This window comes from Pantoea sp. A4 (assembly GCF_000295955.2).
Classification (GTDB): domain Bacteria; phylum Pseudomonadota; class Gammaproteobacteria; order Enterobacterales; family Enterobacteriaceae; genus Pantoea; species Pantoea multigeneris.
The window spans coordinates 1-57231 of the sequence record NZ_ALXE01000001.1 but is presented as its reverse complement, the minus strand read 5'-3'; the positions used below and the strand labels follow the sequence as shown (position 1 = coordinate 57231).

Annotated in this window: 53 protein-coding genes and 3 tRNA genes (1 of these 56 only partly in view); 27 read left to right on the top strand and 29 right to left on the bottom strand. The window is 54.2% G+C overall.

The features are described from left to right. The 6 genes in view from B880_RS0100285 to ccmA are tightly spaced (at most 39 nt apart) and all read right to left on the bottom strand, a layout consistent with a single transcriptional unit that may run on beyond the window. A protein-coding gene (locus B880_RS0100285; RefSeq protein WP_017345380.1) for a heme lyase CcmF/NrfE family subunit crosses the window boundary here: on the bottom strand, positions 1 to 917 show its 5' end (the start). It extends 1039 nt beyond the left edge of the window; 917 of the gene's 1956 nt are visible here — the first part of the coding sequence; its start codon is at positions 915 to 917; the stop codon falls past the left edge of the window. Continuing rightward, positions 914 to 1399 (bottom strand): cytochrome c maturation protein CcmE, encoded by a 486-nt coding sequence (ccmE, locus tag B880_RS0100280; RefSeq protein ID WP_017345379.1) that lies wholly within the window; start codon positions 1397 to 1399, stop codon positions 914 to 916. Before ccmE ends, B880_RS0100285 begins: the two co-directional genes overlap by 4 nt. Continuing rightward, positions 1396 to 1629, bottom strand: a complete 234-nt coding sequence (gene ccmD, locus B880_RS0100275; protein ID WP_017345378.1) for a heme exporter protein CcmD — start codon at positions 1627 to 1629, stop codon at positions 1396 to 1398. Before ccmD ends, ccmE begins: the two co-directional genes overlap by 4 nt. After that, the gene (locus B880_RS0100270; RefSeq protein ID WP_017345377.1) at positions 1629 to 2366 is read right to left on the bottom strand and encodes a heme ABC transporter permease; all 738 of its coding nucleotides are present in this window, start codon (positions 2364 to 2366) and stop codon (positions 1629 to 1631) included. The genes ccmD and B880_RS0100270 overlap by 1 nt, the downstream gene beginning before the upstream one ends. Positions 2367 to 2405: 39 nt before the next feature. Further along, positions 2406 to 3065, bottom strand: a complete 660-nt coding sequence (gene ccmB / locus B880_RS0100265) for a heme exporter protein CcmB (RefSeq protein ID WP_036645049.1) — start codon at positions 3063 to 3065, stop codon at positions 2406 to 2408. Beyond that, positions 3065 to 3682: a cytochrome c biogenesis heme-transporting ATPase CcmA gene (gene ccmA / locus B880_RS0100260; protein ID WP_017345375.1), complete on the bottom strand. Its 618-nt coding sequence runs from the start codon at positions 3680 to 3682 to the stop codon at positions 3065 to 3067. The genes ccmB and ccmA overlap by 1 nt, the downstream gene beginning before the upstream one ends. Before the next feature lie 401 nt (positions 3683 to 4083). On the opposite strand from ccmA, the gene B880_RS0100255 reads away from it, so the two are divergent. Beyond that, positions 4084 to 4158: transfer RNA gene (locus tag B880_RS0100255), tRNA-Arg, on the top strand. 24 nt (positions 4159 to 4182) lie between these two features. Here the strand turns inward: B880_RS0100255 and clcA are convergent. Next, positions 4183 to 5571, bottom strand: a complete 1389-nt coding sequence (gene clcA, locus B880_RS0100250) for a H(+)/Cl(-) exchange transporter ClcA (protein WP_026042330.1) — start codon at positions 5569 to 5571, stop codon at positions 4183 to 4185. A gap of 375 nt (positions 5572 to 5946) precedes the next feature. Between clcA and B880_RS0100245 the strand changes: the two genes are divergently transcribed. The 5 genes from B880_RS0100245 to fdhA all read left to right on the top strand — a co-directional run bounded on the left by B880_RS0100245 (position 5947) and on the right by fdhA (position 12569). Beyond that, complete coding sequence (locus tag B880_RS0100245; RefSeq protein WP_017345373.1) at positions 5947 to 6990, top strand: GlxA family transcriptional regulator; 1044 nt, start codon at positions 5947 to 5949, stop codon at positions 6988 to 6990. A 546-nt stretch (positions 6991 to 7536) separates the two neighbouring features. Beyond that, positions 7537 to 8913, top strand: coding sequence for an MFS transporter (locus tag B880_RS0100240; RefSeq protein WP_026042329.1), 1377 nt, complete (start codon positions 7537 to 7539; stop codon positions 8911 to 8913). 44 nt (positions 8914 to 8957) lie between these two features. Further along, positions 8958 to 10157, top strand: a complete 1200-nt coding sequence (locus B880_RS0100235) for an aromatic ring-hydroxylating oxygenase subunit alpha (protein WP_017345371.1) — start codon at positions 8958 to 8960, stop codon at positions 10155 to 10157. Between the two features lie 36 nt (positions 10158 to 10193). Then, positions 10194 to 11306: a hybrid-cluster NAD(P)-dependent oxidoreductase gene (locus tag B880_RS0100230; protein WP_017345370.1), complete on the top strand. Its 1113-nt coding sequence runs from the start codon at positions 10194 to 10196 to the stop codon at positions 11304 to 11306. Between the two features lie 75 nt (positions 11307 to 11381). Next, positions 11382 to 12569 carry a formaldehyde dehydrogenase, glutathione-independent gene (gene fdhA, locus B880_RS0100225; RefSeq protein ID WP_017345369.1) on the top strand — a complete coding sequence of 396 codons (1188 nt, stop codon included), beginning with the start codon at positions 11382 to 11384 and terminating at the stop codon, positions 12567 to 12569. Between the two features lie 1059 nt (positions 12570 to 13628). On the opposite strand, the gene B880_RS0100210 is transcribed toward fdhA, so the two are convergent. Further along, the gene (locus tag B880_RS0100210; protein ID WP_017345366.1) at positions 13629 to 14510 is read right to left on the bottom strand and encodes a helix-turn-helix domain-containing protein; all 882 of its coding nucleotides are present in this window, start codon (positions 14508 to 14510) and stop codon (positions 13629 to 13631) included. A 180-nt stretch (positions 14511 to 14690) separates the two neighbouring features. Here B880_RS0100210 and B880_RS0100205 point away from each other — a divergent pair, with 180 nt between their 5' ends. After that, complete coding sequence (locus B880_RS0100205) at positions 14691 to 15593, top strand: DMT family transporter (RefSeq protein WP_017345365.1); 903 nt, start codon at positions 14691 to 14693, stop codon at positions 15591 to 15593. 37 nt (positions 15594 to 15630) lie between these two features. Here B880_RS0100205 and B880_RS0100200 read toward each other — a convergent pair whose 3' ends face one another. After that, positions 15631 to 15870, bottom strand: a complete 240-nt coding sequence (locus B880_RS0100200) for a hypothetical protein (protein WP_017345364.1) — start codon at positions 15868 to 15870, stop codon at positions 15631 to 15633. 265 nt (positions 15871 to 16135) lie between these two features. On the opposite strand from B880_RS0100200, the gene B880_RS0100195 reads away from it, so the two are divergent. Then, complete coding sequence (locus B880_RS0100195) at positions 16136 to 17356, top strand: L-lactate MFS transporter (RefSeq protein WP_017345363.1); 1221 nt, start codon at positions 16136 to 16138, stop codon at positions 17354 to 17356. 21 nt (positions 17357 to 17377) lie between these two features. On the opposite strand, the gene B880_RS0100190 is transcribed toward B880_RS0100195, so the two are convergent. Further along, complete coding sequence (locus B880_RS0100190) at positions 17378 to 18250, bottom strand: SMP-30/gluconolactonase/LRE family protein (protein ID WP_017345362.1); 873 nt, start codon at positions 18248 to 18250, stop codon at positions 17378 to 17380. Positions 18251 to 18526: 276 nt separating this feature from the next. Here B880_RS0100190 and B880_RS27200 point away from each other — a divergent pair, with 276 nt between their 5' ends. Continuing rightward, positions 18527 to 18649, top strand: coding sequence for a hypothetical protein (locus tag B880_RS27200; protein WP_255464831.1), 123 nt, complete (start codon positions 18527 to 18529; stop codon positions 18647 to 18649). Between the two features lie 189 nt (positions 18650 to 18838). Here B880_RS27200 and B880_RS0100180 read toward each other — a convergent pair whose 3' ends face one another. From B880_RS0100180 to B880_RS0100155, 6 genes are all read right to left on the bottom strand, one after another. After that, a complete protein-coding gene (locus tag B880_RS0100180) occupies positions 18839 to 21145 on the bottom strand; it encodes a hypothetical protein (RefSeq protein WP_017345360.1) in 2307 nt (768 codons plus the stop codon). Positions 21146 to 21183: 38 nt separating this feature from the next. Beyond that, positions 21184 to 23037 carry an ATP-binding protein gene (locus B880_RS0100175; protein ID WP_017345359.1) on the bottom strand — a complete coding sequence of 618 codons (1854 nt, stop codon included), beginning with the start codon at positions 23035 to 23037 and terminating at the stop codon, positions 21184 to 21186. 178 nt (positions 23038 to 23215) lie between these two features. Beyond that, entirely contained in the window at positions 23216 to 23500 is a 285-nt protein-coding gene (locus tag B880_RS0100170) for a hypothetical protein (RefSeq protein WP_017345358.1), read from the bottom strand. 237 nt (positions 23501 to 23737) lie between these two features. After that, a complete protein-coding gene (locus B880_RS0100165) occupies positions 23738 to 24541 on the bottom strand; it encodes a hypothetical protein (protein WP_017345357.1) in 804 nt (267 codons plus the stop codon). 7 nt (positions 24542 to 24548) lie between these two features. Beyond that, entirely contained in the window at positions 24549 to 25004 is a 456-nt protein-coding gene (locus B880_RS0100160; protein ID WP_017345356.1) for a universal stress protein, read from the bottom strand. A 4-nt stretch (positions 25005 to 25008) separates the two neighbouring features. After that, a complete protein-coding gene (locus tag B880_RS0100155) occupies positions 25009 to 25794 on the bottom strand; it encodes an IclR family transcriptional regulator (RefSeq protein WP_017345355.1) in 786 nt (261 codons plus the stop codon). A 147-nt stretch (positions 25795 to 25941) separates the two neighbouring features. Here B880_RS0100155 and B880_RS0100150 point away from each other — a divergent pair, with 147 nt between their 5' ends. The 3 genes from B880_RS0100150 to ypdK all read left to right on the top strand — a co-directional run bounded on the left by B880_RS0100150 (position 25942) and on the right by ypdK (position 28821). Then, positions 25942 to 27531, top strand: coding sequence for an MFS transporter (locus B880_RS0100150; protein WP_017345354.1), 1590 nt, complete (start codon positions 25942 to 25944; stop codon positions 27529 to 27531). A 6-nt stretch (positions 27532 to 27537) separates the two neighbouring features. Further along, on the top strand, positions 27538 to 28566 hold the full coding sequence (locus tag B880_RS0100145) for an HlyD family secretion protein (protein ID WP_017345353.1): 1029 nt from the start codon (positions 27538 to 27540) through the stop codon (positions 28564 to 28566). A gap of 183 nt (positions 28567 to 28749) precedes the next feature. After that, complete coding sequence (gene ypdK, locus B880_RS26515; RefSeq protein WP_157060479.1) at positions 28750 to 28821, top strand: membrane protein YpdK; 72 nt, start codon at positions 28750 to 28752, stop codon at positions 28819 to 28821. Positions 28822 to 28862: 41 nt separating this feature from the next. Here the strand turns inward: ypdK and alaC are convergent, their stop codons facing one another. Together alaC and B880_RS0100135 are read right to left on the bottom strand one after the other, a co-directional pair. Next, a complete protein-coding gene (gene alaC, locus B880_RS0100140; RefSeq protein WP_017345352.1) occupies positions 28863 to 30086 on the bottom strand; it encodes an alanine transaminase in 1224 nt (407 codons plus the stop codon). A 114-nt stretch (positions 30087 to 30200) separates the two neighbouring features. Beyond that, on the bottom strand, positions 30201 to 30731 hold the full coding sequence (locus B880_RS0100135; protein ID WP_017345351.1) for a GNAT family N-acetyltransferase: 531 nt from the start codon (positions 30729 to 30731) through the stop codon (positions 30201 to 30203). Between the two features lie 223 nt (positions 30732 to 30954). Between B880_RS0100135 and B880_RS0100130 the strand changes: the two genes are divergently transcribed. Together B880_RS0100130 and B880_RS0100125 are read left to right on the top strand one after the other, a co-directional pair. Next, positions 30955 to 32628, top strand: coding sequence for a sensor histidine kinase (locus B880_RS0100130; protein WP_017345350.1), 1674 nt, complete (start codon positions 30955 to 30957; stop codon positions 32626 to 32628). Next, positions 32625 to 33341, top strand: coding sequence for a LytR/AlgR family response regulator transcription factor (locus B880_RS0100125; protein ID WP_017345349.1), 717 nt, complete (start codon positions 32625 to 32627; stop codon positions 33339 to 33341). Before B880_RS0100130 ends, B880_RS0100125 begins: the two co-directional genes overlap by 4 nt. A 34-nt stretch (positions 33342 to 33375) precedes the next feature. Here the strand turns inward: B880_RS0100125 and glk are convergent, their stop codons facing one another. Together glk and B880_RS0100115 are read right to left on the bottom strand one after the other, a co-directional pair. Further along, entirely contained in the window at positions 33376 to 34341 is a 966-nt protein-coding gene (glk, locus tag B880_RS0100120) for a glucokinase (protein WP_017345348.1), read from the bottom strand. A 160-nt stretch (positions 34342 to 34501) separates the two neighbouring features. Beyond that, positions 34502 to 36154 (bottom strand): alpha-keto acid decarboxylase family protein, encoded by a 1653-nt coding sequence (locus B880_RS0100115; protein WP_017345347.1) that lies wholly within the window; start codon positions 36152 to 36154, stop codon positions 34502 to 34504. Positions 36155 to 36370: 216 nt separating this feature from the next. Here B880_RS0100115 and mgrA point away from each other — a divergent pair, with 216 nt between their 5' ends. Both mgrA and B880_RS0100105 read left to right on the top strand, forming a co-directional pair. Continuing rightward, positions 36371 to 37360: an L-glyceraldehyde 3-phosphate reductase gene (gene mgrA / locus B880_RS0100110; protein WP_017345346.1), complete on the top strand. Its 990-nt coding sequence runs from the start codon at positions 36371 to 36373 to the stop codon at positions 37358 to 37360. A 134-nt stretch (positions 37361 to 37494) separates the two neighbouring features. Then, positions 37495 to 37821, top strand: coding sequence for a DUF2502 domain-containing protein (locus B880_RS0100105; RefSeq protein WP_017345345.1), 327 nt, complete (start codon positions 37495 to 37497; stop codon positions 37819 to 37821). Positions 37822 to 37879: 58 nt separating this feature from the next. Here the strand turns inward: B880_RS0100105 and B880_RS0100100 are convergent, their stop codons facing one another. Then, on the bottom strand, positions 37880 to 39121 hold the full coding sequence (locus B880_RS0100100) for an Nramp family divalent metal transporter (protein WP_017345344.1): 1242 nt from the start codon (positions 39119 to 39121) through the stop codon (positions 37880 to 37882). A 369-nt stretch (positions 39122 to 39490) separates the two neighbouring features. On the opposite strand from B880_RS0100100, the gene B880_RS0100095 reads away from it, so the two are divergent. The 6 genes from B880_RS0100095 (at position 39491) to B880_RS0100070 (ending at position 46003) form a co-directional block, all read left to right on the top strand. Then, positions 39491 to 40678, top strand: coding sequence for a NupC/NupG family nucleoside CNT transporter (locus tag B880_RS0100095; RefSeq protein WP_017345343.1), 1188 nt, complete (start codon positions 39491 to 39493; stop codon positions 40676 to 40678). A gap of 196 nt (positions 40679 to 40874) precedes the next feature. Further along, positions 40875 to 41960, top strand: coding sequence for an LLM class flavin-dependent oxidoreductase (locus tag B880_RS0100090; RefSeq protein WP_017345342.1), 1086 nt, complete (start codon positions 40875 to 40877; stop codon positions 41958 to 41960). Then, entirely contained in the window at positions 41960 to 42943 is a 984-nt protein-coding gene (locus B880_RS0100085; protein ID WP_017345341.1) for an ABC transporter substrate-binding protein, read from the top strand. The genes B880_RS0100090 and B880_RS0100085 overlap by 1 nt, the downstream gene beginning before the upstream one ends. Continuing rightward, positions 42936 to 43526: a cysteine dioxygenase gene (locus B880_RS0100080; protein WP_017345340.1), complete on the top strand. Its 591-nt coding sequence runs from the start codon at positions 42936 to 42938 to the stop codon at positions 43524 to 43526. Before B880_RS0100085 ends, B880_RS0100080 begins: the two co-directional genes overlap by 8 nt. Next, the gene (locus B880_RS0100075) at positions 43519 to 45138 is read left to right on the top strand and encodes a rhodanese homology domain-containing protein (RefSeq protein WP_017345339.1); all 1620 of its coding nucleotides are present in this window, start codon (positions 43519 to 43521) and stop codon (positions 45136 to 45138) included. The genes B880_RS0100080 and B880_RS0100075 overlap by 8 nt, the downstream gene beginning before the upstream one ends. Before the next feature lie 478 nt (positions 45139 to 45616). Further along, complete coding sequence (locus tag B880_RS0100070; protein WP_017345338.1) at positions 45617 to 46003, top strand: hypothetical protein; 387 nt, start codon at positions 45617 to 45619, stop codon at positions 46001 to 46003. A gap of 81 nt (positions 46004 to 46084) precedes the next feature. Here the strand turns inward: B880_RS0100070 and B880_RS0100065 are convergent, their stop codons facing one another. Genes B880_RS0100065 through B880_RS0100045 form a run of 5 tightly spaced genes read right to left on the bottom strand, consistent with a single transcriptional unit; the run spans position 46085 to position 50532 of the window. Continuing rightward, positions 46085 to 47401 carry an NAD(P)/FAD-dependent oxidoreductase gene (locus tag B880_RS0100065; protein ID WP_017345337.1) on the bottom strand — a complete coding sequence of 439 codons (1317 nt, stop codon included), beginning with the start codon at positions 47399 to 47401 and terminating at the stop codon, positions 46085 to 46087. A gap of 17 nt (positions 47402 to 47418) precedes the next feature. After that, positions 47419 to 48168 carry an amino acid ABC transporter ATP-binding protein gene (locus tag B880_RS0100060; RefSeq protein ID WP_017345336.1) on the bottom strand — a complete coding sequence of 250 codons (750 nt, stop codon included), beginning with the start codon at positions 48166 to 48168 and terminating at the stop codon, positions 47419 to 47421. Continuing rightward, the gene (locus B880_RS0100055) at positions 48165 to 48974 is read right to left on the bottom strand and encodes an amino acid ABC transporter permease (protein WP_017345335.1); all 810 of its coding nucleotides are present in this window, start codon (positions 48972 to 48974) and stop codon (positions 48165 to 48167) included. The genes B880_RS0100060 and B880_RS0100055 overlap by 4 nt, the downstream gene beginning before the upstream one ends. 4 nt (positions 48975 to 48978) lie before the next feature. Continuing rightward, positions 48979 to 49689, bottom strand: a complete 711-nt coding sequence (locus B880_RS0100050; protein WP_017345334.1) for an amino acid ABC transporter permease — start codon at positions 49687 to 49689, stop codon at positions 48979 to 48981. Between the two features lie 18 nt (positions 49690 to 49707). Next, positions 49708 to 50532 (bottom strand): transporter substrate-binding domain-containing protein, encoded by an 825-nt coding sequence (locus B880_RS0100045; protein WP_017345333.1) that lies wholly within the window; start codon positions 50530 to 50532, stop codon positions 49708 to 49710. 191 nt (positions 50533 to 50723) lie between these two features. Between B880_RS0100045 and B880_RS0100040 the strand changes: the two genes are divergently transcribed. From B880_RS0100040 to B880_RS0100030, 3 genes are read left to right on the top strand one after another with little or no spacing between them, the layout of a single operon-like run. Continuing rightward, the gene (locus B880_RS0100040) at positions 50724 to 51524 is read left to right on the top strand and encodes an IclR family transcriptional regulator (protein ID WP_017345332.1); all 801 of its coding nucleotides are present in this window, start codon (positions 50724 to 50726) and stop codon (positions 51522 to 51524) included. Between the two features lie 33 nt (positions 51525 to 51557). Beyond that, positions 51558 to 52262, top strand: coding sequence for an SDR family NAD(P)-dependent oxidoreductase (locus tag B880_RS0100035; RefSeq protein ID WP_017345331.1), 705 nt, complete (start codon positions 51558 to 51560; stop codon positions 52260 to 52262). A gap of 16 nt (positions 52263 to 52278) precedes the next feature. After that, positions 52279 to 53607 (top strand): NAD(P)/FAD-dependent oxidoreductase, encoded by a 1329-nt coding sequence (locus B880_RS0100030; RefSeq protein WP_017345330.1) that lies wholly within the window; start codon positions 52279 to 52281, stop codon positions 53605 to 53607. Between the two features lie 130 nt (positions 53608 to 53737). Here the strand turns inward: B880_RS0100030 and B880_RS0100025 are convergent. Further along, positions 53738 to 53813 (bottom strand) — tRNA-Ala (locus B880_RS0100025). Between the two features lie 42 nt (positions 53814 to 53855). Then, positions 53856 to 53931: transfer RNA gene (locus B880_RS0100020), tRNA-Ala, on the bottom strand. Positions 53932 to 54237: 306 nt separating this feature from the next. Between B880_RS0100020 and B880_RS0100015 the strand changes: the two genes are divergently transcribed. Further along, on the top strand, positions 54238 to 55023 hold the full coding sequence (locus B880_RS0100015; RefSeq protein ID WP_017345329.1) for a formate/nitrite transporter family protein: 786 nt from the start codon (positions 54238 to 54240) through the stop codon (positions 55021 to 55023). A 113-nt stretch (positions 55024 to 55136) separates the two neighbouring features. Continuing rightward, positions 55137 to 55490: a YfeC-like transcriptional regulator gene (locus B880_RS0100010; protein ID WP_017345328.1), complete on the top strand. Its 354-nt coding sequence runs from the start codon at positions 55137 to 55139 to the stop codon at positions 55488 to 55490. A gap of 33 nt (positions 55491 to 55523) precedes the next feature. On the opposite strand, the gene gltX is transcribed toward B880_RS0100010, so the two are convergent. Beyond that, positions 55524 to 56939 (bottom strand): glutamate--tRNA ligase, encoded by a 1416-nt coding sequence (gene gltX / locus B880_RS0100005; RefSeq protein ID WP_017345327.1) that lies wholly within the window; start codon positions 56937 to 56939, stop codon positions 55524 to 55526. Positions 56940 to 57231: the final 292 nt, after the last annotated feature.

Genomic DNA, 57231 nt, shown 5'->3' with positions numbered 1-57231 from the left:
GCAAATGAGTGGACGGAAACCAATACCCCGGAACGTACCAGGAATGTCCCAAGCAGGCTGAGGGAGAAGGCAGTGATGGCCAGCAGCACCGTCCAGGATTTAAAGGTGCCACGCTTTTCGGTTACCGCCAGTGAGTGGATCAAGGCTGTACCCGCCAACCAAGGCATAAACGAAGCATTCTCTACCGGGTCCCAGAACCACCAACCGCCCCATCCCAGTTCATAGTAGGCCCAGGCTGAACCCAGCACGATCCCCACGGTGAGAAACACCCAGGCGGCGGTGGTCCACGGACGCGACCAGCGTGCCCATGCCGTATCCAGACGGCCGGTCATCAGTGACGCGATGGCAAAAGCAAAGGCCACGGAGAAACCGACATACCCCATGTACAGAATCGGTGGATGGAAGATCAGGCCGATGTCCTGCAACATCGGGTTGAGATCGCTACCATCAATCGGGAAATCGGGTAACGCGCGGGTAAACGGATTCGATGTCAGGGTGATGAACAACAGGAAGCCGAGGTTGATCATCCCCATTACCGCCAGCACGCGCGCCAGCGCATCCTGCGGCATTCCACGGCTGAAAATCGCTACCGCCACGGTCCAGGTGCTGAGCAGTAACAGCCACAGCAGCAGAGAACCTTCATGCGCGCCCCAGGTCGCCGCAATGCGGTAATAGATTGGCAGCAGGGTGTTGGAGTTGGTGGCGACATACGCCACCGAAAAATCATTCACAATAAAAGCATGCACCAGCACCGCAAACGCAGCGGCGATACAGCCCCACATCGCCCACGCCAGTGGCCGCGCCAGTGCCATCATACGGCCATCCTGACGCGCGGCACCCCAAAGTGGGTAGATACTCAGCAACAGAGAGAGTGCCAGTGCCAGACAGAGTAAGAAGCTACCAATTTCCGGGATCATGACTGCGACCCCGCCGGGTGATAGCCATCCTGTGGCTCGTTAGGGTTCACTTTCATCGCGTTCTTGATTTCCGGCGGTGTGTAATTTTCATCATGCTTAGCCAGGACTTCTTTGGCATTCACCAGGTTGCCTGGTTCGAGCACGCCCTGTGCCACAATGCCCTGCCCTTCACGGAACAGGTCCGGCAGGATACCGACATAGCTGACGCTGATAATGCCGTTGCCGTCATAGAGCTTGAAGCTGACGGCAAGGGTGTTGGGATCGCGCTTCACGCTACCCGGCATCACCATGCCACCGACGCGCAGGCGCTGGCCCGGCTCCGGTTTTTGGTGCTGCTCACCTTTGCCATATAAAATTTCACTGGGCGTATAAAAAAGGTCGATGTTGGAACGCAGCGCATACATCACCAGTGATGTTGCAATGCCGAGTCCCACCAACAACGCCACGATAACCGTAAGGCGGTTGCGACGACGGGTGTTCACATTGGATCTCCTGCCGCTTCACTGGCGGCTTTTTTGGATTTTGCCGCACGAATGCGACGCTCCCTGGACTGACGCTGGCGAATTTGGGCCAGCAAACGGCGACGCTGCACCAGGGTGTGCAGAACTAAAGCGGATAACGGAATTAACGTCAGAATCACGGCCAGCCATACGTAAAACGCATAACCGCCCATAGCGAAGAAATCATGCCAGGAAGCAAAAGCGGGCGTCATCACTTATTCCCCTCTTTCACGACATCAGCCACCCAAGGGCGTTGACGCTCGGTAAACAACAGCAGGTTGCGCATGCGCATCAGCGTCAGGGTGATGAAGACCAGCAGATAACCGAGAATGGACCAACGTAGCGGAGTACGCATTGACGGGTCGATATCCTGTTGCAACATGCCCGAAGAGCCCTGATGTAGCGTGTTCCACCACTGAACCGAGAAGTGAATGATTGGCAGATTGACGACACCCACCAGAATCAAAATCCCCGCTGCGCGACCCGCCGTGCGGCGGTCATCAAACGCGTGATACAGGCCAATGACACCCATATAGAGGAACAGCAGCACCAGTTCTGAGGTCAGCCGTGCATCCCAGATCCACCAGGTTCCCCACATCGGTTTACCCCAGGCCGAGCCGGTGACCAGCGCAATAAAGGTAAACACCGCGCCAATCGGGGCCATCGCCATCGACACCAGATCGGCGGTCTTCATCTGCCAGACCAGACCGATGAAAGCGGCAATAGCCATTGATCCGTAGACGCCCATTGACCACATCGCCGCCGGAACATGAATGTACATGATGCGATAGCTCTGCCCTTGCTGATAGTCGGCTGGCGCGAAACCAAAGCCCCAGATCCATCCCAGCAACAGGCTTGCAACGCCCAGGATGGCAAACCACGGTATTAACCGCCCACATAAGCGGTATAACCGCTCCGGTTTAGCCAGTTGGTGCAACCATTTCCACATGTTCTTTTGCTCACAAAGTAATAAATCGTTAGCACGCTACTACTGCAGCGTTATTCGTAATGCGGCTGCGGTGGCAAAGGGGGTCAGCGTCGCGCTGCCCACCAACATCGCCCCTAAAATCGCCAAATAGCCGCCAATCGGCAGACCTTGCGCGGCGGCATCCATCGCCGCGCTGGCAAAAATCAGTACCGGTATCGCCAACGGCAATACCAGCAAACTCAACAATACGCCGCCACGGCGCAGGCCCACCGTGAGCCCAACGCCTACTGCGCCCAGGAAACTCAGCGTAGGCGTGCCTAACAGCAACGTCAGGGCCATCGCGCTCCAGCTCGAGAAGTCGAGTGACAGCAGTAAAGCCGCCAGCGGTGACAACAAGATCAGCGGCAGTCCGGTCACCAGCCAGTGAGCAATCACTTTCCCTAACACCGTTAATGGCAGTGGGGTTGGCAGCAGCACAAGCTGCTCCAGAGAACCATCAACAAAGTCATCGCGGAACAGACGTTCCAGCGCCAAAAGGGATGACAGTAGCGCCGCAACCCAGGTCACACCGGGGGCAATACGCGCCAACTGTTGCGGCTCAGGCCCGATACCCAGCGGAAACAGCGTAATCACAATCAGGAAAAACCACAGCGGGTTAATCACTTCTGAGCCACGACGAAAGACAATCCGCAACTCGCGTCCAATAATGCGTCCAGTTATCACGCCAGTTCCGCTCCTTGCAGCCTGATTTGTCGGACCCGCGCCTTGCTGGCAGGCAGGTCCTGGTGCGTTGTCAGGATCACCGCCCCGCCATTCTCTGCATGTCGGGTAAAGCAGCGCATCAGTTTTTCGACGCCGCTTTTATCAATGGCGGTCAAAGGTTCATCCAAAATCCATAGCGTTGCGCGAGTCAACCACAACCGGGCGAGTGCCACACGCCGTTGCTGCCCGGCAGAAAGTTGCGCGACGGGGATCTCTTCGTAACCCAGCAGATCGACACTTTCCAGCGCTGCGAAGATGGAATCCTGATCGCAGTTCGGATGGAAAAAGCGCAGATTTTCCAGTGGCGTGAGTACCCCTTTCACCCCAGGCTGATGCCCAAGATAAAGCAACGCCCGGTGCCAGACATCACGTTGGCGTCTTACCGCTTCACCCTGCCAGTGAATTTCACCTTCCGCGGGCTGGCTCAGACCGGCCAGCAAACGCAAAAGAGAGGTTTTTCCCGCGCCATTTGGCCCCTCAATCTGAACAATATCACCAGGGTTGACGCTGAAGCTCAGCCCGTGAAACAGGACGCGTTCATCACGAACACAAGATAAATTAATGGCTTCAAACATCGGGAAGGGTGTCGCACCTGAAAAATTGAGCACGGATAATACCACAAGGATGTTGTGGACCGTAGAGGTGAGTTGTTTCTGCGTTGTTACGGTAGTGATGATTTGTGCCATTGTTCTGGCACATTTGATGTGAATCCCATCAGGATTAAGATCTTGTAACTTTTTACTGCATTCAGGATTACATTTGCGGCACGGCACTCTCGCTACAACGCTCACCCAGGTAAATCATAACTTTATCGAACTATATGCGCTGTGCTAAAGCATTTGATTTCACTCATGTGATAGCACACTTCATCTGCCCGACGCTCAGGCAGGTAAAGTCTTAAACTGTTGATTAAATGAGCATACAGGTTAACAGACAGTTACCGCCAGCGGGTAACTCATGTATACTGCGCCGCGCTGTCCCCTTAGTTAAATGGATATAACGAGCCCCTCCTAAGGGCTAGTTGCAGGTTCGATTCCTGCAGGGGACACCATCATCCCCCTCGTTCCAACGCCTTTTATCCCTTTGCCTGATCTTGTTGCCGTGCCAGCGTACGGGCGAGTATTGAGGAATACAGCGGTTTTCCGCCCAGCATTTGTGCCAGCAAGGTTGCGCCCAGGCAGGTGATGATCATCGGCAGAATGAGCTGATAGTTGTCGGTCATTTCCAGCACCAGCACAATCCCGGTTAACGGCGCGCGCACCGAAGCCGCAAACAATGCTCCCATTCCTGCAATGGCAAATGTCGCTGGCTGAAGGTGATACCCAGGTAACAACTGCGATACCGCCAGCCCAAAGGCCGTGCCCAGTACCGTGCCTAATGCGAGCATCGGGGCAAAAATGCCGCCTGGCGCACCTGATGAGAAACACAGCAGAGTAGTGAAAAGGCGTACCACAAAAATCACCAACAAAATAGCCAGCGGAAACGCGCCCAGTGCCGCTTCAGGAATCAGCTGATTACCACCGCCAACCGCAGCAGGAAACAGCAAGCTCATCACGCCACAGCATCCGCTCAACAGGGCACCGGTCACCACCGCCCGCCAGATCTTATTTTGATAGATGCCTGCAAATGCATCCTGCATGGCGAAGATCAGGCGATTAAAGGCGACGCCAATCGCGCCAAACACCATGCCCAGCAGCAAATAGAGCCAAAGCGACTGCACCGGAGCATCATTGAGTTTGCCAACCGCAATCACGGCCACGTCACCGTTAAACAGGCGGAAAACGATGCTGGCGCAAATCACCCCGATGAACACCGCCTTGATTGAGATGAGGTTATAGCGGAACTGCGGCCGCATCTCTTCCAGAATAAAGAGAATACCCGCCAAAGGGGCATTAAAGGCCGCCGCCAAACCCGCAGCCGCGCCGGTTGCGAGCAGCGAGTGTCGGGCTTCATCACTGTTGAGGCGCAGCAGATCGTACACCATCCGTCCCAGATTTCCCCCCAGTTGGACCGTCGGACCTTCTCGCCCCAACACCATTCCAGCCCCCAATGTACCGAGGCCACCGACAAATTTAACCGGAATAACCCGCCACCAGCGCACCGGCCTTAACTCCTCTAAGGCACCTTCAATTTCCGGAATGCCCGATCCCCCCGCTTCCGGGGCAAAGCGCCGGACCAGCCAATACCCGATAGCCGCCAGCAGCGCAGAAACCCCAAAGGCCGCGAGATAGAGTTGCCAGCCAGACAATAAGGCCGCGCTAATGTGCAGGGTTCGCCAGGTTTGAATAGCATCCACCATGCGTGCAAAAGCCACGCCGACTATTCCAACCAAAATGCCCACTATCGCGGCCGAAATCAGCACCGCCGCTGGGGTTTTATCCCGGTTGAGCAGTGCCCGGAACATCCGGTTACGGGCCGGAATGGAATGGGGTATGTCCACAGCGTTCGATGAGTTGGTGGTCATGGCTAAGCGTAATGGTGAAAAAAGGTAAGGCAGTCTAACTTTATGCGCTGTCAGATACAAAATGGTTGGCCTCACGTACATCCCCCGTTACAAACAAAGTGCAGTGCCATTTTTTCCCGGAAGGATATGCAAAAAAAAGAGCGACTTTAGCGGGGATATAACGCAAAGACCTTTTACTCAAATACTGGGTTGCCAGACCAATAAAATCATCCCTCTTCCTCACAAAATAAAGATGACAGAATTAAAAACTGGGTTTTAAGTTAAAAAATGCTTGTTAGCATGATTAGCCTCAGAGTATAAGAATCGTCACTCACAATAGAAACCTTACCCGATGAATAATTCATCAGGACGTTTTTCAGATGGCTGAGGCATTACATGTCACAATCTGTAGCAGCGCAGTTTGAAATTGAAGAAAAACAATCTCGCCCGGATATTAAAATAGGTTTTGTTCTGCTTAACAGATTTACTCTCCACCCGGTTGCGGAACTGATTGATCCCATTCGCTTTGCCGCCGATGTTGCTTTTTCCAGCCGCCAGATATTTTGTCAGTGGGAATGGATGACGCTGAATAATCAGCCCGTTATCAGTAGCTGTGGATTACCCGTGCAGCCTACCGCACCGCTGGATTTTGCCACCCACTGGGATTACGTCGTTTTCGCCGGTGGGCTGCTGGAGGAGACGCGCAACCCAACGGACGCCTTGCTGGACGCGGTGCGAGCCTTACATGCGCGCAAAATCCCCATCATCACGCTGGACAGCAGCTCCTTCGTCGTGGCGAAAGCCGGTCTTTTGGATGGCAAACGCTGTGCCGTGCATTTCACGACGCGCGACGAATTTAAGCAAAGCTTCCCCAAAGTCACGCCGGTGCTGGATCAAACCTACATCAGCGATGGCGGAATTATCTCCTGCCCTGGCGGTACGTCGATTGAACTGGCAGTCGACATCATCCGCAAACATTGTGGCGAGCAGCGCGCCAGTAAAGCCCTGAAATACCTGATGGCAGAGCCAGACAAGCCGAAAAAACCCGTACAAAAACGGTATAAAATCAGCACGATAAACCCGCGCTATGATGAAGATATTGTTCAGCGCACCATCGACTATATGCATCAACACATCGCCTCGCCTGCGCCGTTGCAAGATATCACGACCTTGATGAACGTCAGCATGCACCAGCTTAATCAAGCCTTCCTGCGCAGCACTGGCGATACCGTCGTTGTGCACTGGCGCAAGCTCAGGCTCGATCATGCACGCAATCTGATGACCAACTCAACGGCAAGCATTCACGACATCGCCCTGCGCAGCGGGTTCTCCGGGGCATCACATCTGATTACCTGGTTCCGTAAACAGTACGGTGAAACCCCTGCGGGTTTCAGAAAGCGACGCAGGGCCGTAGAGCGACTCTTCTCACCAGGAGAATGATGCCTGCTCACCCACTAAGCCCTTCAATATGAAGGGCTTTTTTATTGCATAAAAATCAGCAACCTACCTTAAAAAACCAGGCTTACCTTGTTCTCTGTCCTGCTGAAGACGCCCACAGAAACCGAGAAATATGGGCTATTTCACAAAAATACGAAAATAATATGAATAAAATAAACATCAACTAACCAATTGATGTGTATATGTTTTTTAAATCTACGTTATCGGATCGTGAAATTTCCTTCGTTTTTCCTGTCATCCATGCCATTTTTGCCATATTGACCCTATCAAGACTCAGTGCAATTATTTCCCCAACGCCACTGACGGTTTATTTTTTAATTAAACAAACAAATTAAACCTCAGTAAAAAATTAAATAAAAAAACCTGCATCTTCTTTGCAGCCACCCGGATCGAAGCCATTTATATGCTGCGATAATAAGCATTGTTACAGACATCGTCACCTGCAATCCCGATTTCTTCCGGGAGGGTTAACTTTGCCACAATACTTATTGTTTCATGCTTCGATCTCCTGACTGGAGACTAAAGAGTATGTCTAAGACAATATCAATAGAGGATCTCCCTTTAAATCGTTTTCATAATTTACTCACGGTGCGATCGGCGGGCGGATCGTTTGTGGACGGTTATGTGCTGAGCATTATTGGCATTGCGATGTCACAAATTGCCAGCGCGCTAGGATTAGATGTTTTCTGGCAGGGCATGATTGCCGCTTCGGCGTTGATTGGCATCTTCTTCGGCGGTTTTATAGGTGGCTTGTTAACAGATCGTCTGGGCCGACGTCGGCTCTACTTTGTTGGCCCAACCTTGTTTTTCCTGTTCTCACTGTTGCAGTTTTGGGTTGAGAGCGGCTCGTTGCTGTTTTTCTACCGCTTCATGATGGGGGTTGCCGTTGGTATTGAATATCCGGTGGCGACCGCCTATCTGGTGGAGTTTTTGCCGCGCCAGTACCGTGGTCCACGGTTGGCAGGCGTCACCATTATGTGGTTCTCCGGGGCAGCCGCCGCCTACATCATCGGCGAGATTTTATTAAATTATGGCGGTGCAGACGCCTGGCGCGTAATCCTCGCAAGCTCGGCCGTTATTGGCCTGGCCCTGTTCTGCATCCGCTTAGGCACGCCAGAGTCGCCACGCTGGCTGTTGCGTAAGGGCCGCCGCGCAGAAGCGGAACAGGTGATCAAACACGCCTTTGGTCATCAGTACGGCATTCAAAACCTGCCACCCGAACCGGTGAACAACACCCTGTCGTTTATCAGCCTGCTGCACGCTGGCTACGGCAAACGCATGGCATTTATCACCCTGTTCTGGACCTGCTGCATCGTCCCGTTGTTTGCCGTGTATGCCTTTGTGCCTCGCGTACTGGAAGCTTTGCACGTTCAGGGCCAGTGGGCCTCACTCGGTTCAGTCACGATTACGTTGCTGTTTGTGGTGGGCTGTATCGTCGCCACCTGTTCGGTTAATCGTCTCGGCCGTCGCAGCCTGCTGTTGCACAGCTTTTTCTGGTCTGGCCTGGCCCTGCTCCTGCTCGGCTGGCAGCACGACAGTTCATCGGCGGTGATTCTCATGCTGTTCGGTGCTTATGCGCTGTTTATTGGCGGTGCGCAGGTATTAACGCTGGTCTATCCCAATGAAATATTCCCGACGGAAATTCGTGCATGCGCAGTGGGTGTGGGCACCTCGGTCTCACGTATTGGGGCGGCGATTGGCACCTGGCTGGTTCCACTCTCACTCCAGGATTTAGGTATTGAGAAAACCATGTATATCGCTGCGGCCGTCACACTGTTGGGTTTAGCCATTTCCTGGCTCATGGCACCGGAAACCAATCAACTGGATTTGAATGACGCGGCTTCGCTGGAGAGCAACAACGACGCTTTTGTCAGTAACACCGAAGTCATACGTGAAAGAAATTAACCCCCTTTTTGATTAACTGGCACTGGTTACAGGAGCTATACAACATGAAGAATACCCGCGACTATATTGAATCGCGTCGGCCGCGCCATGCCCTGACGCGTGAACTGTACTGTGATGAGCAAGTTTATCAGGATGATTTGAAATACATCTGGTCTCGCGAGTGGATCTTTGCCGGTCACACTTTTGAACTGGAAAAACCAGGCAGCTTTTTCACCTTACAGATTGGCGATTACCCGATAGTCGTGGTGCGCGGTAGTGACAATAAGATCAGAGCGCTACACAACGCCTGTCGTCATCGCGGTTCAAAAGTTTGCCAACAGGAAAAGGGTAAATCCGCCAAACTGGTGTGCCCTTATCACCGCTGGACCTTCGAACTGGACGGACGTCTGCTGTATGCCGGCAATATGGGACCCGAATTTAATCCGCAGGAACACAGCCTGAATGCTGCGCACTGTGAAATCGTTGAAACTTATATTTATGTTTGCGTAGCTGATGTCGCACCGGATTTTGAACCCTTCCGTCAGGCGGTCACGCCCTTTATCAAGCCGCATTATCTGGATAACTGCAAAGTCGCCTTTGAATCGAATTTGATTGAAAAAGGTAACTGGAAGCTGGTGTTTGAGAATAACCGCGAATGTTTCCACTGTGATGGCGCACACCCGGAGTTGATGAACTCCTTTGTCGAAAACCTCTCCGTGGCAGGTGTCGCTGAAGAAGAAAACCCTGGCCTGACCGAATTCTGGGACAGCTGTGAAAACGCCGGATTACCAAGCCGTCTGGTGATGGACGAGGGCGGTCAGTACCGCATGACGCGTATCCCACTCTCGGAAAAAGCCGTCAGCTACACCATGGATGGCCAGCCAGCGGTGACGCGTAGGCTGGATGAAAGCGGCTTATACGATATTGGCGCGCTGCTCTATTTTAATTATCCCTCCACCTGGAACCACTTCCTCGGCGATCACGCCCTGAGTTTCAGAATCTTGCCACTCGGCCCGAATGAAACGCTGGTGACCACCAAATGGCTGGTACACAAAGATGCGCAGGAAAACATTGATTACGACCTCGACCGGCTGACCAAGGTCTGGCTGGCCACCAATAGCCAGGATCGCGATTTGGTAGAAGGTACGCAGGCTGGCGTCAGCTCACCGGCTTATACCCCCGGCCCGTTTTCCAGCGTGGCGGAGAACGGCGTCTGCCAGTTCGACGACTGGTACTGCGAAGTGATGAAACGCAGGATTATTTGATTTTTCCCCAGGCTTAAACAGCACAACGGTGTCGCTATGCAAAATATCTCAGGCTCGGATTTTTTTAATCCTGTTATTACCCAGACATGGACGAATGGTCGTCATCAGGTGCGCTGCCTGAAAGTGATTCAGGAGACGGCAGATGTCAAAACGTTCTGTTTTGGCATGCAGCAGCCCGTCCTGTTTTTCTTTAAGCCTGGTCAGTTTGTCACGCTTGAACTGGAAATCGAGAATGAGCCGGAAATGCGCTCTTATACCATTTCCAGTTCGCCTTCTATTCCTTACAGCTTCTCCATCACCGTTAAGCGCGTCCCTGGCGGTAAGGTCTCCAACTGGCTGCATGAAAACCTTGCCGTGGGTGACGCGCTGGTGGTCCATGGCCCGATGGGCCAGTTCAACAGTGCAGATTTTCCGGCCAGCAAAGTGCTGTTGCTTTCCGGTGGCGTGGGGATTACCCCGGTGATGTCGATGGCACGCTGGTTCTTCAATACTAACTCTGACGTCGATATGGCCTTTGTCCACAGCGCCCGGACGCCAGAAGACATTATTTACCGCGCCGAACTCGATTACATGTCGACCCGGATTGAAAATTTTAAGCTGCATATCATTTGCGAGCGAACCCCTACCGGCCAGGCGTGGAGCGGCTATCGCGGTTATCTGAATCGGGAAATGCTCCAGCTGATTGCACCAGACTTTGCCGAACGGGAGATCTTCTGCTGCGGCCCGGCGGTCTATATGCGGGCAGTGCGTGAGTTTTTACAGCATGCCGACTATGACATGTCACGCTATCACGAGGAGTCATTTGGTGGCGACACCCTGATCCCCTCCCCTACCGTACAGCAACCTGTCATGGGGGAAACAGGGCCAGATAAAGAAAGTGTGAACACCCTCTGCACGGTTAAGTTTATGTCGTCTGGAAGACAGATCGAGGTTGCGGAGGGCACTACGCTTAACGAGGCAGCAGCCAGTGCCAGTCTGAAAATTCCAAAAGCCTGTGGTATGGGGATCTGCGGCACCTGCAAGGTGCAGGTTCTCGATGGCCAAACCGAAATGAGCCACAACGGTGGAATAGACGATGAAGAGATCGAACAGGGCTACGTGCTCAGTTGCTGCACCATTATCAAAGGCAACGTTGAAATCGACTATTAAATTGCCTGTTTTTCATCCTCTCTGGGCCATCAATACCAGAGAACCCGCTGTACCTACCGCCATCAAGGAGGCGTAATGAGTCATAGCTCGAACAGAGGCGTGGTTTATCAGGGGCCGGGAAAAGTTGAAGTCCTGGATATTCCGGACCCGATTTTTTCTAACCCAGCCGGCAAAAAAATTGGTCACGCGGTGATCCTGAAGGTGTTATCAACCAATATCTGCGGTTCGGATCAGCATATGGTGCGCGGCCGTACCACTGCACCTGCGGGTATGGTACTAGGCCATGAAATTACCGGTGAGGTGATTGAAAAAGGCAGCGATGTTGAGATGCTGAACGTCGGCGATATCGTGTCAGTACCGTTCAACGTGGCCTGTGGTCGCTGCCGCTGCTGTCGGGAGCTGGATACCGGCGTCTGTCTGACGGTCAACCCTGCACGTGCGGGCGGCGCTTACGGTTATGTAGATATGGGAGGGTGGGTCGGCGGTCAGGCAAAATATGTCATGATTCCGTACGCTGATTTTAACCTGTTGAAATTCCCCGATCGCGATCAGGCGCTGGCGAAAATCAAAGATCTCACCATGTTGTCGGATATTTTGCCCACGGGCTTCCACGGTGCAATGACCGCCGGCGTGGGTGTGGGATCAATTACCTATGTGGCGGGTGCGGGGCCGGTCGGACTTGCCGCCGCAGCCTCAGCCCAGATCCTCGGGGCCGCAGTGGTGATGATCGGTGATTTCAATCAGGATCGTCTGGCACACGCCGCGAAGATGGGCTTTGTGCCGATCGATCTCAGCAAACACGATCGACTGGGTGAAATGGTTGAACAGGTGGTGGGCGTACCGGAAGTCGACTCTGCCATTGATGCCGTGGGCTTCGAAGCGCGTGGTCACTCAGGTAAAGAGCAACCGGCGATTGTGCTAAACCAGATGATGGAAATTACCCGCGTTGCCGGAAAAATCGGTATTCCTGGGCTGTATGTCACCGCCGATCCGGGTGCCCATGAGAAAGCGGCACAGGAAGGTTCACTGAGTCTGAAATTTGGCCTCGGCTGGTCAAAAGCGCAATCTTTCCACACCGGGCAGACGCCGGTACTGCGTTATAACCGCCAGTTGATGAATGCCATTCTGCACGATCGCCTGCCGATTGCGAAGATTGTGAATGCGCAGGTGATTCCGCTGGAAGAAGCCGCACAGGGCTATGCACAATTTGATGCCGGTGTTGCCGCGAAATATATTCTCGACCCACACGGGGAAATTAGCTGAGTGCGTCACCCTGCTCACTGGCTTGAGGCCAGTGGGCTTTTACTTCCCACCGTTATTCTGGGTGTTAAAAGTCTCGCCCTGTTTCACTGCAATAAGGCAGCCGTTAGATCCTGTGGTAGAATTATCACCTGGCGACTCTTCTCGATATTAAATGTGAAACTAAGAAAACGCTCAAAAATGAAAAAAACCACAGTACTAATCATTACACTTACTGAGATAAACCATTCAAGGTCATCACAATTAAATATTGAAGCCATCGACTGCCAAAAAAGAGTGTTATTGTAGATCCAGCCAGCCACGTGAAACGTTAATAATGAGAAATAGAGTAGGACGAATGCAATAAAAAAACCAACCTTAAACGCCAGAGCCATTATGCAAATTACACCTTTTTCATAAAAAATTTTCTATACCACTTAAACTCTAAAACCAACTTAACGGCATAATAGATTGCATATGCAATAACTATATTTACTATTAGAATCGTGGTTAGGATAAAGCTTTGAAAATCCCGCACATTCAGAAAACTGGCAGCATTATGCCACAGGCGAGTATGTTCAAATGTCAATGGTAGTAACCAAAACATCAAAACAGGGTAAAGTAAAAAGAAACAAAACGCGTACAATAACAACCTGAGAATTACATGCATTGAGTTACTCGCCATCCAAAACAACCTCAATAGAACCATAAGACACAAGCCCATTAGGAAGCAATTCCGTACTCGTCATGGTTCTATGACGTTTTATTACAACTAAATTAGATCTATTTTTATTATAATCATTCATGAGATAAAAACACCGACACGCTAACCAAGCAAAACATTAACAGCCCAAAACATTAACGGAAAGAAATAAAATGATTAATATGAGGTTTTGTGAAGAATTCCGAGGAATAAACATTTACCTTCGGATTTTAAGATATTCAATGAACTGAATTTGATTCAGATCAATGTGTGGGGGATGGTTTTCGATCCTTGTTTTATTACCTAAATCAGTAAGTTGAGTGTGAAAATTAATTCATCTTAATCACACTTATTATTAGGGGAATCAGTAACCTTATTCTTTAAACAGAACAGTGCGCCCCGCGCCGCCATACTGAAGGCGCGACACCAAATGCCTGACTAAAGCGGTTACTGAAATGGCTTGAAGAGTGGAAACCGCACTGCAAAGCGATATCTGTCAGGGAGAGCGGTGTGTGGGAAAGTAAATCACGCGCGCGGTTCATGCGTTGCTGCATGACATATTGATGCGGTGCCATGCCCACGCTGTGGCGAAACATGCGGGCAAAATGGAATTCGCTGAGGGCGGCTTCCTGCGCCAGATGTGCCAGCGTGAGCGGCTGGTCGAGATGCGCAGCAATGTAGTCTGTAATACGGCGCAGTACCACTGGAGCCAGACCGCCGCGTATCTGTGGAGCCTGCCACTGCACATCACTGTAATTCTGCAACAGGTGCGTCATCAGCAAGGTTGAAGCGGTGGTCAACACCATTTGGCTGGCGGGTTGCTGCCAGTCACAGCTCAACAGAAAGTGGCGATAAAGCTGGGTAATGCGATCGTCCCCCGCGAACACTTTTTCATGCAGGCTCAGCTGTGCGGGGCTGCGATCCCAGATCTGTTCGGCAAGATGGCGGAGATGCTCATCGGTGCAATAGAGATGCACAAACGCCAACTCAGCGCGCACATCCCAGGTCGATTCACTGCCCTGCGGCATTAAGCAAAAACGATCCGGGCCACCGCCGTTACGCCAGCCGTGCTGGGTTTTATGCCAGGTATCGTACCCTTCCGCCACATACAAGCTTAGCGTGTGATGATCGCTGAGGTTGGTCACCCGATCGCCCTGATTAAACCATGAGGCCAGTTGGATCCCACTGCTCAACACCGCGTGATCGCGCAGCTGCGCTTTCTGCCGCTGTAAGGTGGCAAAGGTCTGGTAGGTTTTCGACATGAGGCGCCCGGACTGAAATGATCTCTGCGGCTAGTGTACGGCGTTAACCGGTTTACAAAAAGCGGCTTACCGTCAGCCTGTAAAAAAAACCGCAAGATTATGCAATTCTCCGGCAAGCTGATGAAAGCATTCAGGAGGAAACAGACTAACAATATGCCTTCAGCAAACAGGAGTCTGAACATGAATGCAGGGTTGTATCTGGCCGTAGTGGTTATCTGGGGCACCACCTGGATAGCGATTTTTCTTCAACAATCCGCTGTCGGGGCGACTGCGGTGACCGTGGCCATTTTTTGGCGCTTTTTAGTGGCTGGCGCGCTGATGCTGGTACTGCTCAAGCTGTTGCGCCGCCTGCGCCCTTTAACGACGCGCGATCATCTGTTTTGCCTGCTCCAGGGCAGCTGCGTTTTCGGCTTTAACTTCGTCTGCTTCTACTATGCCGCCGCATGGATCAGTACCGGGCTGGAGTCGGTTATTTTCTCAATGGCGGTGCTGTATAACGCCATTAACAGTTGGCTATTCTTCCGCCAACGTCCCCCCATGCGGCTGTTACCGGCTGCACTGTTAGGTATCAGTGGGATTGTGGCGTTGTTCTGGGAAGATTTGAGTAACACTCAGGCGTCGGTGCATGTGTTATGGGGGGCGGCCCTGAGCGCACTCGGCACATTGGGCTTCTCGTTTGGCAACATGATTAGCCTGCGGCACCAGCGCCAGCAGCGCGACGTGTTGACCACCAACAGCTATGCCATGTTTTATGGCGCCATGATCATGGGTGTGCTGTCACTGGTGATGGGCGAGTCACTGCGTCCGGTCTGGAATGGCCAATGGCTGGGCTCGGTGGTCTATCTGGCACTGCTGGGTTCAGTGGTGGGGTTTGGTGCCTACTTCACGCTGGTGGGGAGAATCGGAGCCAGCCAGGCCGCCTACAGTACGTTGTTATTTCCGCTGGTGGCGCTGTCGCTCTCTACACTTTATGAAGGTTATGTCTGGCACACCAGTGCGCTGATTGGGCTGGCGATGATTCTGGCAGGCAATATGGTGATGTTTGTCCGTTTACCGGTGCGTAAAGTCGCCTTGAGCACCTAACAGGAAGGGCGGGCCTGCTGCCCGCCTCTTCTGCCTCTCACGCCCAACGCGGAATGCCCGCGTGCAGTTGCTGCGGCTGATTGATGGCTTTTCTGGCTAACCAGTAGAGTAATACCTTTTCGTCATCAGCATCACGATCGGCCATCGCCAGCAACTTAAGTGCTAGCGTAGCTTTGCTGATGGGCTGCTGTTCAGCACTGAGTTCGACCACCGCCTGACCGATAATGCAGCAAACTTCCTCTTCACTGGACAGGGATTCATATGTTCGGTCTGTCATATTGTCTCCTCTCGTTGATGAGTGGTTTAAGCCTGGCAAAGAAAACCGACTTCGGTGTCCGGAATCGCCCAGAGACACTGTTTGTTACTTTTGTTATTTAATCGACACGCTTTTACGGGTTTTTTCTCTTACCGGCGCTTCGCCTATCCGTTCATACCGCCCTGAATGTCATTCATTCCGTAATTCCTGCTGTTCATGCCTTTCTCAACCGGCCTTTCCCCTTCGGGGAGTACTATGCCCACAGTTTTCCAATGGACGAAATATCATGAACACTGTCACTCGCACTTCACAGCCTCATGTGCGCTGGCTAACCCTCGGCGGTACCATCATCACCCAACTGGCACTGGGTTCGGTTTACACCTGGAGCCTGTTCAACGGCCAGCTGTCGCAAAAGCTGGATGCACCGATTGGCCAGGTAGCGCTTGCCTTCGGCTTACTCAGCCTGGCGCTGGCGATTGCCTCTTCGCTGGCGGGGAAATTACAGGAACGCTTTGGCGTGCGGAACGTCGCGATGGCCGCAGGTGTCCTGATGGCGATTGGCTTCTGGCTGACAGCCCATGCAAACAACCTGTTGATGCTGTATATCAGCGCTGGGGTCATCGTCGGGCTGGCAGACGGGGCAGGCTATCTGATGACGCTCTCTAACTGCGTGAAGTGGTTCCCCGAGCGTAAAGGGCTGATCTCGGCCTGTGCCATTGGTTCGTATGGTCTGGGTAGTCTGTTATTCAAATTCATCTTAGGCGCACTGCTCAGCCACTTTACGCTGGAACAGACCTTTATGCTGTGGGGCGGGATCACCATGGTGATGATTTTAACCGGCGCACTGTTGATGAAAGATGCCCCGCTGCAACAGACTCGTGCAGGACAAACTTCCGGTACGCGCGATTACACCCTGGCGCAGGCCGTGAAACTGCCACAGTACTGGATGTTGGCACTGATGTTTTTGACTGCCTGCATGAGCGGTTTGTACGTCATTGGTGTAGCAAAAGATATTGGTCAGGGTCTGGTGCACTTATCCGCTGGCGTGGCGGCGAATGCCGTGACGGTGATTGCTATCGCCAACCTGAGTGGCCGTCTGGTGCTAGGTATCTTGTCTGATAAGCTCCCCCGTATTCGGGTCATTTCGCTGGCGCAGGTCGTCTCACTGGTGGGTATGAGTATTCTGTTATTTACCCCGATGAATGAAAGCAGCTTCTTTATGGCTCTGGCCTGCGTAGCATTCAGTTTTGGCGGCACCATCACCGTGTTCCCTTCACTGATCAGCGACTTCTTCGGCCTGAATAACCTGACCAAAAACTACGGTCTGCTGTATCTCGGTTTTGGTATTGGTAGCGTGCTGGGCTCACTGGTGGCTTCGCTGTTTAGCGGCTTCACCATCACCTTCAGCCTGATCATGACGCTGCTGGTGATCTCGCTGTTTCTCTCCCTCAGTATTCGCCTGCCGCAGCGCCATGCCGCGACAGAGCAATTAATTCCTCACGCCTGAGTCAGCCTTTCTGCTGAGCCGTTAGCCAAATAGCGGCTCAGCAATCCCGGCCACATCCAGTTCAACGGCAAAGATATCGCCCGAGAGCGGGTAGCGAGCCAGCTCTTCTGCCGTGCGATGCTCACGTGAACTGGTGATATACAGCGTTTTCAGCTCAGGGCCGCCAAAGGCCACCATGGTTGGCCACTGCACCGGCAGCAAGATTTCATCGACGATTTCAGCGGTATTGGGATCGATACGCACCACACGCCCGCCGTCAAATTGCGCTGACCAGTAGAAGCCTTCGCTGTCTACCGCTGCGCCATCCGGCAGTCCGCCTTTGGCATCAAAATGTTTGAATACCTCGCGAGAACCCGGTTCCCCTTGTGCATCCAGCGGGTAGCGATACAGCACCTGGTTGGGGGTGTCGCTGTGGTACATCCAGCGATGATCGGGAGAGAATGCCAGGCCATTGGAGATCTTGATATCGCGCGCCATGACCTTGAGTTTCAGCTGTGGCGTGACGCGGCACAGTACTCCACCATTCTTATCCTGCGGTTCCCACAGGCTGCCACACCAGAAGTTACCCCAGGGATCAACGCGACCGTCGTTAAAGCGGCTTACCTCTGCCACACCGGGGTTGTCCGCCACTTTAACTTCTGGTCTGCCCTGTTCGTCCAGCAGCCAGACGCCGCTGCGTAGCGCGGCAATCAGGCCGCCCTGCTTACGCAAGCCAATGCAGCCGACATGTTCATCAAGATGGAATGTTTCCAGCTTACCGCTGGCGGGATCGAAACGGTGAATCGCCGGTGCGAGGATATCCACACACCACAGAACCTGCTCCCGTACTGACCAGAGCGGACATTCAGCCAGCTCTCCCTGTAGTGCCAGCACATGTTTGACTTCGCGTGACATAATGCCCCTCCTGTTTTGTCCTGCAAATACTGTAGCGGCATTCGCCGGGGAATAGCGATAAATTTTCACTTGCTTTTCAGAGTATTCTTTTCGATACTCATCGCTATTCGGTTAATTCCTATTTAATTCACTCCACTGCCTGACAAATTTTAATTTGTGAGACACATCCAGAAATACCTCTAGAAATAACTCTACACTTTATGCATCTTCGCTTCACTTTCCTGGCGTAATCTTGCAGCTATAGGAAAACGAGGAGGCATCTCCATGAAGAAAATAATGAAGGTTTTAACAGTAGTTGCCGTAATCAGCATGTTAAGCGGTTGTATTATTGACGATCGTGGACATGGCGGCGGCTGGCATCACGGCGGTCCTGGCTGGCATCATGGCTGGAATCGTTAATTGACGGGCGAAGACTTACACAGCAATAAATCCACCGTGCACCGGGGTGGAAAAGCAGTAATCAGGGCGGGAATTATCCCGCCCTTTTTTATTTCCACCCAGCATTAAGCGATTAATTATTATCGCAACTTACTGCTAACGCCTGTTTGTTAATGTGGGCGCGCAATAATTTAATCCGCCCACATAACGCTACAGTTGGAAACGTTCAATCAGAGTAGTATGGCGCGTTTCATCCACCTCGGCGGCGCGTGCCAGGCCAAACCAGTGCGGTGCAATCGGCCAGTGTGCCGTCTGTTCCGTTAACAACGCATCCAGCGCTTTTAATGGCATATTTTCAGGTGCCGCCAACAGGAAATAGAGGCCCGGTAACGTCTCTTCAGTGTCCGGGTCCACTAGCTGATAATCTTCGTTGCTGTTCACCCAAACCTGGCACTGACTGGCCTGCATGGCATCGACAAAGGCGGTAAAGGTTTCCTGATCGGGTGCCGGGCCATCAATAAACCAGGAGTCACCATAACGCCCAGGCTCAAGCGTGTGCAGCACCGCATGTAGCGGCACGAAGTTCTGCTTCTCTTCTTCATCTTCTGGCGGCGTATTCAGCAGGCTGGCATCGAACAACACCCGATCGTGCAAGCGTTGCTTATCGCGTGGATTCGCAGGCTGGAGGATGCGCGCCGTCACCGGACCAGTACGTTGCGCCAGGGTGTAGAAATGTTCGTGATCTTCTACCCAATGTAGTCGAATCCATCCCCAGGACTCTTCAACCGGCCCACTGTCACCCGTCAGGTTCATCTCCAGTTGTGCTGCGGCGTCTCGAACGGCTACCCAGTTTTCACAGCCGGAAGCCGCAGTGAGCACTTCCCACAGCAGTTCATCGATGGGTTGTTCCTGCGCCTGCATGTGGACGATCGCTTCCTGCCAGTAGCCCAACGCTTGTTCAAACTGCTTGAGCTGCATGGCAGCCCGCCCGGCCAACATCCAACCGGTGGCTTTGCCCTGCATCTCTGTCAGGGCGGTCATCTCCAGCGCCAGGGTTAATGCCAGCGCCCAGTCTTCCCGCGCCAGGGCTAACTGCGTCAGATACCAACTGGCGATATGCGGCAAGTGCGGCTGATAACCCTGAGCCAGTTGGCGGATACGATCGTCTTTACCGTTAGTGATGAGCATTTGCAGGAGGCGGAAAACAATCGGGCTCTCCTCCGTTGGATGGGCATCCACCCACTCTTCTAACAACCGGGTTGCATCGCTGCTGGCGGAACACGCCTGAAGGGCTGAGGCAGCCAGCAGGCGGAGGTTTTGGTCTTCAGGTAACTGCTCCAGTGCCTGTAACAACCACTCGACTTCCTGCTCTGGCGTACGACCTTCATCGGGCTGCTGTTGCAACCAGTCAAACAGGGCTTCTGCTGCCACCGGCAGTGCAATTTTCTCTACGCCGTCAATCTGCTGTTGCAGTTCGGCCAGCGCCACATCATCGCCAAGCGGCGCACGTAAATGCGGCAGTTGCGCCTGCGCCAGGGCTAATGCCTGACGAGCCGTCCAACTGGCACCGCGTTGCAACGCAAGTCGAATATGGATCTTGCCTACTTCAATCGCCTGTCGCCAGGCACCCACGCGGATCCGCTGCTCCAGAATACGCTGGAGCACGCTACCCACCTGCCAGCTATTACGTTCTGGCGAGCGCGCCAGCAGCATTTCCAGTGCGCGAGACCAGCGCATTGAGATATACGGCGTGACCGCATCGGGATGTGGCAACAGCGCCCAGGCATCCTCATCCCGGCCCATAGCAGCAAGGATCTGTAATTTGATCATGCGCCAGGTTTCACGCGACTGATTATCGGAACGGCGCTCGGCACTGCGTTCCACCACCGCTTCAAGGGTTTGCAGGGCTTCGTCATAGTGCCCCAGTTCGTAGAGCGCCATCGCTTCGTTTTCACGCAGGCCATCTACCTCCGTGTTACCCGCCGCATGCATTTTCGCAATCTGCTGACGAACAAAGGCCAGTGCCGCCTCCGGCTCACCTTTGTCGATCAAGGCGAAGTACTGCTCTTCGGACAGACACTGGAAGCAGTTCCAGCTGGTATCAATTTTACTCAGCGTTTCTTCACAGACGGCGATACGCTCTTCCACCCAGCCACGGCCATCAATCTGGCTGTAAACATCACACAAATCCTGGGTAACGCACACCGACTGCGGGCATTCAGCGGTATCCGCCCGGTGAGCGCGTTCATACAGCGCCACCACATCCCCTAAAGCCGTTTCACCTTCGCGGTGATTTCCCAGCCGATGACGTAACTCCCAGTGCCCGGCGAAAACCTCCATCCACGGATTGGGCGCGGCTTTCTTAAGCGCATGTAATTCCGGCACCAGCGCATCGGCTTTACTGACGTTGATGTCCACAACGGCTTCAATAAAGTCATCAATGACTTTTAATGGCCAGACCTGGCCCGCTGCGCGCATATCCTGTTCGTAGTCTTCATACCATTTCCAGATATCCATACATTGCTCACTTTTATCCATAAGGGAAAGGGGCTGATTTAACGTGTCATCAGCGTATTTGTTTGATTAATAATAATTTGTCCAAGGCTGTGCAGCGCCTGTGTCAACGCGCCCTCTTCGGCATCGGTGGATTGCGCGGCCAGTAGTGCTTTCAGGCTCTTGAGCAGGACCAGCGTTTCGGTCGACGGCTGTTGTCCTGCTTTGCGGCACTGGATGATCGCGTTGATGGCCGGGTTAGCGCTGTTGAGATAGAGGATTTTGCTTTGCGTTTGCGTCACTTTCTGCGTGAACTGCTTTGCCAACATCAACGCCGCGGTGCTCATCCGCTTATCCGCATCATCCTCTTCCAGGCGCTTTTTCAGTTCCGCTTCACGATCTTTCACCAGCATCAGCGGCAGCACATCCGGCTCAAAACGCGCCACCACAAACGCTTCATCTGGCTGAGCCAGCTGCTGTTGCCACCACTGCTCTTCTGCTTCCGGCAGTTCCTGCACCGAGAAAAGCTGTTCATTACCGGCGCGAGTACCCAGTTCAATTAACCGGGCCGCATGGCTCTGCGCCCAGCGGCGTAAAAACGGCACCACGGCGTAGCGGTCACCCAGCGCGACGGGTTTTTGTTGCAGGCGGAATAACATCCCTTCAAAACCCGAGTCCTCGCCCAGCATCATGGTGATGGTGTTATCACGTCTGAGGTCGCGCGCGGGCATATTGCCCTGCGTGGTGGGGATCAGCAGTTCGTTCTGTAACAGGGCAAATAGCCGCTCATCACACAAGGCGGCACCCATCAGGGCTTCATTGTGGCGAGCCAGCACCCGACGCCAGATTTCCGGCTGTTTTTGCGCTAACAGCCCAAGGCCGCTAATTAGCGCTTCGTTGATCGCTAACTGCGTTGCCTCATAGCTGGCATCCCGTTGGAGATCTTCGCGACTGGCGGTGGGGATCAGCGCTGATGACTCCAGCACCCCGCCGACAAACCCGGCCCAGGGGGGCAACAGTTCGCGTGCCTGGTCGTCAATCAACATGCCGCGTAGGAACAGTGAGACATTACGGTTATCGCTGGTGCCATAGGTAGCACCGTCCTGTAACCAGAGAATGCCGCGAACGTCGCTACCGCCGTCAGGCACCACCGGTAACACGCAAAGTGGGGTAAAGCGCGTTTCAAAACGCTGGGCAAAGGCCAGTTGCTGTTTTTGGATCAAAGCCGGATGCAGGGCGATGGATGAGGATGCGTTTTCCCGCCACGGCGGCTGAATGTGATTAATGGCTTGCTCGTCATCGCCAACATAGACCGGCTCTTTGAGCAAAGCACAGTAGCGCCCCAGTACCGCACTGAGGTGGCGGTGGCTCGCAAGGTGCGCTACCTCTGGTTTGAGAATCAGCTCAACCGTGGACCCCACGGGCTGTGAACGCGTTGCTTCAACCGTATAGGTTTCACCATCGCTGGAGTTGTAACACCAACTCGCGGCAGGCTCCTGCCAGGAGGTGGTATTGACAGTAACCTGCTGTGACAGGACAAACGAGGAGGCAAATCCGAGGCCGAACATGCCAATCAGGCCATTTTGCTCTTCATCCTGGCGCAGTTGGCGGGTGTAGCTGAGCCCTACGGTTGCCAGAAAGCGGTGAATTTCACTTTCCGTCAGCCCCGAGCCATTATCTGTGACGCTGATCGAGGGAATTTCTGGTCGACAACGCACTTCAATGCGCCCTGCTTGCTGCCAGTCAGGTTGCTCAAGTCGGCGGCGTAAAATCGCATCATGGGCGTTTTGCACCAGTTCACGAATCGCCACTATCGGCGTCGAATAAAGGTGCTGGCTGAAAACCTGCATCAGCCCCTGGAGGTGTACGGGCGTCTGGTGTTTAACAATTGATGAAACGGCTGCCTTTTCTTCCATGGCAATTCCTCATTACGGTCTACGGCCTGGGCGGCGCAAACAATTCCTGCAATGATTAGTCGGAGAAACTTCCGACTCGTGACAGAGCCAGGCGGGATGCCCCGCTGGCGGATACGGCAGGTGCCGGATGGCACCTAAACAGGCGTGGTAACGACGCTAAGCGCTGCCAGAATCGCGACTAGCTTTTAACGGCATAATTGCACTGAAACCACTTTTTCTTCAGCCCTGGGTAGTGGCTGTCCTGCGCCGGTAACCCCTCTACTTTATCAAATCCGTGCTGCTCACAATACTGGGATAAGTCGAGCTGCATCGCATCCTGGTTAACCGTCTGGGGATCGTAGCGATATTGTACGGTGTTATCGCTCTTATCTTCGGCTACGCGTTCAAAACCCCCTGGCTTATGGACGCTACAACCGGCGAGCAAAGTTAACGCCGCCACGGCGGCAAGAATATTTTTTTTCATTGGGATTCCTCACATTAGCGGTATTTTAAGGTCGCCGCCACGCACCTGCCTATAGGAATAAACGCAAAGCGAATTCCAGCTATTAGCAATCAATGCAATAGTTTTAATTGGCTATACCTTTATTCAGGCGTGTGTGATGATGCAGCCAGATGTCACAAAGGCTGTTCCACACCAGGGAAGAGCGACTAACTAAAAAGAGATAACCTGACCTTCGGCCCGCCTTATGCGGGCTTTTTTTTATCCGGAAAGCGAGACCATTGTACGCAGCAGGTTGGCCGCGCGCTTGTCAGGTAATGCGAGAATTTTACTGTAGAGGTCGATGGACATGCTGCACATCCCGGCGCGATTAACGGCGGTGTCGGCTGGCATGTTCAACTGTTGCAGTTTATCGCCCCAGCGACTGTAAAGCTGCGTCACGACCTGTTGCAAATCTTTGTGCGCCTGAGTCTGATCAATCGCGACTTCATTGCCCGTGCTGTTCAGCAGCAGCTGTTCCGTGGTCTGTTGATCCAGCTGATTTAACTGCGGCGACAGCACTTGCTCCAGATTCACGCCACCACTGACCTGCGGATAGAGAAAACGGAAGCACAGCAGCGGATCTTTTTGCTGCAGGGCCTGCATCTCCTGCACGGCGACAGAAACATAGTGATGCACGGTGGCGTCATCCGCTTTTGCCATACGCTGGTTCATGACATCGGTGAGCCAGCCGCGCAGTTCGCCCATCGCCTGTTCAGCAGATTCGCCTTTTTGTAGCCGGTGCACCATCTCTTTAACCAGCATCTGCCACAACATCGGTTCTTGCTGCTCAAGTACCCGATAACCCGGCGTTTGCGCCAGCTGCATACGCGCCTGCAACAGCATAGCCTGCTGCTGTTGGCGGGGTGCCAACCAGCTAAACCACAGCAGATTCGCCAGCAACAGCGGCAGAATAAACAGCACCACACCTTGCCAGATGCGCAGGCGGGTGGTGCGGATCAAGACAATAATAATCACTGCCAGCAGCATGAACGCTGCCAGCAAAGTTACAAACTGACCTGTCATGGGTGTTTCAACAATCCTTGCGTGTATCAATCAAGACCGGGCAGTCTGCTCGCTCAATCACTGCGGCACTGACTGACCCTTTCAGTAACCGGTTGAACGGCGAAAGATGTCGACGTCCCATGATAATCATGCTGGCATCGATTTTTTTCGCCTGGCTGATAATGGTTTCAGCCGCTTCACCGGGCAGGATCATACCACGAGCAATTACGCCAGATTGTAACAAAGGTGCCAGCGCCCGACGCACCACCAGCTCGGCGGTGTTCTGCTCATCTTCAGCGGCAATGAAGTCTGCGGCGTCCTCGCCTGCATCAATCTCAATGGTCTGATGACAGGAGGTGTAAGCCGGATCGATGCAGCACAACACCAGCACCTGAGCCTGCTGTGCCAGCGCCTGCTCTGTCGCAAGTTCAATCACTTTCGCCGCAACGGGCGAGTTATCAATGGCCATCAACAACGTTTTCATTTGGCTATCCCTCTACAGCGGCAATTTTGCCGATTTCGCCCGCCAGTGCCTCTTTGCACTTCAGCATTTCCACACGATAGAACGCCTCCTGCTTCTGAAAGCGCGCAGTGGGCACCAACAGAGAAACAGAGAAGCGGCCGAACAACGTGTCCAGTGCTACAGCCATGGTGGAGATCCCTTCCAGCGTTTCGCCACGATCGTAGGAGATCCCGCTGGTGCGGACTTCCTCCACTCGCTGCATCAGCTCCGGTAAGGTTTTCACCGTCTGATCGGTCAGCTCTTTCCAGGCCGCACCGACCAGCAACTCAATGTCTTCATCGCGCTCAAGCGCCAGCAGCGCGCGGCCGCCAGAGGTGCTGTAGAGCGGTAGATTCAGCCCCATACGCGGCACCACACGCAGTTCGCGCGAGGCAACAACGTAATGCACGATAGCCAGTTGGGTGCCGCTGGCGCGCGCCAGGGAAACGGTTTCATTGGTGACTTCACTCAGATGCTCAAGCCAGGGTCGCATCAGTTCGACCGCGTCAGTGTGCACGCTGGAGATCAGCTTAAGCAGCGCCGGACCAAGACGCAAACCGCCTGCACCGCTGCTGCGCACCAGGCGCTCGCTGTCCAGTGCCGCCACAATGCGTTGTACCGTGGAGCGCGGAAGATCGACCGCGTGGGCGATCTCTCCAAGGCTCATGCCGCCGGGGTTTTCGCCCAGCGCGTTAAGAATTTTTGCCGCACGGGCAATGACCTGAATGCCGCCCGATTTTTCATCCTCGCGGCTGGATGGAGATTGAACCATAACGCCTTCCTTATGAGCTGCCTTACTGTACCGTAAAAGCGCATTTTTTACAGCATGTACGCATTGCAATACAGCGACCCAAAATGTAATATAGCAACCTGTATCACATAGCAATACACTGCATCATAATAATTAGAGACGACTTGCATGAGTGTTCAACCCACATCGCCACCGGCTCCACATCCCTTTACCTTGCGCCTCGCGCTGGGTCTGGTTGGCGTGCTGATCGCTGCGCTGACTTCTGGTCTGAACGATCGCGTTACCGACATTGCCCTGGAGGATATCCGCGCTGCGTTAGGGATCAGCTACGATCTCGGCAGTTGGATCACGTCGGGTTATCAGGCGGCAGAAGTGTCTGCGATGATGATCGCCCCGTGGTTTGCCGTCACCTTCTCACTGCGCCGTTTCACCCTGACGGTGTGCACTGGCTTTATGCTGGTCGGCATCCTGCTGCCCCTGACGCACAATCCATCGCTGTTTATTGCGCTGCGCGTGCTGCAAGGGTTGTTTGGCGGTGCAATGCCACCGATGTTAATGACCGTTGCCCTGCGCTTTCTACCGCCGCCCTATAAACTGTATGGCCTGGGCGGCTACGCCCTGACCGCCACGTTTGGCCCTAACCTCGCGGCGTCGCTGGCGGCCTTCTGGACCGATGATGTCAGTTGGATGTTTGTCTTCTGGCAGGTGGTGCCGCCGATGCTGATCGCGATGTTGCTGCTGGGCTGGGGGATCCCACAAGACCCCCTGCGCCTGGAGCGCTTTAAACAGATCGATCTGTTTGGCATGGTCACCGGCTGCGCCGGGATGTCGTTGCTGATCCTCGCGTTAACCCAGGGAGAACGGCTGGACTGGCTCAGTTCACCACTGATCCTCGGGCTGATGCTAACCTCGGCCCCGCTATTGCTGGTCTTTTTCATTAATGAATGGTTCCACCCGCTGCCGCTGTTCAAACTGCAAATGCTGGAGCGGCGCAACCTGAGCCACGGCCTGCTTGGACTGGCAGGCGTACTGTTTATTTCACTGGCCGGGTCATCGCTGCCCTCTGCTTATTTCGCGCAGGTCGACGGCTTCCGTACTTTGCAGTTTGCACCGCTGGCGCTGACTATCGGCTTGCCACAATTGCTCATTGCTCCGCTGGTGGCGGCCTTGCTGAATCTGCGCTGGATTGACTGCCGCTGGATGCTAGCCGCCGGGGTGGCATTGATGATTCTCTCTTGCCTGCTGGGAATGCAGATTACCACTGACTGGGCGCGGCAGAATTTCTGGTCGATTCAAATTTTGCAGGCCTTTGGTCAACCGATGGTGATATTGCCGATTCTGATGAGCGCCACCAGCGTGGTAGCACCGCCCGAAGGCCCGTTTGCTTCGGCAATGTTTAATACCGTGCGCGGATTTTCCAGTATCGCCTCCGGAAGCCTGGTGGGTTGGTTCCTCAGCCACCGCGAACAGTTTCACTCCAATATTCTGGTCAACAGCGCGGCTAACCGCAGTTGGTTGCTGAGTGCACCGTCCAGCAGTGCCGCCAGCCAAAGCCAGCCCCTGTTGCCCGATGGCAGCGTGAGCAGCAGTGAAAACCTCAGTGGCTTCGCCACACTGTTAAAACATCAGGCCACGGTATTGAGCCTGAGTGATGGCTGGCTGCTGCTGATTGGCTTGTCGCTGGTGATGCTGCTGTTGACCGCCTGGCTACCGCGTCGCGTTTGGCCGCCACAAACCCTGATTCAACCTCCGAGATAATTAATCATGCGTGCTTTTATAATGAGAAAAAACGTTTTGTTGAGCCTGCTGCTGCTGGTGCTGTTACTGATAGCCTTTGCTATCTGGTCAGTGATGACGGCCAACGACCACCGCACCGATGATGCGTACATTAATGCGGATTACACGCTGGTCGCGCCGAAAGTCTCCGGCTATGTCGCTGAGATCAAAGTGGAAGATAACCAGCGGGTTAAAGCCGGACAGCTGTTAGCGACACTGGACGACCGCGATTACCGCGTGGCGCTGGAGAGTGCAGAAGCCAGCCTCGCTGTTGCACAGGCCAAACTGGTCAGTAGCCAGGCGCAGCTTAGCCAACAGCAATCGGTGATTGAGCAGGCGAAAGCCACCGTTGCCGCTAACCAGGCTTCGGCACAGTATGCCGACCAGAGTTTTGGTCGTTATGATCGACTGTATAAAAGCGGCACGATTGCGGCCGATGAGCAGCAAAAAGCCAGCTCAACGCTGCGCTCAGCCTCGGCGACCGTGCGTCAGAGCCAGGCCGTACTGGCTTCCGCGCAGCAGCAGATCGCCGTATTGCAGGCGGATGTGCGCGAGGCGCAGGCCGGTGTTAGCACCGCAACAGCCAGCGTTGACCAGGCGCGTCTGAATCTCTCTTATACGCGTATCGTAGCCCCGGTTGATGGCATGGTCGGTCAGCGCGGTGTGCGCATCGGCGCTTACGTTTCCGCTGGCACGCGCCTGTTGGCTGTGGTGCCGTTACAGCAGTCCTACGTCACGGCTAACTACCTGGAAACGCAGCTGGCTGATGTTCATCCCGGCCAGAAGGTTAACATTCGCGTTGATGCCCTGCCCGGCCAGACCTTTACCGGTCATGTGGACAGCATCGCCCCGGCCACTGGCGCGACGTTCTCAGCCATTTCACCGGACAATGCCACGGGCAATTACACCAAAGTGGTCCAGCGTTTACCGGTAAAAATTGTGCTGGATGCCGGTCAGGCGCACCTCAACGATCTGCGCGTTGGCATGTCCGTGATTCCGAGCATTGAGGCGCACTAAAAAGCGGGAAAAGTCTTGCTCGCAACCCGTTTATTTTGTCAGAAAATGCGCGTAGATTAGCGTCGATCCTGTTCTGAATTCTCAGAACGACCTGAGTCGCAGAGTTAGCTCTGTGACTTATAATCTATTTTGTTGCGCTGGCTCGGGATCGCTACTGCCGTAACTTCTCTGGGGAGTTGTAGTGTGAAATACGCGTTGATGGGAGTGTCATTCTTCCTGTTGCTGTGGGTCGGTACATTTGTACTGATGGTATAGAGCCTGCCATTGGGGCGACAATCTCGTCGCCCCTGTTGATGTTAACCTTCAGCGTCTTCGTGTTTCTCTACTGGCGGTAAGATGCCATCTTTACGGAACATGTTTTTAATCCCGCGCACCGCCTGACGAATACGATCGCTGTTTTCAATCAACGCAAAACGCACGTGGGTATCACCGTAATCGCCAAAGCCAATGCCTGGCGACACGCACACCTTCGCTTCCTGCAACATATGCTTCGCGAACTCCAGCGAGCCCATCGCCGCATAGCGTTCAGGAATTTTAGCCCAGACGTACATGGAAGCTTTCGGGATCTCGACCATCCAGCCCGCTTCATGCAGCCCTTTCACCAGCACATCACGGCGGCGTTTGTACTGTTCCGCAATATCACGCACGCACTGCTGGTCGCCTTCCAACGCGGCTATCGCCGCCACCTGCAATGGCGTGAAGGTGCCATAGTCGTGGTAGCTCTTGATGCGAGCCAGTGCCGACACTAACTCTTTATTGCCGACCATAAACCCAATGCGCCAGCCCGCCATATTGTAGCTTTTGGACAGGGTGAAGAACTCCACCGCCACGTCACGCGCGCCGGGCACCTGCATGATGGAAGGCGCTTTCCAGCCATCATAAACAATGTCGGCATAGGCCAGATCGTGGATCACCAGCACGTTGTACTGCTTCGCCAGCGCGACAACCCGTTCGAAGAAATCAAGCTCCACGCACTGCGCAGTCGGATTTGACGGGAAGCCGAGGATCATCATTTTTGGCTTCGGATAGCTTTCGCGAATCGCACGCTCCAGCTCGTTAAAGAAGTCGACGCCTTCCACCAGCGGCACAGAACGGACCTGCGCACCGGCAATTACCGCGCCGTAGATGTGAATCGGATAGCTCGGGTTAGGCACCAGCACGGTGTCACCATGGTCGAGGGTTGCCAGCATCAGGTGCGCCAGCCCCTCTTTCGAGCCAATGGTCACAATCGCTTCTGATTCTGGATCGATCTCCACCTGGTAGCGATCGGCATACCAGCGCGAAATGGCACGACGCAGGCGTGGAATGCCTTTGGACGTGGAGTAACCGTGGGTATCTTCACGCTGGGCAACTTGCACCAGTTTTTCCACGATGTGCGGTGGCGTAGCGCCATCCGGGTTGCCCATGCTGAAATCAATAATGTCTTCGCCGCGACGTCGCGCAGCCATTTTTAATTCAGCAGTGATGTTAAACACATAGGGGGGCAAGCGCTCAATGCGCGAAAAGCGACGAGTGGTCATGGAATTCCTCTGAGTACGTAAGCGCCCGGACCGTCCGAGCGACGCTGGCCATCACGATGGCCGCGTTTTGAACATATCGCGGCGCTGTGAGGTTTGTCGAGAGGCGATAGAAAATTATTTTTCCGCTGCGGTTGCGAGGCGACCCAACACCCAGTCGTTAACCCATTCGCCGCGTAGCTGGTAGTTATCCCGCAGGCAGCCTTCCAGGCTAAAACCGTTTTTCTCCAGAATACGACGCGAAGCATGATTGCCTTCAATCACGGTGGCTTTAAGCTTGTGAAACTCCACGCTGAGAAGAAATTCACACAGCGCCCCCAGCGCTTCACCGCCGTAACCCTGTCCACAGTGTTCGCCCAGTAACATGTACCCGACCTCAGCCTGTCGCCACGGCTGCCATTCGGCGCTACAGCCAATCAATCCGATGCCGTGATGCCCTTCGCGCAGGCGAATGACCAGACACAACATGTGATAGCTGGTGACGCGCCACGGCGCGAGGCGGTCCATAAAGCGCTGGCGGATATCATTCTCATCCGGGATCTCACTCACCCACGCCATGGTCATCGGGTCCTGATGGACCGCCTTGAACAGCAGCCAGTCTTCCGGCTGGAGGGTGGTCAACGTGAGACGAGGGGTGAGTAGCTGCATATCTGGCTCCTGAGGGGAAAAGTCTCTGTGCAACATAGCAAAAAGCAGGGGTGAGAACGCTCTACCCGGTCGCGAAAAACTGTTCCCTATTTTACTACTCAACTTTTCCCCTTTTGATTAAAAAAGGCGAAAGCGCGCGTCTGGCTGGTAGATCCGCATCACATTTTTTATCATAGCCGCCTCTGTTGTTGGTGGATGATGCTTCGTGCCTTCTCATTTCGATATGCTGCTGGCGGTGCTCGATCGTGCAGCCCTGATGTTGATATGCCTGTTTTTTCTCACGCGTAATCGGCTTTTTCGTCAGCTGCTGCAAAAAGATGACCATACGTTGTTTGAAAAATCGGTGGTTATCGCGATTTTCTCGCTGTTTGCCCTGTTCAGTACCTGGTCAGGTATTGCCGTGGATGGCTCACTGCTCAACGTTCGTGTGATCGCCGTGATGGCGGGCGGTATTCTGTTTGGCCCGTGGGTCGGGATTACTACCGGTGTGATTGCGGGCGTGCACCGATTACTGATTGACCTGCATGGCGTTACCGCGATCCCCTGCCTTATCACCAGTATTGCAGCCGGTATCATTTCTGGCTGGATCCACCGTAAAGTCAGTAAAGAACAGCGCTGGCGTGTAGGGATCATCGGCGGCATGCTGTGTGAAAGCCTGACGATGCTCCTGATTCTACTCTGGGCGCGCCCGTTCTCGCTGGGCGTTGAGATTGTCTCCGAAATCGCCATGCCGATGATTTTGGGGGCATCCAGCATCGGTCTCATCGTGCTGCTGGTACAGAGCGTGGAAGGAGAAAAAGAGGCGATTGCCGCGCGTCAGGCCAAGCTGGCGTTAGAAATTGCCAACAAAACGCTGCCGCTGTTTCGCCATATCAACAGCGATTCACTGCGCACCATCTGTAAAATTATTCGCGAAGATATTCATGCTGATGCGGTGGCCATTACCGATAAGCAGCAAATCCTCGCGTATGTGGGCTATGGCGAACAGAATTATCAAAACGGTGATGACGGCATCAGCCCGACCACGGCACACGCCATCTCTTCCGGAAAAATTATCATCAGAAACAATGATGAAGCCCACCGCACCCGTGATATTCATTCGATGATTGTCATCCCGCTGTGGGAAAAAGGCAAAGTCACCGGCACGCTGAAAATTTACTACCGGCGCGCCCACCGCATTACCGGTTCACTGCGTGAAATGGCCGTTGGTCTGTCACAAATTATCTCTACTCAGCTGGAAGTGTCGCGCGCTGAGCAACTGCGAGAGATGGCCAATAAAGCGGAACTCCGCGCGTTGCAAAGCAAAATAAATCCCCATTTCCTGTTCAATGCCCTGAATGCGATTTCCGCCTCCATTCGCATGAATCCCGATACCGCACGCCAGTTGGTGATCAATCTGTCGCGCTATTTACGCTATAACCTCGAACTGAATGACGATGAACTGATCGATATCAGTAAAGAGTTGTGGCAGGTGAAAGATTATATCGCCATCGAACAGGCGCGTTTTGGCGACAAGCTGTCGGTGATTTTTGACATCGACGACGATGTGCATTTTCATCTGCCCAGCTTGTTGATCCAGCCATTGGTGGAGAATGCGATTGTGCATGGAATTCAACAGAGTCGCGGCAAAGGTGTCGTGACCTTGAGCATCAAGGATTGTGGTGAGCAAGTGCGAATTATCGTGCGCGATACCGGCCCTGGCATCAGTGATGATGTGATGGCCCGCGTGGCCCGCAACGAAATGCCCGGCAACAAAATTGGCCTGCTCAATGTCCACCATCGCGTCAGATTACTTTCCGGTCAGGGACTGCGCATTGAACGCCATCAGCCGGGTACTGAGATCTCATTTGTGCTCAATAAAAATGGCCTGCCCATCAGCACGGGAGGCTTACGATGAAAGCGATTATCGTTGAAGATGAGTTTCTGGCGCAGCAGGAGCTGCGCTGGATGATCGAACAACATAGCCAGATCGCGATCGATGCCTGCTTTGATGACGGTCTGGAAGTGCTGAAATACCTGCAACAACATCGCGTGGACGTGATTTTCCTCGACATCAACATCCCCTCGCTGGATGGCATGATGTTGGCAAAGAACATTAGCCTGTTCGCCCATAAGCCACTGATTGTGTTTATTACCGCGTGGAAAGAACATGCGGTAGATGCGTTCGAGCTGGATGCGTTTGACTACATTCTCAAGCCGTATCACGAAGGACGCATTGTCACCATGCTGCGTAAGCTTGAGGCGCACGGCCTGCCGCAAAAAAGCAGCAACAATACGGCACCGCAGACGGTGAATCTGGTGAAAGATGAGCGCATCATCGTGACCGATATTCAGGATATCTATTACATTGAGGCGAGTGAAAAGCTGAGTATTGTCTACACGCGGCGGGAAACGTTTGTGATGTCGATGAGCATCAGCGAATTCTGTAACCGGCTGCCCGATCCGCCCTTCTTCCGCTGCCACCGCTCGTTCTGCGTGAATATCAGTAAAATCCGCGAAATTGAACCCTGGTTTAACAACACCTATGTGCTGAAACTGCGTGATATGGCCGCGCAAGTGCCGGTGAGTCGCAGCCGGGTGAAAACCTTTCGCCAGCTAATGCGGTTATAACAGAGGCGGCCTGCTGGCCGCTCACCGTAAAAAATTACAACACTTTCCCCAGCACCTGACGCAGGTGCGCACCCGAGCCGAGCAGGCCAGGCTGATCGTGGGTGATCATATACACCGGAATCGATTTCACGTAGTCATGGAAACGGCCTTTATCTTCAAAGGCCGCACGGAAGCCAGACGCCTTAAAGAATTCCAGGAAGCGCGGAACAATTCCGCCTGCGATATAGACCCCGCCAAAAGTCCCGAGATTTAGCGCCAGGTTACCGCCAAAGCGGCCCATAATGACGCAGAACAGGGAGAGCGCACGGCGGCAATCAATGCAGCTGTCGGCCAGCGCACGTTCAGAAACGTCACGCGGTTTCAGGGCTTCTGGCTCACGCTTGTCTGATTTCACAATCGCACGGTAGAGGTTTACCAGACCGGCACCAGAGAGCACACGCTCAGCGGAAACATGCCCCATCTCCTGACGCAGCACTTCCAGGATCTGGTCCTCTTCTTCGCTGTTCGGTGCGAAATCCACATGGCCGCCTTCACCTGGCAGGCTCACCCAGCGCTTATCCACATGCACCAGATGACTCACCCCAAGACCCGTCCCGGCGCCGTAAATGGCAATCGGTTTGTCTTTCACTGGCGCTTCACCACCAAACTGGATCACGTCGCTTTCAGACAGCATTGGGATCGCCATGGATACGGCGGTGAAATCGTTGATGATTTCCAGCGTCTCAAAGCCCAACGCCTCTTTCATCGCTTTGGTGGAGAAGGCCCAATCGTGGTTGGTCATCTCAACCCAGTCTTCGGTAATCGGGCAGGCAATGGCGATGCAACCCTGATTAATATCCTGTTTTTGCTCATCAAGATACTGGCGGATAACGGCCTGAAGGCTGTCATAGTCTGACGTTGAGAATGTTTTGGCCTGAGAGAGGGCACCGTTCTCCACCTCACACAGGGCGAGGCGCGCGTTGGTGCCGCCGACATCGCCGACCAGGGCGTATTTATTCATTCTTCTCTAGCTCCGCTTGGGTCCTGAATAGTTGGAGGACACTATAAAATCCTGCCATGAAAACAACAACGCCCACCAGTGCGAAAGGTGAGCGCCGAAAACACATAAGACATAGCCTACCGGGCCTGGATGCCGACGCACAGCGGCAACTATCTGAAACTCAGCAACTGTTACGCTGATGCAGCGCATCCGTCACTTTACGCAGCAGCGGCGGGATATCCTCTTTTGCTAGCACCACTTCAACCAGAGACAGCACATCCGGCTGACTCAGCCTGAGTAGCACTTCTTCTAGCTGCACCGCTTCAGTCACACACCAACTCTGCGCCTGACAGGTTTGGCTCAGGGCGTGGGGTAGCGCCGTCCAGTTCCAGCTGCTGATATCATTGTACCGCTGGGTTGGCCCATGAATGGCGCGCTCAACGCTGTAACCGTCATTGTTCAGCAGGAGAATCACGGGCCGCTGCCCATCGCGCTGCATCGACCCCAGTTCCTGAATCGTCAGTTGGGCTGAGCCATCGCCAATCACCAAAATCAGACGCCGCTCAGGATCTGCCGTGAGCGCACCAAAAGCCGCCGGAAGAGTATAACCTATAGAACCCCACAGTGGCTGAACCATCAACTGCGCTTTTTCTGGCAGTTGCAAGACGGCTGCGCCAAACGCCGCGGTGCCCTGATCGGCAACGATTAAATCGCCGGGTTTCAGGTAGCGTTGCAGCATGCGCCAGAAGTTGCGTTGCGTAATCGCGCCGCCCTCTTCCACCTCTGTCGGAGGCAACGACGAAAGCCCCGCCTGCCAGTGACGTCCATACTGACGGAACAGTTTTTCCAGCATGCGTAAAGCATCTGCCATCGCAATCGAGGCAAACACTTCTCCCGCCACCTTAGCGTGTTCAGGTTGCAGCTCAATTAACCCCCCAGGCGTAAACTGCTGGGTAAAACCGGCGGTGAGGGTATCGGTGAAACGCACACCCACCAGTAAAGTCACATCGGCCTGCTCAATGGCCGCCTGAATGCGACTGTCGCTGGCTGCGGCGGCATAAGTACCCAGGTAGCCCGGCTGCTGTTCATCCAGTACCCCTTTGCCCATTAACAGCGTTGCACAGGGGATCGGACGGATTTGGCGCAGCGTTGCCAACTGGGCTGCCACCTGCCAGCGGTCTGCCAAAAAGTCTGCCAGCAGGGCGACATTTCTGGCCGGTGCCAGCAGGCGCTCTGCGGCATTGGCAAACGCGGCAAGTGCCTTCTCATCGCTGACTGCGGCGGTGAATAGCGGCTGGCGCGGCGGATCAATCGGCGTACGCGCAACGTCCACAGCCAGTTGCAGATAGCCAGGTCGGCGCTGGCGCAGCATCTGCGTCATGACGTGGTCAATCTCCTGCGCCGCATGTTTTGCCGTTACGACAGCATGCGCCACACTGACTTCGCGCGCCATGCGGTGAAAGTGCTGAAAATCGCCGTCGCCCAGTGAATGGTGGACGCAGTCTCCACGCTGCTGCACTTCCGTGGCGGGCGCACCCACAATATGCAAGACCGGGACATACTCTGCATAACTGCCCGCAACGCCATTAATGGCGCTCAGTTCGCCCACACCAAAAGTGGTTAACAACGCGGCCGCACCGTGGCTGCGTCCATAGCCATCCGCCGCATAGGCTGCATTCAGTTCGTTGGCACATCCCACCCAGGTGATCTCAGGGTGGTCAATCACATGATCGAGAAATTCCAGATTGTAGTCGCCAGGCACGCCAAACAAATGTGCAATGCCAGCTTCCTGTAAGCGCTGTAGGAGGTAGTCTGCCACGGTGAAGGTTTTCATTTGCCACTCCTTTATTTTCGCGGGCTTAGATCAAGTATTACTGATGCCCATCGCCCGGCGAATTCATGGGCTATTCTGTTATCCCTTCAGTGGCAAGCTGGCGTTACGGCGCGGGAATATTCTGGAAGTTGCGATCCGCCGCGCGTTGCCGTGCTGTGTAAACGTATACACTGCTACGCTTTGCTGTTCTTAATCCTTTAGTTACAGGTATGCGCAATGACCTATACGCCTCACCCCGAACGTTATCAGCAGATGATCTATCGTCGCAGCGGACGCAGCGGCTTGCAGTTACCCGCAATTTCCCTTGGCCTGTGGCATAACTTTGGCGATGCAACCCGCGTCGACAACAGCCGGGATCTACTGCGACACGCTTTTGATCGCGGTATCACCCATTTCGACCTGGCGAATAACTACGGCCCGCCTCCGGGTTCAGCAGAAGAGAATTTTGGCCGTATTCTGCACCAGGATTTTCGCCCGTTCCGCGATGAGCTGATTATCTCCACCAAGGCGGGTTACACCATGTGGCCGGGGCCATACGGCGACTGGGGATCGCGTAAATACCTGATTTCCAGCCTTGATCAGAGCCTGAAGCGGATGGGGCTCGACTATGTAGATATTTTTTACCATCACCGTCCCGATCCCAATACACCGCTGGAAGAGACCATGCAGGCGCTGGATCACGTGGTGCGTCAGGGCAAAGCGCTGTACGCGGCGATCTCCAACTACCCTGCTGACCTGGCGGCCGAAGCGATAGCGATTCTGCGCCGTCTGGGCACACCTTGCCTGATCCATCAGCCGCGCTATTCGCTGTTTGAGCGCACGCCGGAACAGGGCCTGCTGGAGACGCTAGGCAACAATGGCGTCGGCTGTATCGCCTTTTCTCCATTGGCGGGTGGCGTCTTAACCGACCGCTATCTGCAAGGCATTCCTGAAGATTCACGTGCGGCCAGTGGCAGCCAGTTCCTGCGCGAAGACCAGTTAACCAGCGAGAAAATGGCGAAGGTGCGTCAGCTGAATGAAATTGCGCAGCAGCGTGAACAGAAGCTGGCGCAGCTGGCACTGCAATGGGTACTGCGTGATAGCCGCGTGACCTCCGTATTGATTGGCGCCAGTAAGACCGCACAGATTGATGATGCCGTGGAGATGTTGCAGCAGGCTGAATTTTCCGAGGCGGAGTTAGCGGCAATAGAAGCGGCGCTGGTGTAAGCGTTTTACCTGGTACGGAATAGTCTCAAATGAGACTTTCCTTACGCTTTTTAGCAGCATTCTTAACGCTTTTATTGTGGCAAAGAGCAGAATATCCGGACGGTGGCACACATAAGCCACCGAAAGGAGAAGCAATGAAACGTCAGATGTTGTTTGCTGCTGTACTGGCAGCTTTAACGTTATCGCCGCTGGCGGTACACACAGCTCAAGCTAACGGCGCTTATATCCAACTGGCTCCCGGCGTATCGCTGCATTTAGGCGACCGTAATCCGCGTGGTGATTACTGGGACGGCGGCCGCTGGCGTGATGCGCGCTGGTGGCACAATAACTATCGCTACGGTGAAAACCGCTGGTGGCGTCATGAAGAGTGGCGTCGTCATCGGGCCTGGGAACGCGATCATCGCCGTCACGATCATGGGCGCTGGCATCATGGTCCACCGCCACCGCCGCCACGCTGGTAAAAACACAACGGGCTGTGCAGAGAACTGCACAGCCCGTTTTTTTCTCTGCTCTTCGCCCTCAGAGGCCGAGCGCTTCACCCACTAACAGGTAGAGATTCAGCGCAACCACCAGCAGCACAATCAGGCGACCCGCGTTTTGCATCAGACGGGAGTTCACCAGTTCTGGCCCCATGATTTCGCGATTGCCGGTAAACGACAGCAGCGGAATCAGCGCCAGCGCGATGCCAAAACTCAGCAACACCTGGCTCATCACCAGAATACGCGTTGGGTCCCAACCGGCCCAGATAACGATAAACGATGGCAGCATGGTGATGGTGCGGCGCACCCACAGTGGAATATGGAAGTGAATAAAGCCCTGCATCACCACCTGTCCTGCGAGGGTGCCCACCACGGTAGAAGAGAGGCCCGCCGCCACCAGACTTAAGCCAAATACCGTCGCAGCAGCGTGGCCCAGCAGTGGCGTCAGCGTCAGATAAGCCTGATCCAGCTCAGCAATACCTGAATGGCCACTAAAGTGGAAGGCCGCCGCTGCCGTTGCCATCATCGCGAGGTTAACGAAACCCGCAATGGTCATCGCAATCGCGACGTCCAGCTTGGTTGAAGAGTAGCGCTGAGCCTTATTCTCTTCCCCACCGGACTGAGTCAGCGCCGAGTGCAGATAAATCACATGCGGCATAATGGTCGCGCCCAAAACACCCGCAGCCAGGAACACGGCATCAGAGGTCGGCAATGAAGGCAGCGCCATACCCTGCACCAGCTCACTGATTTTTGGCTGGGAGAAGAACATCTCCACCACATAAGCGGCGGCAACAAACAGCAGCATGCCGCCTATCACCAGTTCCAGCGGCTTTTGCCCACGGTTTTGCAGCATTAAGATCAGATAGGTCGCCACACCGGTGAGCACAGCACCTTGCATTAAGGAGATGCCCAGCAGAAGCTTAAAGCCCAGCGCTGCACCGATAAACTCCGCGATATCCGTGGCCATGGCGATGATTTCCGCCTGCACCCAGTAGAACCATACCGCCGGACGCGGGAAACGATCGCGGATGTGTTCCGCCAGGTTTTTACCTGTCGCAATGCCCAGCTTGGCCGACATCAGCTGGATCAGCATCGCCATCACATTGGCCCATACCACCACCCACAGCAGCTTATAGCCATAAGCGGCCCCGGCCTGAATGTTAGTCGCAAAGTTGCCGGGATCGATATAGCCAATAGCCGCAATGAATGCGGGCCCGAGCAGTGCGAGTTTAATTTTTCTGGCTCCGCGAGCGGCGCGCTCGACGGTGCGACTTTCTGACATATAGCGTAACCCTGTATCAACATCCGTTAACCCCTCCAGCTTAAAAGGGGGTTGCCATCGTGGCCATTCGGTCGTGATTATCGTTGTGATAGATTCTGCTAAGAAGTATAGCAATTGCTATATTGTATAGCACAGTATATCTCTGACAAAAAGTGAGCATTTAGGTTCACTCTACTCGTTGACGTTTTTATAAACAATAACTTTGTGGTTATAGCAGGTGAACAAAATGTAAGCGAATTGTGAGGCTGCAAGCTAATCTGAAAATATGTCGATATTGATTGCTTATAATGCGGTTTAGATCTCGTTTTTACGCAACGCGTTACATAGAATACGCAGCAAAATACAACCCTCCTCAAATTTGGAGCCTATATGTCCCATATTTTTCACTTTCTACTGGCATTGGTAGTGGTCGGGGTGCTGGCACTGCTGGTCAGCCATGACCGCCGCAGCATTCGCATTCGCTTCATTATACAACTGCTGGTGATTGAAGTTCTGCTGGCCTGGTTCTTCCTGAACTCAGAAGCCGGCCTTGGCTTCGTCAAAGGGTTCGCCGGGGTCTTTGATCATCTGCTGAAATACGCCGCTGAGGGGACCAACTTCGTGTTTGGTGGCATGAACGAGAAAGGCTTAGCCTTCTTCTTCCTCAATGTTTTGTGCCCTATCATCTTTGTTTCCGCGCTGATCGGTATTTTGCAGCATTTCCGCATTTTGCCTTGGGTCATCCGTGGCATCGGGACTGTGCTGTCGAAGATCAATGGCATGGGCAAACTGGAATCTTTCAACGCCGTCAGTTCACTGATTTTGGGACAGTCAGAAAACTTCATCGCGTATAAAGATATCCTCGGTAAAATGTCGCAAAACCGGATGTACACGCTGTCAGCAACGGCGATGTCGACCGTTTCGATGTCAATCGTCGGCGCCTACATGACCATGCTACAGCCAAAATACGTGGTTGCCGCACTGATCCTCAACATGTTCAGTACCTTTATTGTGCTGTCGCTGATCAACCCTTATCGCGTTGAGAATGAAGAAGATTTGCAGCTGCAAGATCTGCATAAAAATCAGAGCTTCTTTGAGATGCTGGGTGAATACATCCTTGCCGGTTTCAAAGTTGCCATCATTGTTGCGGCTATGCTGATTGGCTTTATCGCGCTGATCTCTGGCCTGAACGCGCTGTTTGACACCGTTTTCGGCATCAGCTTCCAGGGCGTGCTGGGCTATGTGTTCTTCCCGTTTGCCTGGGTGTTGGGTGTGCCAGCACACGAAGCATTGCAGGTGGGCAGTATCATGGCGACCAAACTGGTTTCCAACGAGTTTGTGGCGATGATGGACCTGCAAAAAGTGGCTAGCCAGCTGTCACCACAGTCAGAAGGTATTCTGTCGGTGTTCCTGGTTTCATTCGCTAACTTCTCTTCTATTGGTATCATCGCCGGTGCGGTGAAAGGCCTGCACGAAGAACAAGGCAACGTGGTTTCTCGCTTTGGTCTGAAACTGCTGTACGGCTCAACGCTGGTCAGCGTGCTGTCGGCGGCTATTGCTGGTTTAGTCCTCGCATAAACCGCTCTGTGCCTGCCGCGCCCTGCGGCAGGCCTGTTCTAACCTATTCCCAGACGTTATATCCCTCACACAACGCCGTAGCGCCCACCATCAAGGGTTTCGCTGTTTGCCGCATATCCTTTGCACAATAACGAATTTCCGTTAGAGGGCTCCTGCCCCTTAGTTTCTTTGCAGAAACTGATTCCAGGAGAACTCCATGAGCATCCAGATTTTAGGCATGATTGGCCACCGTCTCGCCTCAGAGATCATTCCCGCCAGCGGCCCGCTGTTTGATAAACACTACATCACGCAATTTTCCCGCGCCCATGAGGCCGCCGGTTTTGATCGCATTCTGGTGGGTTACTGGTCCGATCAACCGGATGGCTTTTTGGTGACGGCCCACGCGGCGGCCAATACCACTACGTTGAAATTCCTGCTCGCGCACCGCCCCGGCTTCGTCTCCCCTACGCTGGCCGCACGTAAACTGGCCTCGCTCGATCACCTGACCGATGGTCGCCTGGCGGTCCACATTATCAGTGGTGGCAGTGACAGCGAACAACGGCGCGATGGCGACTACCTCAATAAAGCGCAACGCTACGCGCGCTCGGATGAGTTCCTTACCGTCTTGCGTCAAAGCCTTGAGTCTACCCAACCGTACGACCATCAGGGCACTTACTACCAGGCGGAACAGGCCTTCTCGGCTATCAAGCCCCTGCAAAATAAGCTGCCCATCTACTTCGGTGGCTCCTCCGCAGAAGCGATCGATGTCGCGGCTCGTCATGCCGATGTGTTTGCCCTATGGGGTGAACCTCTTAAAGGTGCAGCAGAGACGGTTCGTACCGTACGTGCCGCAGCGGCAGAGCAGGGTCGTAACATCAAGTTCAACATCTCTTTCCGCCCGATTGTGGCCGCGACAGAGAAAGAAGCCTGGGAACGGGCCGAACATATCCGCGAACTGGCGGCGCAACAGCTGCCAAAAGGCGGCCATAACTTCGGATCGCTCAAACCACAAAGCGTCGGCGCACAGCGTCTGATGAATGCCGTTAATGAAGGTGAACGTCTGGATAAAGCCTTGTGGACCGGCATCGCGAAACTGGTGGGCGGCGGCTACAACTCTACTGCGCTGGTCGGCACTGCCGATCAGGTTTCTGAAGCCCTGCTGGATTACTATCGCCTCGGTATCGACAGCGTGTTAATTCGTGGTTTCGATCCGCTGAATGATGCCGTGGAGTATGGCCGGGAGCTGATCCCCCTGCTGCGCGAGAAAGTTGCGGCCATCGATAACCAAAAAAGGAGTGCCTGATGCGTCTGGCTGCACTGTTTGCCGGACTCACCCTGGCACTAAGCCTCAATTCAGCGCTGGCGGCATCGCAGGTTACGCTGCGCCTCGGCGACGTAAAAGGCGACCGTTTTGCTGCCCTGAAGGCTTCGGGCGAACTGAATAATCTTCCCTACGATCTCAAACTCACTGCCTTTGACTCCGGCGCACCCGTGCAGGAGGCGCTGAATGCCGGCGCGCTGGACGTTGGCTTCACCGGCGATCTGCCCTTTCTGTTTGTCTATGCTGCGGGCGCGCCCGTAAAAGCGGTGGGTGCCTGGCAAAACAACCCAGATAGCATTGCGCTGTTAACGCGCCCGGACAGCGGGGTGCATTCACTGCAAGATTTGAAAGGCAAACAGATTGCGGTAAATCGCGGTGGCTGGGGCCACTACCTGCTGCTGGGCTTATTAGAAAAAGCGGGACTGAAACCCGGCGATGTGACGCTGCGTTTCCTCAATCCGGTGGATGGCCGCGCCGCGCTGAGCGCCGGTTCGGTTGCCGCCTGGGCACCGTGGGAACCTTATATTGCCACCTCAACCCACGTCGATGGCACGGTGCGCGTGCCGGGTGGTGGTGGTCGCGGGATTATGTCCGGTTACTCCTACGCGTTAGCACGCAATGAAGCACTGGCCGATCCACAAAAACGTCAGGCGATTGCCGATCTGCTCACCCGCCTGGCCAAAGCACAAATCTGGGCGCAGCAACATCCACAGCAGTTTGCGGAAGTGCTCGCGAAGACGCTGAGCATGCCAACCGCGATCACACAGAGCTGGATCGCGGACGCACAGATCCGTCCGGTTATTTTTGATCGCAGCCTGATCCCGTCGCTGCAAAAATCGGCCGACTTCTTCCACCGCTATCAGGTACTGCCGCAGGCAATTGATGTCACCCCGGCGTTTGATTTCTCCCTGTCGGCGGGTGCCAATGCGGTGGCCAAAACCTGGCTGGAGCAACATCATGAGTGAATTACAGCATCATCGTCTGCGCGATTTTGTCACCCAACTGGCGGACCTGGTCGATCAACACCCGGATGAAGCACTGTTACTGGAGCAAGGCAGCGAACTGCTGCGCCCACTGCTGCTCAATGATGACTGGCTGGATGAGGCGTATGCACAGCCCCATCCCGAACATTATCAGCAATACCTGCTGTTCGCCGATGCCCAACAGCGTTTCTCCGTTGTGAGCTTCGTCTGGGGGCCAGGACAGCAGACGCCCATTCACGACCATCGCGTCTGGGGATTGATCGGTATGCTGCGTGGTGCAGAAGTTTCGCAATCGTACCAGCTGCAGTCACACGGCCTGGCTGAACAGGGGCTTCCGGTGCGGCTTGAACCCGGTCAGATTGAGGCAGTATCACCGCAAGTAGGTGATATTCATCGCGTCAGCAACGCTTTCTCCGATCGGGTTTCCATCAGTATTCACGTTTACGGGGCCAATATTGGTGCCGTGCAACGCGCCGTCTATCGTCCTGACGGCAGTGAAAAAACCTTTATCTCCGGTTACAGCAACCGCACTCTTCCTAACATCTGGGATCTTTCACATGGCTGAACAACACTTTTCACCGCGTAGCGCCGCAGACATTATTCATGCACTGCAACAACGTCAGGAAATCGCACTGGTCGATGTGCGTGATGAAGCGCTCTATGCCCAGGGGCACCCGCTGTTTGCCGTTAATATTCCACTCTCCAAACTGGAGCTGGAGTGGCTGGACCGGATCCCACGCCTCGATACCGCGATTACGCTGTACGACAACGGCGAGGGTCTGGCTGCTGCCGCTGCCTCACGCGTAGCGGCGTTGGGTTATAGCAACATCACACTGTTGCAGGATGATTTAGCAGGCTGGCAAGCTGCCGGTGGCGAACTGTTTATTGATGTGAACTCACCGAGCAAAGCCTTTGGTGAGCTGGTTGAACATCATAATCACACCCCTTCTCTACCTGCCGAAGAGGTTCAGGCCTTGTTGCAGGCCAAATCCGACGTTGTGGTGCTTGATGCGCGCCGTTTTGACGAATACCAGACCATGAATATCCCCGGTAGCCTCAGCGTTCCGGGCGGTGAGTTGGTGCTGCGCGTGCGGGATATTGCCCCGTCACCGGAGACCACCGTCATCGTTAACTGCGCCGGACGCACCCGCAGCATTATTGGTACGCAGTCACTGGTAAATGCTGGTGTACGCAATCCGGTGTATGCCCTGCGCAACGGCACGATTGGCTGGACACTGGCAGGACAACAGCTCGAGCACGGCCAGGCGCGTCGATACGTTGCTACCAGTGAAACCGCGCAGCGCCAGGCCGCTAACGCCGCCGCCCATGTGGCACGTCAGGCGGGCGTGTTGCAGGCTACGCTGGCGCAGCTGCATGCCTGGCAGCAAGAGGGCAATCGCACCACTTACCTGTTTGATGTGCGCGAAGCGGATGAGTATGCGGCAGGCCATTTGCCCGGCAGTCGTCATGTTCCCGGTGGGCAGTTGATTCAGGAGACCGATCACTACGCCAGCGTGCGCGGAGCGCGTATCGTACTGGTTGATGATGATGACGTTCGCGCCAATATGGCCGCTTCCTGGCTGGCACAGCTCGGCTGGGAAGTCGCCGTGCTGACGTCTGTCAGTAGTTCTGATTTCACCGCCACCGGCCCCTGGAAACCGCAAGTCCCTGCGCAACAGGCCAGCCAGCTGGTGACGCCACAGCAGTTGGCCGAATGGCTGCAAGCAGGCAATACCCAGGTACTGGATTTCACCACTCATGCCAATCACCTGAAGAGTCACATTCCTGGCGCGGCCTGGCTGTTACGTTCAACCTTGCAGCAGCAAGGTCAGGCCCTGCTCCCGGAAGCCGATCGTTACGTCCTGACCTGCGGCAGTAGCTTGCTTGCCGGTTACGCTGTAGAACAGGTTGCAGCCCTGAGTGGCAAACCGGTGTTCCTGTTGCAGGGTGGGAATATCGCCTGGCGTGAAGCTGCGCTGCCGACCGAAAGTGGTGACAACCAGTTGTTATCTCCGGCTATCGATCGCTATCGCCGTCCTTATGAGGGAACCGATATTTCGCCTGAAGTGATGCAGGCCTATCTCGACTGGGAATTTGGCTTAGTGGCGCAACTCGACCGCGATGGCACACACGGCTTCAATGTATTGCAGGTAGAAGCAGAAACCGCGACGGTGTGACCTAAGCGATTCCCAACGCGCAGCCAGGATAGGATCGGGCTGCGCGTTTTTTAATGCTACAGAAAACCTCGTCTTCTCTTGATAGATGAAGCCACGGACAAGCACAGTTACCCGGCTTGAAGCCCTGGCCAATCCAACAAACATTTTGTTAGTATATCGCCGCCAATGGATAACAGGAGTTTCCCGGTGGCAGGTTTCGGCTTTACCGCTAACAGTGATGTTTACCGATTCACATCCCAGATCCATTCTGTAGCTTTAGTCGCCTGAGACGAACTTATTGTTCCGTCATCAAACCTACTTTCCCTGAGCCAGTACCCCGTATTGACTCTGCGCTAAAACTGTCTGTAACCGTGCACAGGCTAGCGTCCATCTCCTGTTTTAAAGCCACTGGCGGTAAGAATCGTTTAAGAAAAAACCAGGGCCAGTCGCTCTGTACGTCTTTTCGACACAACTCACCTACCTTCATGAGGGAACATGTATGTCAGACGCAATTTCAACCCAGCAACCCGCTGAGCCTTATGGCAATCGTAATGTGATTAACACTCGTTTACTGATCTTCTTAAGCATTGGGCTCAACCCGGTCTCTTTCCTCATCGGGCTGTCCACCACACTGCTTTTTAGTGCCATCATTTCATGCGGGTTCGCGGTAGCGTTGTTTGTTAGCGATCGCAAATACCTGCGTTCTGTTAACGCTTATGTGCCGCACTGGGGCTGGTTCTTCCTGTTCCCGGTCTACCTTTTCAAACGTCAACGTCATAACGGCGTTGGATTACTCTGGTTCTGGATGTGGTTTGTGAGCTATGTCATTACCATGTTTATCCTGCCGAAAATCGTGATAGCTCTGTATAGCGGTCACACCGCATAGTGATTTCTGCTTTTATGACGGCCAAATCTGGCGGATAAAAAAAGCGGCTCAGGCCGCTTTTTTATTGCTCGCCTGGCGTGGCTATTGGCTGTCTCGCGCTTTATCTATGGCGTCGCGTAGGCGATACCAACCTGTAACCAACGGCAGAAACCACGGGTTACCGTTGTAGAGTGGAATGGGCCGAAAGGTACTGCGTTCGAACGACAGCGGGCGCGGTTCTGTGCCCAGCAATTTCTGCGCCGCCCGATACCCTAGCCAGCTCATCAGCGCGACACCATTGCCGTTACACCCCACGGCAAAGCGGGCGTTGTCCATCTCTCCGGCATAGGCCGTTTTATCCCATGTCATACCAACGTAACCGCTCCACGCATGGCTGATACGGTAGGAGGCCAGCTCCGGCCAGATGGCGATCATCCGTTTGCGGATCCGGCGTGCCGCCGTTTTATCATCACAGTCCATGATGCCCGGACGTGAACCAAACAGGAGACGAGTGCCATCTGGTGAGGGGCGCGTGTAGATCAAATCGCGGCGGCTATCGGTAATCATGCGGCCTGCCGGGATCAGTTTTGCCATCAGCCCGGCAGGCAGGGGTTCCGTGGCAATCTGATAACTCTTAACCGGTACAATACGCTGCGCCAGATTCGGTGATGCCTGGCCATCGGTATAACCATTGGTCAGGAAAATCACTTCCTGGGCACGCAGGCTGCCGCGCTGGGTGATGACCGTTTTTCCGCTCCCCTGTGGAGAGATGCCAGTGACGCGCGCATGGGAAAACAACTGCGCCCCGAGCTTACGCGCCAGCTCACGCAAGGCACGGTTATATTTCCCCGGGTGCACACCACCATACTCGTCAACCAGAATACCGCCGTGATAGAACTCAGAGCCGATAATCGCCTGCTGATTAGTGCGATCAATTTTATGCACCGTGACGCCGGTAACCCGGTGCAGGATATCTCCCATTTGATACAGGCTCGTCAGCTGTTTCTGCGTATGCGCGCCGAAGTAGCGTCCACCAATAAACAGATCGGCATCCAACTGTTCTGAACGCACCAGCTGCTGAATAAAGGCAAAGGAGGCGATAGAGTCCGCAATCATGCGTTGAAACAGCTCCGGTGCGATGCCTTTAATTGCACCACCCACCACCAGTTTCTGCCCGCTGCTGATCATCCCCCCCGTACGGGTGCTGCCGCCGCTGCCTAACTCATTGGCTTCCAGTACCACCACTTTCTTGCCGTGTCGGGACAGTTCTATCGCCGCGTTGAGTCCGGCAAACCCCGACCCCACAATCACCACATCGGCTTCTGCGGGTAGCGGATCGCGGCAGGTTTCCGGGGGGGCCTCATCCCACCAATAGGGGCTGGTTTTGAAGTCTTCGGTAAAAATTGTCTGGTCAGACATGATATTTCACTACTCCGTTACAAAACCTGGCCGAGGAACTCACGGGTACGCGCGTCCTGAGGATAGTCAAAAAGTTGCTCTGGGGCGGCCATCTCAACGATTTTGCCCTTATCGGTAAAACAGACCCGGTGCGAGACTTCACGGGCAAAACGCATTTCATGCGTCACCAGCAAACACGTCAGCCCATCGTCCACCAGCTCGCGAATGGTATTCAGCACCTCTTTTACCGTTTCCGGATCGAGGGCCGCGGTGACTTCATCAAACAGAATGATTTCCGGCTGCATCGCCAGCGCACGCGCTATCGCGACACGCTGCTGCTGTCCACCCGATAACTCTCCCGGATAGCGTGCCTCCTTCCCCTCCAGCCGCACTTTTTTCAATAATCTGATCGCCCGTTCGCGCACCGCCTCGCGTTCATGTTTCAAGACCTGCATCGGTGCCATCATCACATTGTCGAGCACGCTACGATGGGGAAACAGATTGTATTGCTGGAACACCATGGCCACCTGATGGCGCAGCTGACGCATCGCCTTTTCATTGTTGAGTTCATGCACCCGATGATTACCCACCCGGATAAACCCTTCATCAATCGGCAGTAAGCCATTAATACAGCGCAGAATGGTCGATTTTCCTGAACCGGAAGGCCCGATGATGCATACCGCCTCACCTTGATTAACCCGTAAAGAAATGCCTTTTAATACCTCGGTTTTACCGAAGGATTTGTGAATATTGTCCAGTTCGATCAGGGACGTAGCGCGATCGATCATATTGCATCCCCTTTGATTTGGTTTTCCAGCCGACGCGCCAGCAGTGCAATCGGATAGCAGTAACAGAAGAACATCAGCAACACGGTGATGTAGAAGTAGACCAGTGAGTTTTCGCTTTCAGTTGCAAGCGTAGTGCGTAGCAACGTCACCACTTCCTGCACACCCGTTACGGTTGCCAACGCCGTAGAGATAGCCAGCAGAGCGTAGAGGTTCATCCAGCCCGGAATGATGCGGCGAAGCGCCTGCGGCAGAATCACAATGCGGTAAATTTGCCACTGGCTGTAGCCCAGAGAACGCGCGGATTCCCACTGCCCGCTGCGTACGGAATTCACAGCGCCACGAATCACTTCGGCAAAATTGGCCGCCGTGGGCAGACTCAGCCCGACAATCGCTTTAAACAGCGGCGATAACGTAAAGTGCCAGCCCAGCAGCTCAACGCGATAAGGCAGCAGATACAGCATGGCAAACAGCAGCACCAACCACGGCGCGTTACGCAAAAAGTTCATCAGTGCCCGTGCCGGTAAACTGAGCCAGCGGCGTTTTGCCAGCATCATCAAGCCCAGAAACAGCCCTAATACGGTCGCAATTGCCATACTGGCGATGCCAATAAAGATGTTGAGAATAAAGCCACCATTTAGTGGCCAGCCCTGCATTGACCCGGTCAGTAGCAGCGGCAGTTTTTGCCATACCTGGTGCCACTGGCCGCCCTGATCGCTGAAAATACTCACTGCCAGCATCAGTAACGCGACAATAAAGAAGGCGCGGCGGGTTTGCTGTTTGCGCTTCAGATAGAGAACATCACTCATCCGCTTATGCTCCATAGCCAGGGTAGCTTAGTGCGCGTTGCAGCAAGCTAATCGCCCACACCACCAGACTGACCAGCACCACATACACCACCAAAATGAACAACATCACTTCCAGCGTACGAAAGGTATCGTTGTAAATTTGCCCGGCGGCATACATCAGTTCCGGCACGGTGATCACCGAAGCCTGTGAGGTGGTTTTAAATAAGTTGGTCAAAACATTGGTCAATGGTGGCAGGCAGATCCGTGCTGCAATTGGGACCTGAACGTGCCGAAACAGACCCCAGCGGCTATAACCGAGCGATCGCGCGGCTTCGAGCGTCGCTTTCGGTACCGCATCGAACCCTGAACGAAAGGCTTCAATGCATAACGCGCCACCAAACAGACTCAATGAGACCGCTGCGGACATAAAGGCGCTGATCAGCGGAACCTCTAAACCCGTAACGGGGTCCAGCGAAGTCAAACCGATCTGCGTCAGGGTGAAATAGAAAAACAGCATCTGCAGTAGCGGTGGCGTATTGCGAAATACCTCGACAAACAGCTCAATGCTGGCATCAAGCCAGGCACAACGCAGCGTCAGGCCATATACGCCGAGCAGCCCAATCAGAATGGCGAACAGCGAAGAGAGTGCTGCCAGCTCCAGCGTTTGCAGCACGCCCTGTATCAGCCACTGCTGATACGTCGGGTCAAGCAACCATGAGAAATCGAGTCCAGACATAGACGCCCCCAGCTCTGCTTACTTAGTGGCGCTGCGCGCGGCAACCGCTTGCTGAGCAATGTAAGGTGAAGGCGGCATCGCAAACTCTTTTTCCCAGCCAATCAATTTGTCTTCCGCTTCGGCTTTTACAATGGCCTGATTGACCGCAGCGAGGAAGCTGTCGTCCCCTTTGCGCAGCCCGGCTGCCATTGGCGTGAACTCATAGGGTTTGACGGCAATTTTGTAATCACTCCATGCCGCATCTTTCAGCTTGTTTTGCAGAGACATGTCATCAAACACCATCGCCACACAGCGGTTGTCCTGCAATGCTCGATAGGCTTCCGGCAGCGCGGCAAAGTTGACCAACTGCAAGCCGTAGTTCTGCGTGACGGCCTTGTTGAAATAGGAGCCCTGAACACCACAGACTTTTTGTCCTTTCAACTGCCCCCACTGGTCAAACTTCACGCTTTTACGCGCCATGATTGATGGCCCCGCAGCGGAGACGTAGGCATCGGAGAAGGCAATCTGCCCCTGACGCTCAGGTGTGATGCCAAGCGTTGCCATGATCATGTCAATCTGCCCGGAGTTGAGAAACTGCATACGGTTGGAGGCGTTGACCGGCACCAGCTTAATTTTGTCAGGCGATCCCAGCAGCTGTGCGGCGATATAGCGCGCAAGGCTGATCTCAAACCCCACGGTGTTGCCGTTGTTATCCATGTAGCCATACGGCGGATAGTCGTTTTTCACCCCCACCGTCAGTACACCGCGTGCCTTGATGTCGGAGAGCGTATCAGCGTGTGTGAGAGCCGGTGTTGCTAACAGCAAAAAAGCCGAAGCCAGCAGATGCTTACAGGATTTTTTCATCGTTATTTCCTCTGTCAGGATGTTTCCGCAGGTGTTTTAAAGTGTGTTGGGTGAGCCTATTTTTTGGGAATATCACACTGCTCACTTGTCAACCGAATATGAAATCTGCTAGAAAATTAGTCAACGAAAAACCACATACTGAAATCTTATGGTTAAAAGTTTCATAATGTGGAACTTAGCGAGTGAAGCCAATGAGCGAAAATGCAGGGAAAAATGGGGTGCAACTGCTGGATCGTGCAGTGATGTTGCTGGATCTGGTGGCGGATGCGGGGAGTGAAGGCACCACGTTAAAAATGCTGGGCGAGCTGTCAGGGCTCAATAAAGTCACCTGCCATCGCATACTCAATTCACTGGTTGAGCATCAACTGTTGCAGAAAGTTCAGGGGGAGAAGTGTTACCGCCTTGGCACCAAACTGTTGGTCTACGGCGCAAAAGCGGCACGAGGACCCGGCCTGCGCCGCCAGTTCCAGCCTGCGCTAGAACGGCTGCGTCATCAGACCGGGGAAACGGTGATGCTCATGGCGCGCGATCGCGATGACTCGGTCTGTATTGATCGCTATGACAGTGAATATCAGATGCAAACTCTGACCGGTTCGGTGGGCGGCGCGGTCCCTCTGGGCCTTGGGCCGGGCAGTCTGGCGATTCTGGCCTTTCTCGAACCGGCGCTTCAGCAGGCGATCGTTCTGCGTAATCAAACCCGGCTGGCGAACTGGCCACAGCTGGCGGGCGAGCAACTGCAACACAAGCTGGCACAAACGGCCATGCAGGGTTTTGCGGTCGATCCGGGAGAGTTAATTCCGGGTATCGCGGGGATTGCCGTACCGATTCACGTTGCCGGTGCGGGCGTGGTAGGTTCACTGGGAATGACTTTTCTCTCCCCGCGCCTCAATGCAGAGGTGCAACAGCGTTATGTCACGCTACTACAGCAAGAGGTCGCGGCGATTGCGCCGCTGATCAGCCCCCTCGATACACGGCTCAGAGCGTCGCTGTAGCGAGATTTTCTCAGGACAGGAGCAGGTGAACACATGACCAAAAGTACACGTAAAGTTGCCTTGATCAGTGGTGCAAGTCGAGGAATTGGCGCAGCGATTGCAGCAAATTTACTGGCCCATGGCTGGGCGGTAAGCCTGGGGTGTCGTACCCCTTCCGAGGTGGAAATCAGTGATGGCGACAACCAGTTGGTGAGCCATTTTGATGCACTGGATGCCAGCACCGAACAGGCATGGATTGACGCTACGTTGGCAAAATTTGGTCGTATTGACGCGTTAATCCACAACGCAGGCATCATGTTGCCGGTGTCGGTACTGGAAGCCAGCGACGCAGAGTTTGACCGCACCTTCAACGTCAACGTCAAGTCGCCGATGCGCATGAGTCGTCTGGCATGGCCGCATCTGCAAGCCAGCGGCAGTGGTCGCATCGTGATGATGTCCTCCCTTTCGGGTAAGCGCGTCAAAGGTGAACACTCGACGCTGTATGCCATGAGCAAATATGCCGCGCTGGCATTAGCCCATAGCCTGCGCAAGATCGGCGATAACAGCGGCATCCGCTGCACCGCAATTTGCCCTGGTTTTGTCGCCACCGATATGGGCACGGCGCTGACTGAAGTGCCAGCAGAAAAAATGACCCAACCAGAAGATCTCGCGCATCTGATCCGCACGGTACTGGAGCTGCCAAACAACGCCAGCATCGCGGAAATCCCGGTGAACTGGACCGTAGAAGATAATTACTGAGACAAGGAAAACCATCATGGGACCCAGCGTTGATGTTGTACCCTCCTCGCCAACGTTTCCAACTTCGGCAGAGGTTGTTGTCATTGGTGGCGGGATTATCGGCGTGGCAACAGCACTGTCACTGGTGCAACAGGGGATCCGTACCGTGCTGTTGGAGAAAGGGACGGTCGCGGCGGAACAGTCAAGCCGCAACTGGGGCTGGTGTCGCCGCACCGGACGCGATCTGCGTGAGCTGCCGCTGATCAATCTCAGCATGCAGTTGTGGGAAGGCATGAATGAAAGGGTGCAGCGCGAAACCGGCTTCCGCCGCTGCGGGATATTGTATGCGGCACGTAATACCGAACAGCACCAACGGCATCAAAGCTGGGTACGTGAGGCTCAGCAGTATGGTATTCATAGCGATCTGCTCTCCCCCGAACAGGTACGTCAGCAGCTACCGCAGTTACAAGGAGAGGCGTTTGGCGGCATGTTGACCCCGCTGGATGGCCGGGCAGAGCCACAGAAAGCCGTCCCGGCCATGGTACAGGCGGCGATGGAACTCGGCCTGAACCTGCAACAGCATTGTGCAGTGCGCACCATTGAACGGGCAGCCGGTAAGGTAAGTGAGGTGGTAACCGAACACGGTGCCATCCGCTGTCAGCAGGTGGTGGTGGCTGGCGGTGCCTGGTCCCGCATCCTGTTGCAGGGGCTGGGCATCACGCTGCCACAGCTGAAAGTGTTATCCAGCGTGGTGCGTACCCACCCGGTGGATTTTGATCCTGGCCCGTGCGTCAGTTTCGGCAGTGTGGCGATGCGCAAACGGCTGGATGGCGGATTGACGGTCGCCAGTTCTGCCATCAGCACTGCGGATATTACGCTGGATGCGCTAAAGTTCAGTGCTCAGTTTATGCCGGCCTTCTGGCATGAGCGTAAGGCAATCAGACTGCGCGTTGGCGCACGCCTGTTTGAGGAGGCTCTGCACTGGAAACCCGGACAAGCCGACAAACGGTCCATCTATGAAGCCATCAGGGTGCTGGACCCGCAGGTTGAATCTGACATCATTCCGCAAATCCGCGAACGCGTCAGCAAACTGCTGCCAGCGCTAACACCACTCCCTGTCGCCCAGAGCTGGGGCGGCTTGATCGACAGTATGCCGGATGCCATTCCCGTCATTTCTGCCGTAGAGAGTCTGCCTGGGCTGTTTGTTGGCACCGGTTTTTCCGGTCACGGCTTCGGCATCGGACCTGGTGCAGGTCAACTTATGGCTGATTTGGTGTTAAACCGCACGCCATCTGTTGATGCACATCCATTCAGGTTGAGCCGTTTCAGCGATGGCGAGAAGATCAAAGCGCAGTTTTGGCTTTAAGCCTTGGAGCACTGTGCAGCGCGCGTGACGGGCTGTGCAGTGTGCAACGCAACAGAAAGGTAAGATTTTAAGATGCAAAAAAATCCAGTAAGCAAAACCACTGGATGATAACAAACGTAGAAATTTGATTTGGTGGAGATAAGCGGGATCGAACCGCTGACCTCTTGCATGCCATGCAAGCGCTCTCCCAGCTGAGCTATACCCCCACATCTGGAATGTTTTCAGGTCAAACTTTTGGGAAGAAAGTTTGGTGGAGATAAGCGGGATCGAACCGCTGACCTCTTGCATGCCATGCAAGCGCTCTCCCAGCTGAGCTATACCCCCGAACCTGAAAAACTGTCGAGTTGCCTCGACGGACGGCATAATATGAAACCCCTTTCAGAGTGTCAACGGCAAATTGTCATAAATGGTTTGATCGCTGAAAAAGACGCCAAGAACAGCTTTATTTTCACCGCGTGCCCCTGAATTTCCCCTCCCCGCTCAGTCAGTTAACACCTGCTAACACTACGACATCCAGTAAGACGATTGCGTAACAGGGAAAGCCAGGTAAAATCGTCGCGCTTAAGATTTTTCCTCCCCTGGGTGCGTTCCACCCGCGTTTACCACTACTAAAAAAGATGTTGAGAGATTATGTCGTTACATACCCCGCAAACGATTGCTCAGATAGCCGTAGAGACCGGCGTTGCTAAGAGCCGCCTGCCCGTCTCTACTTTATTGATCCTTGGTTTTATGGCCGGAGCCTTCATCGCTACCGGTTTTTTACTGGATCTCCACGTCATTAATCAGTTGCCTGCGGAATGGGGTTCATTCAGTGGCCTGCTGGGCGCGGCGGTGTTCCCGGTTGGCCTGATACTGACCACGCTGGCCGGGGGTGAACTGTTAACCGGCAATATGATGCTGTTACCCCTTGCCTGGTTCGCCCGTCGTATCAGCGCTGTTAGCCTGTTACGTAACTGGTTTTGGGTCACCCTGGCAAACTTTGTCGGCAGCCTGGCGATAGCCTGGTTCTTTGGTCATATTCTGGGCATGACGGAAGGCGATTACCTGAAAAAGACCCTGGCGGTAGCCCATGCGAAAGCGGGAGCCGACTTTTTCCATGCCTTTATCTCCGGCATCGGCTGTAACTGGCTGGTGTGCCTCGGCGTCTGGCTGGCAATCGCCAGCAAAGATATGGTGGGGAAAGTGCTGGGCATCTGGTTCCCGGTGATGGCCTTCGTGGCGATTGGTTTTCAACACGTGGTTGCCAATATGTTCATTATTCCTGCCGCGATTTTTGCCGGTCAGATGTCATGGGCTGAGTATCTACCTAATTTTATTGCCGTTTTCCTGGGTAATACCGTGGGTGGCGCGGTGTTTGTTGGCCTCGCCTACCACATGGCCTTCCGTTCACATCGCCTGACCCAGGACCAGGCATAATTCCCATTCTTTGCCCTCGATCAATATCTGAGGGCATTTTATTCACTGATTACTTCTACAAGTTACGTTTTGTTGTAATATGTAGAACTAATGTATTTAACAGGGAAATCATCGTGAATAAGGAATGGCTAACCCCGGAAGAGCTCGCGCAAGAAACGGGCTACAGTCGGCAAACGGTGAACAAGTGGATTAAGCGGGAAAACTGGACCACTACGCCGAAACCCGGTGTTCAAGGTGGTAAGGCGCGTCTGATCCACATTGATGAGCGTGTCAGGGGTTTTATCCAGTCAACGCGAAATCTTAACGAACCGAGTGCGACTTACAATGCCCAACAGAATTCGTTACCTGCGTTATTATTAAGTTCTGTGCAGCAAATGACAATTCCTGAGCAAGATCAGCTAACTGCGTTACTGCTTCGTGAAGGGATTCAAGGATTGTTAGTGCGGTTAGGTATCAGCGAAGAATAAATGAGCCGGAAGCAGAAGCTTCCGGCCCAGTTTTTATGCTTGTGCTTCGCGTGCGCTAATCCACGCTAATGCTTGTTCAATACGCGCTACGCTACGGCTGCGGCCGATGGCTTCTACTGTCACGTCTAGCGCCGGGGATTGTCCTGCACCGGTAACAGCAACGCGCAGTGGCATGCCAACTTTGCCCATGCCTACTTCCAGCTCATCCGCCGTCGCCTGAATCGCATGGTGCACATTTTCTGCGTTCCAGTCGCTGATAGCAGCCAGTTTGTCACGTACCACTTCCAGCGGCTGACGCGCCACAGGACGCAGGTGTTTTTTCGCCGCATCCGCATCAAACTCAGCGAAATCTTCGTAGAAGTAGCGGCAGGTTTCTGCCATCTCTTTCAGCGTTTTGCAACGTTCACCCAGCAGCGTAACCAGTTTTGCCAGCTCAGGGCCGGTACGGGTATCGATTTTCTGCTGTTCAATGTGCCACTGCAGGTGCGTCGCAACATATTCCGGAGCCATCGAGTTGATGTAGTGGTGATTCAGCCACTGCAGTTTTTCGGTATTGAAGGCGCTGGCCGATTTGCTGACCGCTTCCAGGGTAAACAGCTCTTCCATTTCCTGCACGCTGAAGATTTCCTGATCGCCGTGTGACCAGCCCAGACGGACCAGATAGTTCAGCAGGGCTTCCGGCAGATAGCCATCATCACGGTACTGCATTACGCCTACCGCGCCGTGGCGCTTGGAGAGCTTTTTGCTGTCATCGCCGAGGATCATCGAGACGTGTGCATACGTTGGCACTTCCGCACCGATCGCTTTCAGGATGTTGATCTGACGCGGGGTGTTGTTGATGTGATCTTCGCCACGGATAACATGGGTGATCCCCATATCCCAGTCATCCACCACTACGCAGAAGTTATACGTTGGGGAGCCGTCGGTACGACGGATGATCAGATCATCCAGTTCGAGGTTGCTGAATTCGATCGGGCCACGGATCTGATCGTCGAAGATCACCGATCCTTCCAGCGGATTGCGGAAACGCACCACGTGCGGTTCATCAGCGGCATGGTGTTCATGGCTGTCACGGCAGTGGCCGTCATAGCGTGGCTTTTCGCCATTTTCCATCTGCGTTTCGCGCAGCTTTTCCAGGCGCTCTTTGGAGCAGTAGCATTTATAGGCAGTGCCCGCTTCCAGCATTTCATCAATCACCGCGTTGTAACGGTCAAAGCGCTTCGTCTGATAGTACGGGCCTTCATCCCACTGCAGGTTGAGCCAGTTCATGCCATCCATGATCGCTTCAATAGCTTCTGGGGTGGAACGTTCCAGGTCGGTGTCTTCAATACGCAGGACAAATTCACCTTTCAGGTGACGCGCATAAAGCCAGGAGTAAAGTGCAGTACGTGCACCACCAACGTGGAGATAGCCAGTCGGGCTTGGCGCGAAGCGAGTTTTGATTTTCATTCAGCAGTGCCTTTAATGCGCGGGTTTGTTGTCTGGATGACAATAAACGGGTTAAGTCGCGAAAATAGTGGGCTCATTCTAGCATCTGTTAGTGATTCCTCAATCATTGCTACAGGCACTAGCGCCAGTTATTGCGAGCTTTTATGCTATGAAAACAGGCATTTTGCCTAAAAGGCCCGCAAGATGACTAAAATTAGAGCGAACGAAAAATTATGTTTTAAAAAGCGTTGACTCACTTCGAACTATCCCTATAATGCGACTCCACACAGCGGGGGTGATTAGCTCAGTTGGT

Bases quoted from the DNA above. Each gene is read 5' to 3' on its own strand.
- ccmD (WP_017345378.1), bottom strand. From the start codon at position 1,629: ATGACGCCCGCTTTTGCTTCCTGGCATGATTTCTTCGCTATGGGCGGT.
- B880_RS0100270 (WP_017345377.1), bottom strand. From the start codon at position 2,366: ATGTGGAAATGGTTGCACCAACTGGCTAAACCGGAGCGGTTATACCGC.
- ccmA (WP_017345375.1), bottom strand. From the start codon at position 3,682: ATGTTTGAAGCCATTAATTTATCTTGTGTTCGTGATGAACGCGTCCTG.
- clcA (WP_026042330.1), bottom strand. From the start codon at position 5,571: ATGACCACCAACTCATCGAACGCTGTGGACATACCCCATTCCATTCCG.
- B880_RS0100245 (WP_017345373.1), top strand. From the start codon at position 5,947: ATGTCACAATCTGTAGCAGCGCAGTTTGAAATTGAAGAAAAACAATCT.
- B880_RS0100240 (WP_026042329.1), top strand. From the start codon at position 7,537: ATGTCTAAGACAATATCAATAGAGGATCTCCCTTTAAATCGTTTTCAT.
- B880_RS0100235 (WP_017345371.1), top strand. From the start codon at position 8,958: ATGAAGAATACCCGCGACTATATTGAATCGCGTCGGCCGCGCCATGCC.
- B880_RS0100230 (WP_017345370.1), top strand. From the start codon at position 10,194: ATGCAAAATATCTCAGGCTCGGATTTTTTTAATCCTGTTATTACCCAG.
- fdhA (WP_017345369.1), top strand. From the start codon at position 11,382: ATGAGTCATAGCTCGAACAGAGGCGTGGTTTATCAGGGGCCGGGAAAA.
- B880_RS0100210 (WP_017345366.1), bottom strand. From the start codon at position 14,510: ATGTCGAAAACCTACCAGACCTTTGCCACCTTACAGCGGCAGAAAGCG.
- B880_RS0100205 (WP_017345365.1), top strand. From the start codon at position 14,691: ATGAATGCAGGGTTGTATCTGGCCGTAGTGGTTATCTGGGGCACCACC.
- B880_RS0100200 (WP_017345364.1), bottom strand. From the start codon at position 15,870: ATGACAGACCGAACATATGAATCCCTGTCCAGTGAAGAGGAAGTTTGC.
- B880_RS0100195 (WP_017345363.1), top strand. From the start codon at position 16,136: ATGAACACTGTCACTCGCACTTCACAGCCTCATGTGCGCTGGCTAACC.
- B880_RS0100190 (WP_017345362.1), bottom strand. From the start codon at position 18,250: ATGTCACGCGAAGTCAAACATGTGCTGGCACTACAGGGAGAGCTGGCT.
- B880_RS27200 (WP_255464831.1), top strand. From the start codon at position 18,527: ATGAAGGTTTTAACAGTAGTTGCCGTAATCAGCATGTTAAGCGGTTGT.
- B880_RS0100180 (WP_017345360.1), bottom strand. From the start codon at position 21,145: ATGGATATCTGGAAATGGTATGAAGACTACGAACAGGATATGCGCGCA.
- B880_RS0100175 (WP_017345359.1), bottom strand. From the start codon at position 23,037: ATGGAAGAAAAGGCAGCCGTTTCATCAATTGTTAAACACCAGACGCCC.
- B880_RS0100170 (WP_017345358.1), bottom strand. From the start codon at position 23,500: ATGAAAAAAAATATTCTTGCCGCCGTGGCGGCGTTAACTTTGCTCGCC.
- B880_RS0100165 (WP_017345357.1), bottom strand. From the start codon at position 24,541: ATGACAGGTCAGTTTGTAACTTTGCTGGCAGCGTTCATGCTGCTGGCA.
- B880_RS0100160 (WP_017345356.1), bottom strand. From the start codon at position 25,004: ATGAAAACGTTGTTGATGGCCATTGATAACTCGCCCGTTGCGGCGAAA.
- B880_RS0100155 (WP_017345355.1), bottom strand. From the start codon at position 25,794: ATGGTTCAATCTCCATCCAGCCGCGAGGATGAAAAATCGGGCGGCATT.
- B880_RS0100150 (WP_017345354.1), top strand. From the start codon at position 25,942: ATGAGTGTTCAACCCACATCGCCACCGGCTCCACATCCCTTTACCTTG.
- B880_RS0100145 (WP_017345353.1), top strand. From the start codon at position 27,538: ATGCGTGCTTTTATAATGAGAAAAAACGTTTTGTTGAGCCTGCTGCTG.
- alaC (WP_017345352.1), bottom strand. From the start codon at position 30,086: ATGACCACTCGTCGCTTTTCGCGCATTGAGCGCTTGCCCCCCTATGTG.
- B880_RS0100135 (WP_017345351.1), bottom strand. From the start codon at position 30,731: ATGCAGCTACTCACCCCTCGTCTCACGTTGACCACCCTCCAGCCGGAA.
- B880_RS0100130 (WP_017345350.1), top strand. From the start codon at position 30,955: ATGCTGCTGGCGGTGCTCGATCGTGCAGCCCTGATGTTGATATGCCTG.
- B880_RS0100125 (WP_017345349.1), top strand. From the start codon at position 32,625: ATGAAAGCGATTATCGTTGAAGATGAGTTTCTGGCGCAGCAGGAGCTG.
- glk (WP_017345348.1), bottom strand. From the start codon at position 34,341: ATGAATAAATACGCCCTGGTCGGCGATGTCGGCGGCACCAACGCGCGC.
- B880_RS0100115 (WP_017345347.1), bottom strand. From the start codon at position 36,154: ATGAAAACCTTCACCGTGGCAGACTACCTCCTACAGCGCTTACAGGAA.
- mgrA (WP_017345346.1), top strand. From the start codon at position 36,371: ATGACCTATACGCCTCACCCCGAACGTTATCAGCAGATGATCTATCGT.
- B880_RS0100105 (WP_017345345.1), top strand. From the start codon at position 37,495: ATGAAACGTCAGATGTTGTTTGCTGCTGTACTGGCAGCTTTAACGTTA.
- B880_RS0100100 (WP_017345344.1), bottom strand. From the start codon at position 39,121: ATGTCAGAAAGTCGCACCGTCGAGCGCGCCGCTCGCGGAGCCAGAAAA.
- B880_RS0100095 (WP_017345343.1), top strand. From the start codon at position 39,491: ATGTCCCATATTTTTCACTTTCTACTGGCATTGGTAGTGGTCGGGGTG.
- B880_RS0100090 (WP_017345342.1), top strand. From the start codon at position 40,875: ATGAGCATCCAGATTTTAGGCATGATTGGCCACCGTCTCGCCTCAGAG.
- B880_RS0100085 (WP_017345341.1), top strand. From the start codon at position 41,960: ATGCGTCTGGCTGCACTGTTTGCCGGACTCACCCTGGCACTAAGCCTC.
- B880_RS0100080 (WP_017345340.1), top strand. From the start codon at position 42,936: ATGAGTGAATTACAGCATCATCGTCTGCGCGATTTTGTCACCCAACTG.
- B880_RS0100075 (WP_017345339.1), top strand. From the start codon at position 43,519: ATGGCTGAACAACACTTTTCACCGCGTAGCGCCGCAGACATTATTCAT.
- B880_RS0100070 (WP_017345338.1), top strand. From the start codon at position 45,617: ATGTCAGACGCAATTTCAACCCAGCAACCCGCTGAGCCTTATGGCAAT.
- B880_RS0100065 (WP_017345337.1), bottom strand. From the start codon at position 47,401: ATGTCTGACCAGACAATTTTTACCGAAGACTTCAAAACCAGCCCCTAT.
- B880_RS0100060 (WP_017345336.1), bottom strand. From the start codon at position 48,168: ATGATCGATCGCGCTACGTCCCTGATCGAACTGGACAATATTCACAAA.
- B880_RS0100055 (WP_017345335.1), bottom strand. From the start codon at position 48,974: ATGAGTGATGTTCTCTATCTGAAGCGCAAACAGCAAACCCGCCGCGCC.
- B880_RS0100050 (WP_017345334.1), bottom strand. From the start codon at position 49,689: ATGTCTGGACTCGATTTCTCATGGTTGCTTGACCCGACGTATCAGCAG.
- B880_RS0100045 (WP_017345333.1), bottom strand. From the start codon at position 50,532: ATGAAAAAATCCTGTAAGCATCTGCTGGCTTCGGCTTTTTTGCTGTTA.
- B880_RS0100040 (WP_017345332.1), top strand. From the start codon at position 50,724: ATGAGCGAAAATGCAGGGAAAAATGGGGTGCAACTGCTGGATCGTGCA.
- B880_RS0100035 (WP_017345331.1), top strand. From the start codon at position 51,558: ATGACCAAAAGTACACGTAAAGTTGCCTTGATCAGTGGTGCAAGTCGA.
- B880_RS0100030 (WP_017345330.1), top strand. From the start codon at position 52,279: ATGGGACCCAGCGTTGATGTTGTACCCTCCTCGCCAACGTTTCCAACT.
- B880_RS0100015 (WP_017345329.1), top strand. From the start codon at position 54,238: ATGTCGTTACATACCCCGCAAACGATTGCTCAGATAGCCGTAGAGACC.
- gltX (WP_017345327.1), bottom strand. From the start codon at position 56,939: ATGAAAATCAAAACTCGCTTCGCGCCAAGCCCGACTGGCTATCTCCAC.